Below are 55,897 nucleotides of genomic sequence, written 5' to 3'. Positions count from 1 at the left end.
TTTATCAGGTGTTATAACGGATTTGATGATTAATTGGGGAATTTTTCATGAATATATCACGAATGGAGTATTCTTACTTGTTTCTATAATAGGGCTTCTTTGTTATCATGTCTTAGGCAAGCTTTTTCTTGCTACTCAATTAAATAATTGGAAGAGTTTGTTATCTGTTTCTTGTGTTTCAATTATTGGATTATTAATTTGGATATACTGTGCGTTCTTTACAGATGGGGGATGGGCATGGTTATTTTATGGAATCTATAATGCAACATTTTATCATTTAATGAGTTTTGTCCCTTCTGGAAGTGCATGGGGAATTATTTGGATTTCTTTGCTTCCAAGTTTTATCTTATGGTTAGGAATGAAAAAGAATAAAAAACGAAATAATGGGTCTCCCAGATGGAAATATAAAACGACAGTATAAAAGCAGCTCAATGAGTACTCATTGAGCTGCTTTTACGTTTTTTGAATTTTCAATAATTTATATATAGAAACATTTCTAGTACATAAAAACGTCGGCTTATATGTTAAAAAGTACTTTTAGAATAAATATAAGATTTTTAAAATCTATCCTGTTATAATCAAAAGAACGAGTGTACCCAAAATCATATAAAATAAAAAACGACCTCCGAATGAGGTCGTTAAATAGATTTTTTGCGTAATATTTGCTGGAGCTTCTTTCGCTGTTTTTTGTGATACTGATCTTGATCCATTTTTTCACTATTAAGCTTCCCAATTACAAATCGAACATCTTTGTCCTTCATAATGAAACTTTTGAATTTATCATCCTTAAGATAACTTTGAAACCACTGATATTTCTTTAAGAAATGAATATTCTTTTCTATTTCTTCTTCGGTTACATCCTTTGTAAATGGAAACAACCATGTCAAAATGGAACTGAATACATCCCAAATAACATCAAATAAAACGCCCATCCCTGCACCTCCGCACCCAGATTATTTTAAAATGAAAAATATTTCCTTTTAACTATATCAAACATTCAACTATTCAAAAATCCTTTGTTTGAAAGTTTCCTGTATAAATTGTTTCATAGCGCTATGAAACTTTAGTTAGACTCCTTTCCTTTGTCTAAATTAGATTTACATCCTACATATATTATGGAGAACATGCTTCATGAAGAGTTGGAATTTCGTCCAATTAACCCGCTTGCAGACAGAGATACGATTATCCGGTTTAGAAAGGATTCGTATCTCATTAGTTTTGGCAGTATAGATCGTTTTCATCACATTTCTGTAAGGTCTCAATTGTGTCATGCAAGGGAGGAATGTCATATGCACCAATTAGTTCTGCTTCAACTGTATAAACAAGAATTTGAATATGTTGTATTTTTTCTGCCTGTTTACTGTCACTTATGTCTATTTCTTTTATCAAATTAGTCCCTCTTTCTTAAAAGATATGTTAACCACGGGACTACTCGTTGACTAATTGGGCCAATAGGGCTCTTATATACTTCTTAAGGCATCGATTGGGTTTAGTTTGGAGGCCTTTCTGGCAGGGGCAATTCCAAATATGATCCCTATTGCCGCTGAGAAGAAGAACGCCAAGATAATGGTTGACGCTGAGAGTGCAAAACTTGCACCAATTAGGAAACAAACACCATACGCAATAAAAGCTCCCAACAATAAGCCAATTGTGCCACCGAACAATGACAAAAAGACAGCCTCGAGAAGGAATTGCTGTTGAATCCGTTTAGGCTCAGCTCCTAGCGCCTTCCTCAGACCAATTTCCGCTGTTCTTTCCGTTACCGAAACCAGCATCATGTTCATAATCCCAATCCCGCCAACGACAAGCGAAATAGAAGCAATTCCTCCCAACATCAATGAAAGCATAGTGGTAATTTTCTTAAAGGAGGCAATCATATCCTGCATATTCATGATTGAAAAACTATTTTCCTTATAGTTAAACGCCTGATTTAAAACAGATTCAATATCTTCGGTAATTTTTTCAGAATGATTGGCATCACTCATATATACTTCTACATTTGTCATGTACCCCGTTCCAAGAAGACCCATCGAGGTGGTATAGGGAATGATGACTGAATCATTATTATTTCCATCTGAGAAGCTGTTTGATTTCTGCAATGTTCCAACTACCGTATGGGTTACGCCTGCAATAAGAAGTTTTTGACCAATAGGATTCTCTCCAAAAAACAATTCATTTGCAATGTTTGAACCAATCAGACAGACTTGATTTTTGTTCTGAATGTCTAAACGGTTTAATCCCCTTCCTTTATCGATAAGATCCTTCGTTTTTGAAAAATAAACTTCATTTTTTCCTTGAATCATGACATCCTTTTTTTCATTCCCCTTATGGACGACGGTGGTTTTTCCTGTCAGGGTTGGCGAGACTCCGGCTACATCTTCGATTTTCATAAGGCTTTGAATATCGTTGTCCATTAACCCTTGTTTGAGTGGTGTACCCATTGCCTGAACCGTAATTTTGTCTGCACCAAAGGAAGAAAACTCGCTTGTCATTCCATTCATGGCTCCTTGTACAATGGTAATTAAGGCAATAATCGAAGCAACACCAATCACAATGCCCAGCATAGTCAGGAACGAGCGCATTTTATTATGGATAAGATTCATCCAGGCCATCTTAATATTTTCTTTAAACATGGACGTACTCCTCTCTCAGTGTTCCGTCTAGTATTCTTACAATCCTCTTTGCGTGATTTGCAATTTCTATATCGTGTGTAATCATAATTATTGTTCTTCCTTCTTCATGAAGCTCATGAAACAGCTGCATAATTTGCTGACCGGTTTTCTGATCCAATGCGCCAGTAGGTTCATCAGCTAGTAAAATAGTTGGTTCTGTTACCATTGCTCTGGCTATAGCTACTCTCTGCTGCTGTCCGCCTGAAAGCTGATTAGGGCGATTTTGCATTTTTTCACCAAGTCCTACTTTTGTAAGCATTTCTTTTGCTCTTTGTCTGCGGTCCCTTTCCGGCACGCCTGCGTATATGAGAGGGAGCTCGACATTTTGAATTGCAGTTAGACGGGGAAGTAATTGGAATTGCTGAAACACAAAGCCAATTTCTCTATTTCGGATAATGGCCAGTTCCTTTTCATCCAGTTCATCCACCTTTTGATTTGATAAATAATAGTTTCCACTTGTTGGCGAATCGAGGCAACCAATAATATTCATCAGCGTAGACTTTCCTGAGCCCGAAGGACCCAGGATTGCTGCAAAGTCACCTTTATTTACGATTAAATTAATTTGATTTAAAACGATTTGCTCTTCCCCGCCCATATAATAGGTTTTGGTGATTCCCTGCATGTTTAGAATTTGCTCATTCATTATTCATTCCCTCCATGCATCATAGCCGCTGGATTATTTTCTTGGTTGGCAATTACTACTTCTTCGCCCGCTTTTAAACCGCTTTTAATTTCGCTTGTGGTCCCGTCATTAATGCCAATTTGAATATATTTTTTAGTTGGAGCTCCCTTTTCAGAGGGAATTAAAACATACGATTTATTCTTGCTATCAAACTGGATGGCCTTCATTGAAAGAGTAGTAACCCCAATTGCTCTTTGTTTGAGTATTTTTGCCTCTGTACTCATGCCAACTTTGATGGCATTATCGTGAACTAGGTCAATGGTTGCTGTAAAATAGGAAACTCCGTTTTCGTAGGTTGCTTCCTTTGAGATGGCAGATACCGTTCCTTTTATTACTTTTTCAAGTGCATTGAGGGTGACCTCGACCTCTTTACCTACGTTTAAATACTTCAAGTCATATTCGTCGACCTTAACAGTGGTTTGTAAGGCAGAATAGTCAACGATTTCAATCAGAGGTGCTCCTGACATGACCTCAGTATTTTCTTCCACATCTAGTTTCGAAATTTCTCCATCTATTGAAGCCTTTATCTTATCACCTTGTTTAGTGACGATTAATACATCACCGCTTTTTACTTGGTCTCCGACATGAACCTTAATTTCTTCTATTTGCATTGGAGCATTACTTGTGATGGTTTTCCTGTTTTTTGCCTCTACTGCCCCTGAAAAACTGTAGTACGTGGTAATATCACCAATTATCGCTTTTTCTTTTTCAGATGCATCCACTTCTTTTGGTTTAAAAATTGCCCCTGTAACAAAGAAAGCAGCTAACAATCCCACGATGGACCAGATTACGATTTTCTTTTTACTTTTCTTTTTTTGTTTCATTTTCTTCCCCCCATTTTCTTGTGTAGTCTTACTTTAAATCCTAAATATGAACTCAATATGAACTCGCCAAATAAATCCATCCCTGACATATACGGAGTCTCAGGGACTTTTACCATCCCGTTTTATATATGGACAAGATGATAATCATTATTGAAATCAACGCAATCAGGATTCCTAGTATCATTTTTTTAAAAGATAGCACTGGTTGTTTTAACAAATTAAAAATCGACCAGAGGATAGAACCAAATGTAAAGATAACTAGGACTCTTTTAATAAAAACATTTAATGGACCAATCATGAGAATAGCCGCAAATACAAAAGGTAAAAAAATCCATTTATATTCCTTCATGATCGTGCCCCGCTTTATAAACTATCAAAACTATCAACCTCCTCATTTATTTCTAAAGTTTACCGATACATTATGAACCCAATATGAACCTAAAAAAAACACGCTAGTCTAAGCGTGTTTTTTGTTCCTGTTTAATTGGCAAAGTTACATGGAATTCTGCCCCGCCATTTGGTCCTTCGTTAACTGAAATATCGCCTTGGTGAAGATCTACAATTTGCTTTACAATCGATAAGCCTAAGCCATTTCCCTTCACCGAGGAATCACGAGACTTATCCACTTTGTAGAATGGCTTAAAGATCTCCCTCCTTTCTTCTTCAGGTATACCTGGGCCTGTATCGGTAATAGTAATGGAAATTAAATTATCATTGACTTCGGCTTTTATTGAAATTTTTCCATAAGCGGGTGTAAATTTGATGCTGTTAGTCATTAGATTCGTCCATACCTGCTTGATTTGATCTTCGTCCGCTTCGATGGTAATGGGAGGCAGCTCAATATTTATTGCGATTTGCTTCTCTGACCATTGTGGCTCCAAGCCAATTGTCAAATTTCTCAGCTGCTCATCCAGCCGAAATATTGAGAGATTAAGTTGTAGCTGCTCGTGCTGCAGATGCGACAGGTGAAGCAGGTTCCTGGCCAGTCGTGATAATCGTGCGCTTTCCTGTTCAATGATACCCAAATATCGTATACGGCTTTCTTCACTAAGCTTTTTTTGCTTTAATGCTTTCGAAAATCCAGTAATCGAGGTTAAGGGAGATTGGATTTCGTGAGATACGTTGGAGACAAATTCCCGCCGCATTTGATCAAGGTTTCCAAGTTCCTTTGCCATGGCATTAAAACTCGAACTTAAGGTTCCAATCTCATCCTTTCGTTTCATCGGCAGAACCACATTAAAATTCCCCTTAGACATTTTTTTCGTTGCTTCCGTCAGCTTTACAAGCGGATTAACCACATATCGGGCGGCAATAATGATGAAAAGACTGCCAACGAATAAGACGACTATGTACATGAGAACAATTGCACTCATCAGCTGTTCTTCAAACTTATTATTCTCAATGCTCAAAAAAATGGCATACTTTTCCCCGTTTTCTTCAAAGGGGATTCCCACAAACGGAACATGTGTGATAAAACCCTTAAAATTGTCCGTAGTGTTCCCGTTTAGTACCGTGTCTACATAAGCTTTCCTAACTTTTAAATCTTCGTCCAGGAGAAGTTCATCTCCAGCCTGATTATATAGCTGCAAACGAGTCCCTGAAGTTCCCGAGTAAGCCTTCATAAAAGCGCGCAGATCCTCCGATTTAGTTGCCTGGTAGATTTCAAGGGCCTTTTTTCCATTATGAATTAGCGTATTGCGCATCTCATCCTGAGCATGGTTATGATACAAAATATTGGTTCCAAGATAAGCTACTAATAAACTAAAGATTACGGTGCTTACATAAATCACGACAATTCGAGAATAAAGCGACTTAATTCCGATACACCTCCAATCGATACCCCAGCCCACGAATGGTGACAATTTTGAAATCCAACTCGAAACTCACAAATCGCTCCCTAAGACGTTTAATATGGACATCTACAGTCCTTTCATCCCCTTCGTAATCCATTCCCCAAATTTGCTCAATAAGGTTATCACGAGTAAAGAGCTGGCCAGGATAGCTTCCTAGTTTGTAAAGAAGCTCAAACTCTTTCATCGGTATGGTCAACCTGTTTCCGTCTTTATAAATTACCTGGTAGGTTTTTCGATCAAGTTCTATATCACCCAACCTGATGACATTTGACGAAGCAATTCGATAGCGCTTAAGCAGCGCCTTTACCCTGAGAACTAGCTCAACCGGGTCAAAAGGCTTGACTAAATAATCATCTGTCCCTAACCTAAACCCTTTGATTTTGTCCTCAGATTCTCCCTTGGAAGTAATCATCAAAATCGGGATTTCTGTTATTTCACGGAGTTCCTTGCATAAGGTCCATCCATCCATCTTAGGCATCATGATGTCCAAAATAATAAGGTCCACCGGGTGATTCTCCGCGTACTGCAAAGCTTGCGCCCCATTTGATTTTTCGATAATATCAAAACCCTCATCATCAAGGTATAAGCGGACAAGTTCACGGATGTGGTCCTCATCATCCACAACCATTATTTTAGTCAAATTTGTTTCCCCCTTAGTCTATTAAGATTATTGAAATAATGCTGTTAACAAAGTCTGCACTTTTTGTCACTTGTGATCTCTGTATTAGATTAGAAATCCTGCATTAACGTAAGGTTCTTATTTCCTCAATACCAATAAACAACAAAAATATGGAATTATGTGGAATTAAGTGCTATATCCTCTTTCGATAGAAAATTCTGTTTTTGAAATTAGGTCTCGTAATTTTTCAGGACTGTCCACTCCGAATAATGGTTTAACTTTTTAAAGTAACGCATTGAAGCGAGTTTATTAAATAACGTACCTACATTTCGCAGCTAGGTATGTCCAAATTTCATTATATAGAGTTCAATACACACTTCCATTTGATCGCTTGTCATGAGGACCAATGTTTCTGTCATGTTAGGCACACCTTTCCATAATATGTTTATAATGATTACATCATATTATCCTTCTTTGTTCAATTCACCTATCATTTTAGTTCCATAAGTAACGATCATGTAAAGCTTCTCAAATTTATCAATTCGATAATATACAACATAGCTTTCAGTACTGACGTAGCCCCTCCTGTTTCAAGGCTTTGGGCTATAGCTATGGTATCACGCTGAAACAGATGCAGTTATTGCTTACGTTTTATCTCAGTACGTAACATCATCAGACGAAAAGCGATATACAATTCATTCGTAACATAGGAAAGAATCGAGGTAAGACATATGTATGTATCTCGTTCCACTTTTGTTGATATTTTCTCTATACATTCATCGAAAAAATAAAGGAGCTGACCCAAAAGTCCGCTAAAAGCGGACTTTTGGAATCAGTTCTTTTGTTTTTTACATAATTATCTATTTTTGCCCCTTACAAGCTTCTCATTCCTGCTACATTTCAAGCTAATTTAAGCGTTTTTCGATCTCTCGCAGCTTTTTTCGGAACGAAATCGATTGATAGAACGAAAATCTGGTTTTTGAAATCCACTGAGCCACATGAGAGGAAGGTGCACTTCCAGCTGGCGAGCAATTTCTCTGCCATGGTACATTTTCTGGGTGTAGGCATAGAGAATAATTTTAGTCATCATTTTTGGGTGATAGGAAGAAGTCCCTCCGCCTTTGTAGAACGTTAAAAAAGTTTCTAGCGGAATACCTTCCAACATGTCATGAACCACACGAGCCATGTTATCTTGTGGAATAAGGTCTGCCAAATTGGTTGGTAGAGAGAGGTTGTTCATGGTATACTCTTTAAAAGAAACATGTTGATGTTTCATAGAAGAATCGCTCCTGTTCTTATGTTAGGTGTTGTTGTGGTGACTCCATTCTAACAGATAGCGAGCGGTTTTTTTATTTTATGTAAAAAAACAGAGGGGCAGACCTCAAAACGCGTTAGCGTTTTGGGTCAGCCCCTTTCTGAACTGGCCCCCAAAAGTTAGATACGGGCGTGTCAGGCAGCCTGTTGGGCATGAGACCGGTATTGAACCGGGCTCATGCCCTTTAATTTTGCCTTGATCCGTTTATGGTTGTAGTAGTAGATATATTGATCCAATTCCTGTCTGAAATGCTCCATGCTTTCAAACTCCTCGTGATACAGGAGCTCACTCTTCAGTAAGCCGAAGAAGTTTTCCATGACGGCATTATCGAGGCAATTGCCCTTGCGGGACATGCTTTGTTGGATGTTTTGCTCCTTCAATGCCGTTTGATACTACGCCATTTGATAGTACCAACCCTGGTCAGAATGCAGAATGAGAGAGTGTCTTTCTGGAAGGCGCTCAAAAGCCAGATCCAACATCTCTGAGACGAGTTCATACACAGGCCGAGACTTGACGTTATACACAATAATTTCTCCGTTATACAGGTCTAAGACAGGCGAGAGGTAGAGTTTCTCCCCGTGCAAGTGGAACTCGGTTACATCCGTCACCCACTTCTCATTTGGTCTCGTGGCCATAAAGTTACGTTCCAAAAGATTCAGGGCAACCTTCCCGACATTGCCTCGATAGGAACGGTATTTCTTCATGCGTACGAGGCTCTTCAGCCCCATCTTGTTCATCAGAGGTTGTCTGTTGGTGTTGTTCATCTATGCCACTGAAAAATGTTTCAGTCTTGCCTGTTTTCATCGTTCTAGTTGTTATTCATAATTTGGCGGGTCTTTTATTTGTATCAATGGGTGTGTTCATTTTGATAAGTCTTATACGTCAATAAACTTAGAATTGCAGGGATGAACAATATTGCGGTCAGATTTACCCTCCCTCGTGGGCCGCAAGACGCTCTCGCGGGGCACCTAAACCTAGATTTACCATCCCTCGTTATCCGCAAGACGCTCTTGCGGGACACCTAACCTCAGATTTACCCTCCCTCGTGGGCCGCAAGACGCTCTCGCGGGACACCTAAACCTAGATTTACCATCCCTCGTGGGCCGCAAGACGCTCTCGCGGGGCACCTAACCTCAGATGTACCATCCCTCGTGGGCCGCAAGACGCTCTCGCGGGGCACCTAAACCCAGATTTACTCTCCCTCGTGTTCCTCAAGACGCTCTTGCGGGACACCTAAACCTAGATTTACCCTCCCTCGTGGGCCGCAAGACGCTCTCGCGGGACACCTAAACCTAGATTTACCCTCCCTCGTGTTCCTCAAGACGCTCTCGCGGGGCACCTAACCTCAGATGTACCATCCCTCGTGGGCCGCAAGACGCTCTCGCGGGGCACCTAAACCTAGATTTGCCCTCGCACGTGATCCAGGAGACGCTCTCGCGGGGCACCTAACCTCAGATTTGCTCTCCCTCGTGGGCCGCGAGACCCTCTCGCGGGGCACCTAACCTCAGATTTACTCTCCCTCGTGGCCGGGAGGCGTTGTTTGAATACGAGCTTACCATATTACATCTGCTATTAAAAAACACCGCCAGGCATAGCTTCCCAGCGGTGTTTCACTATACACAACAGATGATTAAGCTACTACCTCTCGTGTATTTGGGTATTTTTTATAATGCTTTTCTGTCATGATGGTTTTTAAGACTTGAACAACCTGCCACACTTCGGCATACGAAGAATACAAGGCAACCGGCGCTAAGCGGATGATGTTGGGCGCGCGGAAATCTGGAATGATGCCATGCTCTTTTAGTGACTTGCAGATTCTTGCGGCTTCTTCATGTTCAAGACTAATATGACCGCCGCGTCTGACATCTTCTCTTGGGTTTCCAATGACAAAGCCCATATCAGGTAATTCATGTTCAATCAAATCCATCAGGTATTGATTGATTTTCAAAGACTTTTCTCTAATATTTTCAATACCTGCCTCCGCAAAAATCTCCAACGAACCGAGTAGCGGTGCACAGCTGAGCACATGCGGTGTTCCAATTTGATAAGCGCCTGCCGATTGCGCGGGTGTAAACGTATGCTCCATATCAAATTGCTTTTCCTTTGTCGATCCGAACCAGCCCGCAAGTCCTGGCATTGTCCCAAAGTGTTTACGGTTTACATATAATCCGCCCACACTGCCCGGTCCGCCGTTCAAGTGCTTATAGTTGCACCAGTAGGCGAAATCCACGCCCCACTCACTAAAGGCATGCGGAATTGCTCCGACGGAATGACATCCATCAAACCCGATTAAAATGCCGCGCTGATGCGCTTCCCGTGTGAGTCGTTTCATATCTAAAATTTGGCCGCTTCGATACAGAACAGTAGGTAAAACAATAAGGGCAATATCATCGGTCATAGCGGCAATAATATCATCCTCTTCGATACATCTGCCATCCCGGCTTTTGACACGAATGAGATGATCTTCCGGATCGAACCCATGATTGCGTAACTGACTTTGCAGCGCATAAATATCTGATGGAAACGTCAATTCATCTGCTAAAATTTTGGTGCGCTTTCCTTTTGGCTGATAAAAGGTGGATACAAGCTGATGGAGATTCACCGTTGTAGAACCAGTTACCACAACCTCCTCCGGCGCTGCACCTACGAGCGGCGCTAATTTCTCTCCTAATGTTTCCGCCATAAAAAACCATGGATGATTTCCCTGCATCCAGCCATCAATTCCATGAATCTTCCAATCCTCCAGCGATTCTAACAGCGTTTTTTCTGCTCGCTTCGAAAGAAGGCCCAGTGAGTTTCCATCCATATAGATCGTATTCGGCTGTAAATAAAATTCGTTTCGGAAATCCCGAAGTATATCTTCCTTGTCCAGTTGCTTCGCGTAATCTAATGTATATCGCAAGAATTCTGTCGTCATAGCGTTCCTCCATATTCTCTGCACCTATAAAAAAATCATAATAGAAAAAGCGAAACCACGTCAACGAAGTTATATTGATTATTCAGAAAATAAAATTATCAATTCTTCTTGAAGCCATTTGCATCCTTCCATGCGTGAACAACGCTTTCTTTTTTTAAATCCTTTTTGATCTTCCATTCTAGCAAATAACCTATACTGCATGCCGTAAAAATGGGTGAATTACCGGTAGCGCGCATGGATGAAAGCGTTAAACGAATTCTGACACTAAAAGCGAAATATACATTAACTGATAGACCATGAGAGTCATCTCGTTTACAGCGCTAACACAACAGCAAAGGTGTGCCCGGTTTGAGAATTTCTCATAAGGAGACTGCTTATGCTACGGATGATTACAGCCTCACTCATGTTTGGTGTACTACTTTATATGACGATTGTTTTCTTACCTGAAGTAGTCAGAATTCCCTACACCATTACCAAATGGATATTTGTCATCATTGCCTGTCTACACTTTGTTTTCTCCAAAAACAATCGATGGGTTAACTTTATTTCATTATTTTTAGCTTTTCTTCTTTTTCTAACAATCATCACAGTAACCGTTCCATAGCTCGCTGTACTAAAAAAAGCACCGCGTTCGGTGCTTTTTTACATCTCATTCATACGTATACATCATCCAAATGGTGATATCCTCAAATCCAATGCACTTATAGATAGCACCGGCCGCCGGATTATCGTAAAACAAGCAGAACTCTTTTAGCATTTGCCCGTTCTTCTTTCCCACCCAAAAAAAGAATGTCGGTTTTTCTAGTTGTACGTATATAGCAGTTTATTCTACTACCGTTCATGTTCTTTATTGCTTTCCTTTCATACAATAAAGACGATATCTAGCAAATATATAATCAGTTGTGATATACAAGTTCGAGTTATTTCTTCAAGTTATTGTAATGACTTACGACTTGTTGTGTAATCTCACTGTCTTCTGTTAGTCCACTGACTTCTTTTAGTACATAGGAAACGCCATGTTGTTTAATCATCTCTTGCATTTGGATTGCTTCTTCATCGTGCTGATCATCAAACAGTAAGGCAGCTGCAATTGCATATGCAAGATGTTCATAAGAAAGCCCCGCTTTATTCGCTTCAATTGCCGGGCGCACTAAACGGTCGTTCGGTCCCAGTTTACGTAAAGGAGAACGTCCTACTCGTGTTACAGCATCATGTAAATATGCATTTTTAAAACGATTCATAATCTTATGGATATATTGCTGGTGTTCATCTGGGTCTAGATTATATTGTTTTACCAAATAGGCCCCTGTTTCACTCAGTGTAGCGTGTACTTGTTTAGCAATCATTTCATCAACCAACGTTTGATCGATTGTTTCTTTTCCCTGGAGATAGCCAAGATAAGCAATGACAGCATGTCCAGTATTTACTGTGAATAGCTTTCTTTCAATAAATGGAGCAAGGTTCGCAACAATCTTCATTCCGTCAATCGGAGGAATTGTTTCACTCGTTTCCACTACCCATTCAAAATAAGGTTCTACAAGTACATCAAGCGACCCCTGGTTGTCCTGAATAGGTACAATACGGTCTACTGCTGAGTTAAAGAAATATACTCGATTTTGCAACTTTTGTTTTGTTTCTTCATCCATATTCTCTAGAATATACCCTTTTAATAAATCTGTTGCTGAGATTTGATTTTCACATGCAATAATATATAACTTTTCATTCGATACTTTTAATCGTTCAGTCAAGCCTTTCGCAATTAGTGGTGCAATGCGCGGCAATATATTAGGACCAATAGCTGTGGTCAAATACGTTGCTTGTTGAATAGCTTCTATTACTTCCTTTTCTTGCTTTAGATTATTTAAGCCCGATACATTTTCAATCGTCATGCATTCCTGTGCATCTGTTGCTAACTTTACTTGATATTTCTTTTCTTCATTCAGTTTATCAATAATTTGCTCAGCAATATCCACAAAAGTTACATGATAACCAGACTGCGAGAAAAGTGCACCAATAAATCCCCGACCAATATTTCCCGCTCCAAAGTGTACTGCTAGTTTCATTTTCATCATTCCTTTATTAAATTAGTATGAAGATACTCTAAAAAAATGGCTTCTAAACGAGAACGAATGATTTCCTCATTTGACGAAGAAAAAATTATAGCTGCCTCATCGCTTTCAATTAAGCTAACACTAATTAAACTTACTATTTCCTGCTCTCTCACACTTAACTCTTCAGGAGCTAGCATTAATAACAGGGTTTTCATATACATGCCTTTCCCATCCATACCCTTTATCAAACAGGGCTGCTCTAAATGAGCTACCTGAAAAATCAGCTCCCGCACCTTTTCATGCCTACAATGAAACAGGCCCATTCCTGTGTTAGGTATTCCTAATCCACCCTGTCGCTCGCGGTCCTTAAGTTTTTGTATAACATCACTTGTATGCGATAAGAGCCCATCTCTTTCTGCACCCCTGACCATTTCCTCAATCATTTGCGTATGAAGGAAATGAGGCATTCGGTACACACGAAGATTCTTTATAACAGACTCAATACTACGATGTACATCCTTTAACTCCTGCAATACCTCTTGAATAGTTGACTTTATTTTGACAGTTTCTTCGTTTTTCTTAGGTTTTCTATACTGTTTATTTTTTGTCAAACTTTCAATATTTCTCTTTAAAAATTCCCTAATCGCTACAATATCACCGTCATTTAACAATGGCGTAACCAGAATATAATCTAAGCTAATAAACGGAAGTCTTACGGTAGATATGATAACATCGTATTCATGTAAGCTATCTTGCTGTTGCAGGTCTTTAATAGATTTAATATCCACAGAATCAATTTCAATGATTTCCTTTTTGATTCGACTAGCCAGCATTTTTGATGTACCAATTCCAGTTGGGCATACAACCAGCGCCTTTATTGATAACTCTTCTTCTCGCATCACCAACGCAGATCCGAAATGCAATACAATAAATGCAATCTCATCATCAGGAAAATGCCCCATATCCTTAAACTCTTTTTCCACACTATTTTTTACCGCCATAAACAAAACGGGATACTTTCGTTTTATTTCCTCTGTTAATGGATTAAATAGCTCCAGCTGTTGCTTCATTCGAAATAATGCAGGCTCCATATGAGCAAGTAGCCCTTGATATAGAGAAAAATCTTTTGAAAAATCAATATGCAGCTGCAAGGAAACAAACTGTATCACATTTTTTATCATCCGCCCTAGCACAACACTGTCATACGGAATAAAATCTGCCGCTTGTAACTTTGACCCTTTAAGGATAACCGCCAAATATTCAATATCGCTCTGTGTAAATGTAACAGCGCATGTTTGTTCGAGCTCTTTGCACAGCTCCTTAATCAGATCATACTCCCCTGTCAACTCACTATCTTCACCCACTGTTTCTAACAGGAAACCCTTTTTTGTTCTTTGCATAGCGATACAAATATGGACGATTAATCCAATATAATCACTGTCAGCAAGCTTAGTTGAACCTTTATTAACTACAGCATGAACGGCCCGATCGGCTTCTAACATATACTCTGGTTGAAAGTAATGTAAAACCTTATCCTGAGCAAGTTTCGCCTTCTCTAGTAAAAATAAGCTTTCAATTAGCTCTTCATTAAAATACAGCAAAAAAAAGCTTGCCAAAGCTTTTCTTTTATCAATTTCTGTTCCATTGACCTCAACGCCAACTCCTCTTTTTCGAGTCAGCTGCACATTGTAATTTCTTAACCATTCCGTCAATTCTTCTAAGTAAGCTGTTAGCGTCGCAATACTCACACCCAGCTCATTGGCTAATATTTGAATTTTATAAGAGGATGTTTCCTGAAACAAAGCCAAAAGAAGTAATAATTTTCTTTCATTGGGTGTTTGATCAATGGGCTGAATATCTGTCAGTTGCTGAATGAGACGAAAAATCCCTTCATTTTTCCCTTCAATACTAAGCCCTTCATTTGTGTTCCGAATTAAATGCAGTTCAAATTCTCTAAGAATTTTCTCTATTGTCTTCAAATCACGCTGTATGGTTCGAACACTTACATTTAAAAAAGTTGCAATAGAAAAAACACTATGCTTTCCTGATGTTTTAATAATTAATTCAATAATTGCTTTTTCCCTAGATGTAATAACCATGCTACCAACTCACTTCAGTCAAATGAACAAGCTTAAAAATATGTAGAATAGAAACATACCTCATGTTTCTATTCTACACAAACATATTAGTTACTGTTCATAATATCCTTTAACTCTTTTGCTGTTTTGGCTTGCACCATTCTTTCAATATTTTCCATATCAGAACATGTAATAGCTATGCTAGATAAAATCTCAAGGTGTGTATTGTCCTTACCAGCAATACCGAAAATTAAACGTACTTTTTGTCCATCAAAATCAACACCATTTGGTATTTGCAAAACAGTAAAGCCCGATTTAATAACATCCTTTTTAGCTTCCTCTGTTCCATGTGGTATTGCCACATCATTTCCCATGTAAGTTGAAGTCATATTATCTCTCACAAGCATGGCTTCAATATAACTTTCCTTTACATATCCAGCTTTCACCAAAACTTGTCCTGCAAAGCGAATCGCTTCTTCTTTCGTGTTAAACTCTTGATTAAGGAAAATATTTTCCTCACGAAGCAAATCATCATTTGCACCTGATTCCTTGGCAGGAAGACTCAATTCCGCAACTTCCTGTGAGGTGCTCTCGCTATTTTGCAATCGCTGTATGAGTCTGTCATATTCCGGACTAGATAAGAAGTTATCTACTGAAATATGGTAAGCATTCGGAATTTTATGCTTTGCTCTTGGTGTTAATTCTTCTTGTGTAATAACAATTTGTGCATCTGCCGGAATATTACTAATCGCAGCATTTGTAACAGAAATGTTTAGCTCCGCTTCTTTCACCTTTTTTCGTAGAAGAGAGGCACCCATTGCACTTGATCCCATTCCAGCATCACATGCAAATACGATTTTATTTACTTTTTCCGGAAAAACACCTGTCGTTTCCACGAACATATCTGCTACAGCACTTTTCTTTCCTTTCATTTCTTGCATTTTCTTCGCAGCGCTCTCAATATCTTCCTCTGCTTCTTTACCTGTTTTTAAGATAATTGTTGAAAGTACAAAAGAAACGACTGCCGCAACTAGCACACCAGCTATGTTTGCTATATACGAACTTGCATGATGAGGTGTCACCGCTAAGATTGCAATAATACTACCTGGAGATGCCGGCGTGAACAAGCCGCCCCCTAGTAGAACTAAGGTAAACACACCACTCATACCAGATACAATTACAGCTAAAAACAACATCGGACGCATCAAAATATATGGGAAGTAAATCTCATGAATCCCACCGAAAAATTGAATCAGCGCAGCGCCAGGAGCTGTTCTTTTTGCAGTGCCTTTTCCAAAAATAGAATATGCAAGTAAAACACCAAGACCCGGACCAGGATTCGCCTCTAAGAGAAATAGAATGGATTGACCTGTTTGTTTTACTTGTTCTATCCCAATTGGCGATAAAACACCATGATTAATTGCATTGTTTAAAAATAATACCTTTGCAGGTTCAATAATAATGCTTGTCAAAGGCAATAAACCAGTTCCAACTAACCAGTCAACACCACGTACTAGCCAGCCTGTAAATACATTTACAGCAGGACCAACAGCTAAAAGGGAAAGAATTGCTAGTACCCCTCCAATAATACCTGCTGAAAAGTTATTCACAAGCATTTCAAATCCAGCTTTTACTTTTCCTTCAATAAAGGAATCAAATTTCTTAATAGCATAACCACCAAGAGGTCCCATAATCATCGCACCAAGGAACATCGGAATATCAGAGCCTACAATAACACCCATTGTGGCAATGGCACCCACAACAGCACCACGCTGATCATGTACCAACTTCCCTCCCGTATAACCGATTAACAACGGAAGCAAATACGTAATCATCGGGCCAACCATTTTGGCAAGGCTTTCATTTGGAAGGAAGCCAGTAGGTATAAATAAAGCCGTAATTAATCCCCACGCAATGAAAGCTGATATGTTCGGTAAAACCATTGAACTTAAGAAGTTTCCGAACTTTTGTATCGCTACTTTTATATTAGCCTGAGCCATTTCTCTCTCTCCTTTATTGTTATAGTACACTATTTATAGTAGTTTACAGCTATATGGTATTCAATAAAGAAGAAATTCATTTTTGTCGCGACTAACGAGACAAATCTAATGTTTCTCTCCAAGAAAATAAGAAGTCCGAATGAATTGTTTTATACAGGCAGCTGTGCCAAACATAGCTTCCCCATACTTTTCTTTTAAAGCTGCATCAAAAAAGCACCGCATTCGGTGCTTTTTCACATTTTATTCATACGTATACATCATCCAAATGCCGATATCCTCGAATCCAATGCGCTTATAGATGGCACCGGCCGCCGGATTATCGTAAAACAAGCAGAGCTCTTTTCCTTCTTCGAGCATTTGTCCGCACAGCTTCAGCATGCATGCCGTTGCATAGCCTTTTTTCTTGTAATTTTCACGTGTCGCAACGCCTACAATCATGGCCGATACGGAGTTCTCCGCTGCGGTAGAAGCACTGGACACCATCTTTCCATCTTCTCTAATAAAGAAGGTGCGAGACGTTCCATCTGCAAGTCCCCGGCGCTTTCTTTCTACGGTAATGCTAGATTCGCTGAACTCCGGCACTGCTTTGAGCATCTCAACCAATTGTTCCGCATCGTCAGGTGTCGCTTGTTGTACATGAGAAAGATCAACACCTTGCCCACCCTGTAGCTTCGTACACTTTGCATAATAGGTGGGGCGTTTTCGCTTGAGCTGCTTTGTTACATACGGCTCGATTTTTCCGGTAATCTCCTGTAGTCCAGACATCATGTTGAAATTCGGATCGTCACACATGATGTTCGCAAAGCCTTCTGCATCGAATGCGCCTAACGCAAATGGAATATAGTTTTGCTCATATTTAAGTAACACAGCAATCAGCTCGCCATGTTCGTCAAACTCGCCCCAGAGCTTTTGAAAATCCTGCTCGTATCCATATGCTTCAATATCGCCGATAATAAATAAATTTTCCGCACTTTTTGTTTTCAGTAGCTCAAAACAAACATCATGATCTTGTGCTGTCAGTCTTCGTATCATGTCTCTCTCCCCTTATGCAGTAAATATTGTTATTATTTTACAATGGAAGAGTTTGTTTGCAAAGATTCATTTTATTGAAAAAACAAAATATTTACTTCTCACGATAAGCATTCACAACTATACAAAATACGTAATAAGCGCTACACCTAAAAATAAGAGTCCTACAGATCCACTCCACAAGCCAACACGCTCACGAAAAGTCCGATGTTGTTTTGTTTCCGAGTGAAAATTTGCGCGCTGCCTATCACCATTCACCCAAATATTAAGAAAAACACCTGAGATAACAAAACAGGTGATACTAATCATTAATAAAGTTGTAAATAAATCCATCTGTATTCACCTCGCTTACTTGATACATATCTATTCAACAAGCTAGATTCAAATCCCTTTTCATTCCCATATGGTACAATAGCGCTTTCACCTTACCCATATGCTCTCCTTACTCTCTATATTTTTGTAGATTCTTACAAAAATGTTTGCTATATTTACGCTATACGAAAGGTGAAGGAGATCTCCCTATGAAACTTTGGTCAAAGGCTATGATTTGGTTTGCGCTCAGCCTATTTATTTTATATCTCGTAGATGTCTTTACCGTTAGCCCTACCGTTACTTCAGGAAACGGTAACCTAGGACTATTATTTGTATTCCCTGCACCTATCGTATGTTTCTTTTTTATCAAACACCTGCGAAAGGTTTTACAAAGCCTTGACCTGCAGCCAAAAACCTGGCTGTGGATCCGCGTCGGTTCACTCCTCTTTTTTGCAATAGGGTGCTTGTTAGAATATCAATATGTTCTACATATGATTCATAGCTTAGGAGGAACACCCAAAGAGGAAGCCTCGAGAATTTATCGTTACCCTTGGCTCAATCAGTATACCAATACGATGTTTGTAAACGTGTATACTTTTTTATGTATCAGCACCTTAGCTATTTGTTTCACGAAAAAGAAATAGAAAGGCGCCGCACGACATACAGTAGTTGTGAGGAGGGATGCATATGGACCGGGAACAAGATAAAAAAAGTGCAATTGAAACGGATGACCTTGCGAATCGGACGGTGTACGGGGCGCCAACAATTGGCGGTGCTATCGTATTTGGCGGTATCATTTTGTATATTCTCTACGACGTATTTTTGAAATGAACAAGCGGCCTATGCAGGGCCGTTTTTTGATAAGGGGATTTATACAAACGAAAAACCCATGTTGTAGCTGTATTTCTTCCCATTCGATAAAATTTGCAGCACTTTTCTCGTTACCCCGCAGCAACAAAAACTAGGCGCATACCTAGTCATATTCCCCCTTACAAACGCATATCTTATAGAAAGCCTTTCACTACGGCGGCATCGCCAAGCGGTAAGGCAAAGGTCTGCAAAACCTTCACCACCGGTTCGAATCCGGTTGCCGCCTTCTCTTCACTGCATATCCAAGTCGATATGCAGTTTTTTTATGATTCTTTTCGAAATCTCGTCCCACTTTCACCTATAACAGTGAAGACATTTTCGCAGGAGGTGTCGGTATGGACGCGATGCAGGCTAAGGATTGGATAAGTATGATTGCAAATGTAGGCTTTCCCATCACCCTCACATTATATTTACTTCTTCGCTTTGAAAAGAAAATTGACGGCTTAAGCGATGTGATAGATCGCTTAAAGGATGTGATAAAACGCTAGGCTCTGAGATGCAAATCTCAGAGCTTTTTTTATGACTAACACAAACAAGGAATTTTTTCTATTTTCAAAAAATCCATCTAGCTTTTTACGAACACATGTACCATAATAGAACATAAGTTCGATTTTATTTGATTTTCCGTGGTCTCATTTCACTTCTTTAAGTAAAAGGAGGTTCTAAGCATGAAACAGAGTGTATCCAAAGAAACCGAAAAAGAATTATATACAAGCAGGCTTCAAAAGGTGCAGCAAAAACAAAGAAAGCTTTTTAAACATGCGGTGATGAGAGAATTTTTGAAGATTGGCCGCAATGCTACCTTGCTAGAGCGATTCATGCAAGATCCGAACCAAAAGCATATGGAGCAGCTAGAAGCATCGTTTCGTGACTTTTATTACGAGGTGCGCATTACCAACTATTTAAACGGCATGTCACGGCGAATGGCAATCGACTACGATAAAAAGCTAAAAAAGCACAAAGAGCGCTTTCAGCTCATCATTGACCAGCCAACCGACGCAGCGCTGTCTTTAGCTGATGTACTTGCGGCAGACATAGAAACACCCTTAGATACCGTCATGGCAAAAGAGCAGCAGTATTTCTTTGAAAACGTACAAAACCCAAAACTACAACGAGCATTCACATCTATCAAGCTACAAGAAAAGCAAAAACAACTGTTAGAGCTGCGCTTTAATCAGCAGCTGACCAACAAAGAAATCGCAAGGCGGTTCGGTCAAACCGAACAAAATATATCATACTGGCTCAAAAAAACGCTCACACAAATTAAAAAAGCGTATCAGAACCTAGACCATTCATAAAAAACAAAGAAAAAGGAGAATTCTGACCATGTTTTCATCTCTCACGACACACGATGAAACAACCTGCCGCATTCTCCAAGCCTTGGATAAAAAGATAAAACTGCACGTCAAACAAACAACCTTTGATGAGCGCGAAGATCTTGCGCATGAAATCAAAATTAAAGCACTTAAAAAACTGGACAAGCTACTTCAGGAAGAACCACCTTGTTTTTGGGAGTTTGTAGAAAAGCTCTAGACTCGTGGGAGGCTAGAGCTCCTTCCCGCTTTTGTTAATCTGCAAAATGGTTGTACACCTTTTCTACCGAGCTATATGTCTCTTCATTTGAAAACAAATAAAATCCATCTGCATCGTGTGCCATGCACATAGTCGTTGCGAGGACATTCATATCAATTTGCAAAATGGATGTCTCCACATGCTTGTTTCGCATGCTCTTTGTTATTTGAGTTGTTACACGCACATTATTTGAAAAGGAAATAATATAGCTACAATTCGATTCTGCCAGCCAAAAGGTTTGTACGATAATCTCTTGTAGCGCATTGATACAATCTACTTGCATCCTAAATAAAGGTACATGATATCGTACGGTTTTACCATCTATCATCACCGTACATGTATCAGCTAAACGCTGTATATCATAAGGCTGCCGTAGTTTTTTCAACAGCACCTCGATGTCTTCAAAATCATGATACGTAGAGAATATCACATATACAGGAAGCAGAGAAATCTTGCGAAAATATGCTGACAGCATACTTTTTACTTCAGTAGGTTGAACATAATACCTATATTTCGGTGTACCTATTACTCGAAAAAAATCTTCTGTTTCACTATGTGTGTCAATAGAAACTGTAATCACGCTTCTCCTCCTTTGCTACAAGTTGCCGCTTTCCTCCATACGCTTATAGCCTTGTTTCAGTTGCTCAGTCGTAGTTGGATCACCAAGCTCTATCGATAGATCCGCTTTATATACTCCCCTTAACCCTACATGTAATCTACAATAAAGTAAAAATATGGTAAAATCAAATCTAGAAAAGGAACTATCTAAGAAAGGGGCACTTTATGAACACAGTTACACTTGTTGAAATAAACGAAGACAATTGGTATACGTGCTGTCAGCTTCAAGTTTCTGCTGCACAAGCCGCGTTTTTAGAGCCGAATGCTATCTCCATTCTACAGGCTAAATTCCAGCTCACTCTCCGTCCATACGCCATCTACTACGGAGATGAAATGGCGGGATTTCTTATGTATAACACAGAGCTTGAAGAGTTGGACGGGTATTGGGTGTACCGCATTATGATCGACAAAAGATTTCAAGGCAGAGGCATTGGGAAAGTAGCTGCAAAGCTGATGCTCGCGGAGATCGCTGCACTGCCGAATGCTCGTAAAATTGTGGTCGGCTATCACCCGACGAACGAAGGTGCGCATCACTTATACAAAAGCCTCGGCTTTGTTGATGAAGGCCATCGCTTTGGGAAAGAAATGGCTGTGGTGAAGTATATCGATTAACAAAGCAATACATGCGTTTAGATTTGCATTACCCTTACAAACAAAGAAAAAGGTTCAGCACCCCTACTGGACCTTTTCCCACTACTACCTATTTCCCTCGCGATACTGACATAAATGAATCAATATGCTTTCTCGCAAACTCCTCAAACGTACGCGGCTGCCTGCCAGTCAGCTTTATAAAATCTGTAGTAACAGCCTTGGCCGTTCCCAGCCGCGTCATATCTCATTCCTCCCTTTTTATAAGCTCTATTTAGCTAACCTAGCTCGTACAGCTGTTATGACAAACAAAAGCATGGGGACAACAATTTGCAGGGGCACATGTACAAAGGGCGGGACGATTTCCAAGCCCAGCTTTAGATGCTGCGGCGGATTGTTGGACATAAAATAAGACCCTCCCATAATGAGACTCAGTCCAATCGTAGCCAGAATCCCAGGTTTTACGCGTGGTAAGCATTCCTGCATCACCCGTATAGAACCGAAGGCGAACACAAAAATCTTAAAAAAGCCACCGATAATAAAGATAATGACCGCGATAAGATCTAAGCGCTGAATGTAATTTAAGACGTGCACACGCTCAATGGCTTTTACAAGCGGAAATATATGCTGCCAGGCTAAGTCTGGGTGCAGCACGGAAATGGTAAGAAAAGCAGAAAAAGACAGTATAACGGTGGATACAAGAATCACAACACTGCCGCCTTTCCATACAGCACGCTTTTCTATCACGTATGGCAGCAATGTGAAAAATACGATTAATTCGCCGAACGGAAGAGTAATCAGTAGTGGAAACACCGCTTTTCGAATATTTGCAAACGGAACCGGGAGCATAGGTTTCATGTACTCTAGATGAAACAAATCGCTTAGTAAAATGAAGGCAAACATCGCGATGATAAACAAAAGCGTCACAAACCCAAACAAGATCGCCGAGCGGATAAATGGTTCAATTCCCTTAGAATACGTGTAAAGTACCAATAACAAAATGGATACCTTGATATAAAAAGGATTCATATTATAAAGTAAGGAATTGCTGATGAACTGCGTAAAATCAATAAGCACCCTAGATGCAATAAACGAGAAATACAACGCGTATATAATCGCCAATACCAAACCAAGATATTTTCCGAATTGCTGCTTTAAAATAAAGCCTAAACTACCATAATGGTTATGCTTCCAAATGTATACGTACATACCAAACAAAAGTGTGCCTATCATACCGGCCAGCAAGATCGCAAGCCAAGCGTACTTGCGCGCCTCAAGCCCGACGCCCAGTACAATAGCGCTGCCGAGCAAAAACAAAAGCATCGTACAGCATAGTTCAATGACACCGAACGCTTGCTTGGACTGCAATTCACTCACTCCCTACTTTAAAATCACCGATATTTGGAATCCTGATATCCGCATCAATAGAAATAGACGTTGTTTTAAGTAAAGCAGGCCACCTTGCTTTTATTGTATCCCACTCCTGCTGACTATGCTTTTCCAGCATCACACCTAACCCAAAGGGATCTATCTCATAGTTCCGAAATACCACCATGCCCTCCTCCACATGATGCTCAATATCCTTCACAAGCTCCTTTTTCAGTAATTCAATTGTCTCAGGGTCACCTAAGTCATGACGACAGTTGTACTGACTGACGGTACCATCTAGCTTTAGATCAAATAGAAAACGTATGTTATCTCCGTTTATCTTTACATCCCGTAGCTTCGGGCGACTGCCGGATACCTTGAAGGTAAAATAATTCTTTTCATCTTTAGGACAGCTAGCAGCCAACAGGAAATTAGATGTTTTTTTCTCTAACATGTATAGGTATAGCGATTCCCTCGAATCAATAAAGCCCTTGAGCTTTTCTCCTTTGAACAAAGCGGTTCCCCCATACGCCAAATGCGTGGGCTTTAGGGTCTCAAAGTTAGCTTGCTTCTCACCTTGCTTGCGCTTGCCCATGATGTAGATATAAGGTAGCGTTAAATCTTTTCCCTGCTGCATTAAATCGATTTTAATATCACTTGCCGTTTGCGGAATTTTTCTGCCCAGCTTTTGCAGGATGCTTGTGATTTCAAGGCCCGAAAACCCTTCCACAGGTGCAAAGACCTTGAGCATCTCATAAGCGGTTGCATCTCTTGTCGTTACAACCAGAACATTGGCGGGGATATCCGTCGCCTGCAGTAGATAGTTGGCAATCTCATGAATCGGTCTGTTTCGTGCCATCTTTTCGCCAATGACGATAATTTGCATTTGCTTTAGATGCAAATGACGTGACATATACACAGACAGGTGCTCTAGGGCAGCATCAATTGTCTTACCGCTTGCTTTATATACTACATAAGGAGAGTTTTTAATCGGTTTTTCGCCCGATAAAGCGCTTGGATTGATGAGCTGCAATGACACCTCATAGCCCTTCTCTGCCTCGTCTACACCCATCGCAAAGGAAAAGCCGATTTGATTTAATTCATTTTTATCACCCTGTGAAAACGAGAGCGAAGCAGCTGACAAAATAATAAATATAACATATAGATACCTCATAACAATCACTCACTCGGCTGATTCTGTTCTGTTTTGTATTTCTTTTTCGTATTTACAATCTTTTTAAGACTCATACGAACAAACGTGTCTTTTAAATCAGGAATATGAAGCGGCATAATGGGCGACAAGTACGGAACGCGAAAGCTCTGCAAACTGCATAGATGAATCACAAGTGCAATGGTCCCCAGCATAATGCCGTAAAACCCGAAGGTACTCGCTAGAAATACAAATAAATAGCGAATGGTTTTGACAGAATTGGCAAAAGGCTGTACCGGTACCGCGAAATTCAATACATACGTCGCCGATACCACCACCAAGGTGGCCAGCTGCACGAGGCCAGCCTGCGCCGCCGATTGTCCCAAAATGATTGTTCCAATAATCGCAAACGCTAATGTCAGCCCGCTCGGCAACCGAATCGAGCTTTCCAGTACAATTTGAAACATCAACATAAACAGAAGCACCTCCGCCAATACTGGTAAGGGCACAACCTGCCGCTGCGCCGCCAGGTTAATCAGTAATTCACTCGGAATCATCTCTGGATGAAACAATGTGAATGCAATATATAGTGGAATTAAATAAATGGAAACAACAAAAGACAGAATGCGCAGCAGTCGCGTCCATTCCAAAAAAGAGGGCTCATAATAATCTTCAGGCGACTGCAGAAACTGAATGAATAGGGCGGGCACGATGATTACATTTGGAGAACCGTCACATACAATCACAATCTTGCCCTCAAGCAGATGCGCCGCTGTTACATCAGGTCGCTCGGTCACTAATACAAGTGGAAAGGTGGTTTGTTGCTTGTCAGTCATAACCTCTTCAATGTAGGATGAATCGAGAATGGCAGATAGCTCAATAGCGGCGAGCCGTTCCTTTACATCTCGTAAAATCTCTGTATCTACCTTCTCTGCTAGATACACAACTGACACATTCGTTTGAGTTTCCTCACCGATGCTTTGCTCCTCGATAACCAAGTCGGCATTCTTGACGACTCTTTTAATGAGCGATAGATTATTTTTGGCCAGCTCCGTAAAGCCAATCTGCGGTCCCTTTAATACGCGCTGTGTTTGCGGCGGCGCTAAGGAACGATCCTTCCAATCTGATGTATCAGCGACGATGCAAGAACCTGTCCCCTCTATAAACAACAGCGTTTTTCCGTTTGTCAGCTCCGCAACAGCTTCCTCCATGGAAGAAAGCACCTGTGCATCTGCAATCTCAATCGTATTCATTACACTGAGCACTGCATCCTCGTGTGAAAGAGAACGCAGCTGCAGCAAGGGCCGCATGATATGATTTTGAATGACATCCTTTGATGCAATCGTGTCCACATACACCATACCAATCGCAAGCCCCGCAACGCTCACAGTTCTCGTGATGACTTCTTTGTTAAAATGAAGCGCTTGCCGCGCATAAAAAAGATTCATTTCCACGATTGTTGATATTTGTTTCATATGTAGGCTTCCTCAATGGCAGATTCTTGTAATATGCGTTAGTATGACCTTCCTTATGTAAAGTATACTAACAGACGTTTCTACCAAAAAAGCTACCCTCCATATGGAAAGGTAGCTTTTAAAATTATGGTCGTTTGAAACACTTTATCGTCTACAGCGTACCGCTTCACTTCATCTAATGCGTCAATCGGCATCACGCCCACAATTAATCCAAATACAACCAGAAGCGTCGGATACGGCTGTTTTATTTTTTCAGCTATAAAGACAACCGCTACAGCTATCGCTAACAAAATCACCCAATAGTGCGTCACCGTGTATTCCCCCTCCTTCTTACCCTTACAGCCCGTTTATTCCACGTGCATATAGGATGTACGTTCCCCGCTTTTGTCATTCTCCCCCGCATCTTTAGATGATACAATATACAAAACACAAATAAGGAGACACTATGAATCGTATTAAAACGTGGGCAAAGCAACTCAAACAACATATTTTCGTTCTATATCTCGCCTGCAAATCGGAGGATGTGCCTTGGTACGCCAAGCTCTTTGCCGGCTGTGTGGTAGCTTATGCGTTCAGCCCCATTGATCTGATACCGGACTTTATTCCGATTTTAGGCTACTTAGATGACCTAATCCTGATACCACTTGGCATTTTGCTGGCGCTCAAGCTCATTCCTGAGCACGTGCTCGTCGCTTGCGAAGCGGAGGCGCAGGAAATGATGAAGAAGGAAAAACCAAAGAATTGGTTTGTAGGGACGCTCATTTTGCTTATATGGGCATTCGTTTGTATCTGGGCGGTGCAGTCTCTTATACGCAAATAAGCAGCATCCTACTTTTATCTGGAGGTATCAGTCATGAAAGTTTGTAATGTTTAACCGCTTCATTTTACCAGCTCCTGTCCCTGCCTTTTCTAGTAAACAGTGTAGACAGGAAGGGAAGGTTTTAGGCATTAGAGGCTGAAAAAATTATTCACTTATATATAGCAAATCTCCGACAGTAGTAAATTTAGAGACAATCATTAAGGGTATCAATGAAGAGGATATTTTAAACAAGTTAACGCAAGCCCCTTCACTTGAAGAAGAATAAGACAAAATACAATTTGGTATATTTTGTCTTATTCTCCCTTTTCGGGGGATGGGCAAAAACACCCAACATGCAGAACAAGCATCTCGTCGCATATGTGTTGGAGCGCCAAAATGAGGGGATGAGCGCGGCAACCGTGAAGCAGGATCTGGCAGCGGTCAGGTACTTTCATAATCAATTACCGAAAACGCGCTATCAAATCTCCGATAACAAGCAATTGCAGGAAACGTATAAAGAGTTCTCACTGGAGCGTCGCAGTTTTGGCGGTGTGAACCGCCGATGTACGGAGCTGGAATATCAGAGATTCATTACATTGGCGGAGCAGAACGGTCATGCAGACACGGCCCAGATTATTCAATTGGCACGGGAGCAGGGATTGCGGATCCATGAGGTCACGCGATTGAGCCGCACGGACGCGGAGAAGACGCTGAGAGACGGTTTGCTGACGATAAAGGGTAAAGGAGGGCTTGTGCGCGAGGTGCCTCTGAGAGAGACCGGCAGAGCAATGCTGCATGACTCTATGCAGGGGGGCGAGCGTGGGGCCAAGTTGTTTGTGCGGGAAGGGGAAAAAGCGCACACTGTCATCCAGCGTGTGCAGGATTTTATTAAAAACCATCGTGCAAAGGTGGAAGACCCAGTGCATGGTCGTCCGCTCGGAGTGCATGTCACCTGTCATAGCTTTCGCCACACGTATACAAAAGAAGAGTATGACCGGCGGATCACGGCCGGCATGGGCGAACGGCAGGCTCGTTTGGAAGTCTCGGAATTAATTGGGCATTCACGCGAAGACGTAACACGTATTTATTTGGCGGAGTAGATAAGGAGGAAAACAAAATGCAATACTTAGAGATGGAAGCAGAGATAGAAGCATTGCGGCGCAAGGCACAGAACAAGGGCGAGGCCGTCCAGTACAAGCGGGAGTCGTATGACCATGTGCGAGGCTATCACATGAAAGCGTATCAACTGGAGGACGTTCCGAAGGATTTGGATTATATCTCTGTAGCGGAGCTGCTGCAGAATGAGTTTTTGCCGGGGGTCGCGCCATATGAATTCCTCAAGGTGGAGAAGAACGAGCGGCAACTGGGGTGGTTCGTCACAGTTGGAAAGTCGGTAACTATTAATATAGTAGATTGCCCATTAAGTGCAGCGAAGACGTAGATAATCCCTGAGCGAAGCCGAGATGCACGCCCTTCCTCGTGTAAGGCATGGCGAGATTTAGGGAAACCCTCATCGAGCTAGCACGGATTGTGGCGAAATGTAGGAATGACTTGTCACGTAAAACAGGGAAGTCATCCCTACCCTATTACACAGCGTTGGGTAAGGCTCCGCTACATAGCAATTGGGAGATGCGCAGGATTCTATGCACCCTCGTACCAGCACTGGATTAAGAGAACTTTGCTACAGTACGAGTATGTTTCTTTAATGAAAAATATTACAAGAAGACGTACTGACTGTTTTCTAAAGCTTTTTTACAAGATAATCACTTCAAAAATGTGAACACTATCGCAATACAAAGGGCAATCCATGCAAGTCCCCAAAATAGATTTTTTAACACTTATCATATACCTCCAATTCGATAAATTATAAACAATCGACTAAATCAAACTGTAACCTCTCTCTTAGTAAAAGAAACCCAAGAAAGTAGCATAAAGATAAAGAGGTTCACAAACAATATTATTATAGAGAATTGTAGGTCAATTCCTTTAACGGCTACCTGCCCCATAAAATGCTGGTTTAAATCTGGCAGTAAACTATCTTCCATTTCCCCTCGAATTTTAGACTCTTCCTCTTGGGTTTCAAGTTTTCTTGTTTCTAATGATGCTGAAACCTCCTTATTGACTGCGTTCATTAATTTACTGATTTTCATTTGTCTCACATTTAATGGAGCCAGAATGATTTTTAAGCATAGTGTGATGATGATAATTGATAACCCAAAGCTACCTACTTTTTCAGCTGTGAGATTCAACAGATTAGATAGTTGTACACTTATCAAGCTCATTGTAAACCCCTTATGTAAATTAGTTAACATATACCTCACAAGAAAAATATTACAATAATGTAATATATTAGTAAATCATTTTTTACAAATTAGCTCATAAATAATTTTTCTAGCATTATGTATCTGTATGATGTTAGAATTCATTAAAAAATTAAACCATTATAAATTTTTTGACTTTTATCGCCTCGATTAAACATATTAATACAATAAATCCCAAAAAAACATGTTTATGGTTTATTTAGGAATAATTTACATTCTTAACAGAGAAGATTGATACTGAAATGTCTATTACTTTTCTTGTGAGTAAAGACATTTTATATTTTTAAATTTGTGTATTTAAATAAATTTTGTTTGGTTGATATAGCAAGGACTGCCCTCTAAATCTATACAAGAATTTTGTATCTGAATTTAGAAAGGTGATCTACTTACTGTCTACCTAAATGGTTGTTCCTTGCTCTTATTCTTCGAGCAATTAAAAATATTGAAGATTGCTATTTTTTGACTCAAGGTGATAGAATAAGCACTAACAAACTGAACGGCAAAATAAAAAAGGTTCAAGCAGATAGAAAAAGTGTTGGTAGCACTTTTTCTATCCATTACGATCCGTGGTCATGACACGGAAACGCTTAGCTTCAACCTTTTGTTCATACTGCTAGTATGCAGATAATTATAGTATTCATACTTGTGGGTGTCAAAAGGGAATTCACTTCTTCTGTGAAAAAAGTGAGAGGGTATGGACGTTTCCTGTTGTCTGGAGACGAGCTGTACCCTTTTTGTTTGCCAGAAGAAGTGCCGACTAACTACGTGCATGCCTTGTATTCACTACGTTGGCAAATAGAGATTTTGTTTAAAACATGGAAGTCGTTCTTTGAAATTGATGAGTGTAAGAACATCAAAAAAGAACGTCTTGAATGCCATTTGTATGGCCAACTCATTGGCATTCTCATCTGTTCCTCTACGATGTTTCACACGCGACAGTTTCTACTCGAAAAGCAGAAGCAAGAACTGAGCGAATACAAAGCAATTTATATGATTAAGGATTACTTTCCGTTACTGTTCCAAGCAATGGCAGTTGACACAGATGAACTCTTGGCGATTCTGCATCGCCTCTATCAATTGCTTAAAAAGAATGGTCGTAAATGTCATCGTTACAAAAAAATGACTGTCTTCGATATTCTTGGTGTTGTCTATGAAACGACGGTGAATAAAAGACAAGCTGCCTAGCGAAAAAATCACATTTTCATAGGTTTATTTGGCATGTTTATTTTTCCAAAACTCATTAGTTACAGTACAAAAATCAAGGTGTAGCTAGAGTTTCTCACCGTTGGCTTGATGGGCATGCGTCAGAACTCTGATAACGATATATTAGCATGAGTCACTCGATAGTATTTGTGTACTTTTGCATAGGTACATTAACATTATCCACCGCTAAACTTACTCTTATCTCATATTCCCCCTTTTTTAACAACTCACGATTTACTGTAAGATGATAAATTAATGATTCTCCTGCCTGTAAACTTATGGTTTTTTCCTTCTCTGCATTTTCTCTATAAAACTCTAAAATACGCTCTCCTGTTACTTCTGGAACTGATTCACCTCTAATGACAGTATTCAGTTCAAGTTCTGACAAGAATTTGATAGTTCTTTGTTCTTTCTCGAAATTTTTGACCGTAAATTGATAAATATCTTTATTATCCTTAATTCCCGTATAAATAAGTTCGCTTGTAAGTCTAGTTGTTTTATTCTCCTCTTTGTTACTAAATATAACAATAATCCCTATTACAATTAAAAAGCTCATCAACAAAAACCACGTTATCTTTTTCATAAAGTCTCACTCCTTAAAAAAGTTAAAGAAAATATATCATATTCTTAACGATAATTTTATATGCTATAACCTTTTGTTTTTGGAATTTTTTTAAAAATAAGTAAATTTATATTTAAATCTTATAAAATAAATGTTATTATTCAGATAATTTGGTAAAGGGAGAATATGGATGAAAAAAATCTTTTAGCTATTTTGGGGTTTGTGATCGCTTTCTTTATTATTGGTGAAAGTGTCAGTGCGAAAGAAGTGAATAATGAGTTTAACTTAACTAAACAAGAAATTAAGATTCTTTTAAAAGATGTGGGGATGACTCAATCAGAAATAGATGAAATGCCTGTTGACTTCTTACGATCCTTGATTGCAGATGGTGCAAAAAAAGTGTTTTATAAGAAAGAAAGAGTTGCAGTAAACGATAATAAATCAAGAAACGACGGTGTGAGTGCTCTAACAAATGGCGAATTAAATGGGCATGTTGATATAACAGGTTCAGCCTACGCTGTCACTTCTGATTGGAGTGGATATAGGAAATTTCGTTTCTGGGGAAGATGGAGCTGGGTTTCTATCCCACAAAATACTTATGAAGATAAATTTGCTATCGGTTGGCCAAGTTCAGAAGGAATAATTTTAAGAACTAACACTTCTGGAGGAATACAACTGCATACACACGATTATTGGACAGGAGCAGCCCGCAGAGATTATGGAACACAACCAGATAGAGCGGAGCCAAATGCAGGAGTTGGAGTAAACATTGACTTAATTCAAGGGCAAGGTAAAAATCATGCGGGGCATATTGATCAATATGTCTACACTAGACAATCATCTGGTGATGCAAATGTAAAATTTGAATATGGTCATGCTAGAACCGCTTTCTCTCCATCGTGGACTCTTAATTCTGCAACAGGTTTAGGAGTGTCGGCTACTCTTACTGTGGATACTGGTTATGTAATGCAAACAATTAGTTGGTGAGTATATAAATAGAACACCTTCCCTAATTAGTCTGGGAAGGTGTTCTAGTGTCAATAGGCATCACACTACCAAAAGTGAAAAATTATAGGTAGGCTAAGAAGTGGAAAACCCTACCGCCCTATCGGTTGGTGTCCCTAAAGGGCTACGTCCCCTTACAAACCAAACTAAAACCGTTAAAACAACGGCTGTCGCCTTGGTCAAAAGATAAAACAAGGTCGGCTTTAGCCTCCCAAAGTGTTTATTGCAGAATAAAAGTGCAGAATGTTGCAGAATTCCTATTCATTGGTATGCACCAGGGCTTTACGTGGAGTGGCAGGCATGATAGACTTGTGTCGGTTCTGCCAATCCCTTTAATGGCTGGATTCTTGGCAGGAAGATCATGCCTGTAGAGGCTCCATGTCAAGCCCACCCTCAGCGACCACAAATGAATATTTAATCAACAAAATGAATTTAATATACTGCACAACTCTGCACTTTTTCATTGCACAAAACACCACCAGAGTAATTTAAAGAGTTACTGGTATTTGAAATGTAAAAATCACTACCGTTGATATATTTGAGATTGATACTCGTATTATCATAAAGATTTCCTGTAACCTTGTCGTAAATCCAATGCCCTTGAAAAAAGGAACCACTTCCATAGTTTGGTCCGAATGTTGATGTATCATAGTATGAGCTAGAAAATTGCAACTTTGAAGCACTTGTAGCGCGTGATACATCCTGTCTCTGTACTTGATAATCAGCAGCATCATCTCTTGCAGTATTATAGCAGCTACTCCAAATACTTGTAGCTGTACAATATTTTGATTCCGCAGATGCTTCGATTTGTCCAATTAATCCTCCTCCCGCAAGTGATGCAATGAATAAACCCGTCATTACAAACTTTTTCATTAAATAACCTCCTTTTCAATCCTTTTATTTCTACAAAAAACAAAAATACCTTTAATTTAAAAAATTAAAGATTTACATGATTTTTTGCAGTTTAAGGTTGTGATTTTGATTTATAAAAAACGCAAAACAAGACCTAATCGATAGTAAATATCCCTTATCAAGAATCATCTTATATACAAAATAAATATTTTAATTTACATTATTTGTATTTTGTAAAATAAAAAAGAGAAGAATTCTCTTCCCTTTTCACATATTACAATCCACCATCCGGAGGCGAACCTGGCGGCATTGGATTAGTTTTATTTCTTTCAATCTCTTGCAATTCTCTTTCACTCAAAGATCTAGAGTTTTCATTAGCTCCAAAACTTTTCATTATGCCGAAAATAACTGCTACCCCTATAATTCCCAAAACCATCCAAAGCACAATCATCACCCTTTCTTTAAAATATTAACTTTATATTATGTAGTTATTCTGCGGAATCCACTAAAAATACCTTTAATTTAAAGAAATCATTTCATCTATGGGTGTTTTTGCCCATCCCCCGAAAAGGGGGATGGGCAAAAACACCCTTTTAAGGTTTCTTCTGACCTGCTTAGAGGACACACCGATACGATCATTTTAAAGCTGCTGATGAGCGGCGATAAGTATGGTTACGAAATATCCAAACTTATACTTACGAACTCTAACCATGAATATGAGCTGAAAGAATCAACGATGTTTTCGAGTTTGAAACGAATGGAAAAAGACGGGAATGTCACTTCTTATTGGGGTGACGAGAGTCAAGGTGGACGAAGAAAATACTACACCATTACAGAAAAAGGCAGAGTCACTTATCATGAGAATAAGCAAAACTGGGACCACGCCAAGCGGATTCTTGATTTATTATTATAAAGGAGGGGCAGTGAGATGAACGAACGATTGAAAAAGTACTTAGATGCCATGTTTTCATCTTATGAACATTCGCAAGCAGTAGCGGAATTAAAGGGCGCAAAAGCCGATGTAAGCAAGGTAACGATTATATAGATTACGCATGCTAAAGAAGACATCTTTTCGGAAAGATGTCTTCTTTGTGGATTGCTACTGCTTCTTTTTTTCTTCTAGAACAGCTATACGCTGCTCCAGCTTATGTACTCTACCTTTGTAATTCTTTACAAACAAAATGAGCCATACAAACGCAATCGGTATTGCGATTAACATAGCGAAAATAACAATTTGATAGATGATTGTGCCCCAAGGCATGGATTCCATTGCATTCCCTCCTTTTTCTATTAATATATCATAAAAACAAAATATAAACATATAAATTATGAATCATATTTGATATTCACTTGAAACTACCCTAGCCCTGTCTTCGTAGCTCCCTATTTCCAAATCCGCTCATAGGTTACCTCGTCCGCCATTCGCAGCACAAATACATCCGGGTTACTCAAACTGCGCCACTCTGCAAATCCTACCTTATCATCGTAGTACTTCAGCAGAAGACTCATGATATTGCCGTGCGTCACCAATACTGTGTGCATAGCTTCCCCTGCCCATATCTCCTCAACGACAGATGCAATCCGCTTCATCGCTTGGCGGCTGGACTCCCCGCCCGGTAAGGTGAGGTCAACATCCATAAACGTTTCCTGCAGTTTTTCAAACCAGTCAGGCAGGTGTTCTGCGCTCAGTATGCGCTCTGTTAACCGCTCATCTTGTTCTACGTCCATATGTAAGCGCCCAGCAAGCGGCAGGATTGTTTGAACCGCTCTTTTGTAGGAGCTGGAAAGAATACGATCGATAGGCTTGTCCGCCAAAAATGCCGCGAGCTCCAAAGCCTGTGCGTACCCTGCTTCAGTGAGCTCCGCCTCTGGTTCTTGTCCTTTTGCGGCGCAGTGCCTAACAAGATAAATTGTTTTCAAAGCTCCACCCTCCCTTTGCTTCTGCATGTTCAATACTCTCTTTTAAATAGCTTGGCGCCTGCGGGTGCTGCAAGATCTCTTCCGTTGTTAACCAATACACGTGCGCAACTTCTTCAAGGGATACCGGCCTAGCTTCTCCAGACTCGTACTCACAAAGAAATACAACGTTCACCACGTGTATACCGTGCGCTGTCACAAATGAAGTACTATGGATATACGTCATGTTGTTTATCTGTACACCGACTTCCTCCTCTATTTCACGTCGCAGCGTTCGCTCCAAGATAGCTGTCGTATTTCCTTCCTGCTCCACCTTCCCGCCAACAAGCGACAGCAAACCGCCTGCATGCTCTTCCTGCCTGCTTCTTTCTATCACAAGCCATCTATCACCTTTTTTGATTGCACCTTCCACATTCACAATAAACATACCTTCCCCTCCCCTCCCAATTCTAACATATTCTAACAATACAAATATATCGAATCTTTTGCATACATGGTAGGATATAAACAGGTACAAATAATTCAGCATCGCTTCCTATCCTCTAAAACTATTTATTAGGAGGTCTCTATGAGCAAAGTAGGCGTTTATCGCACAGACATCACCCCGCCCTTAGGCATGCCGTTTATCGGTTATCATCGGCCAAACGGCATTCGCAATGCCGATGAGCATATTTACGCAACAGCGTTTGTGTTTGAAGCGAATCATCATAAGGCTGTACTCATCGGCATGCTAGTAGATGACACGACCACCATTCGTACGCAGCTGCGCTTTCCCTTGTTAAACAAAAAACGCCTCTCGCCTTTTTTGGCGGCTATACAAATGGCTACATTGATTACCTGCCAACAAAGGAAGCCTATGTACAATGCGGATATGAAGCAGTTATGTACTAATTTCTCCTCAATAACCGCCCTCTTAATTCGGCTACAGCCAGCCTTTTTCCTCTGCCACAGCAATGGCTTCAATACGATTACGAACATGAAGCTTATTCAAAACTTCAGACATATAGTTGCGCACTGTTCCTGCAGATAAATACATAAGCATAGCAATCTCATTGGTCGTCTTTCCTTCCCGTGCGAACAAAAGCAATTCTCTTTCTCTCTCTGTTAACGGGTTAACTTCCTGCCACATTCCAAACATTAGATCTTGAGAAATCTCACGCTTTCCGTCCATTACATTACGAAGAGATACGGCCAAATCTTCTACTGGTCCATCTTTAAGTAAATAACCGTAAATGCCAGCTTTCATTGCACGTCCAAAGTATCCCGGACGCGCAAATGTCGTCAAAATGACGACTCGACATGTAGATTTTTGTTTTTGTAGCTCTTCTGCCACATCCAAGCCGCTTTTTAGTGGCATCTCAATATCTAATATGCAGATATCTGGCTTTACATTTGCAATTAACATCAGGGCTTCTTCCCCGTTCGCTGCCTGCCCTACTACTTCTATATCATTCTCCAAATCTAACAAAGCTCCGAGCGCTCCTCGAAGCATGCGTTGATCTTCAGCAATTATAACCCGTATCACCCTGTCATCCCGTCCTTTTGTTTTCTCACGATGGGAATCGCAATTATTAATGTCGTGCCTTGGTCTCCGGAAACAATGCGTAGTATTCCTTCAAGTAAGCCAATTCTCTCTAAGATGCCATTCAACCCGTTTCCTTCTTTTTTTTGAATGCCAATTCCGTCATCACGTATCTCAAGCACAGTTTCCCCTTTCGTCACATACACTCCGACTCTGCATTCCTTTGCTTGGCTGTGCTTCACGACATTTGTCACAGCCTCACGCAAGCACATGCCCAGGACATTTTGTGTAAGTGGGGGGATATTCTCTAAATCTGCTTCTACATCGTAGATAAACGCAATATCCGCTGCCTGCAAAATCGCTTGCACCTGCATAATTTCTTCGGCAATCGTAACAGAGCGCATATCTGTAATCAACTCCCGTACCTGCTTCAATGCCGCGCGGGAGGTTTTTGCAATCTCTTTCGCCTCCATTTGTGCACGTTCTGGCTGCTTCGTGACAAGTCTTTCCACAAGCTGACTTTTCAACGTAATCAATGATAACGTATGACCTAGTGTGTCATGCAAATCGCGCGCAATCCGTTGGCGCTCTTCCTTCTTAGTCAAAAGTTGAATTTGTTCGTTCGCTTCCTTCAATTGCAACTGAAGTTCGTGCCGCTTCATCATAGAGCGGTTGACAAACGGAAAGACGAACATGAGAACAAATGCAGGCGTGGCGCCCAATATGTCTTTAATAGAACCCCTCAACTCATATTTCCAAAGCACCAAGGCAACTAATGCCGCTAGCATGGCAAATAACGCCGCAAAGGTTTTTCGAGTTTTGGCGGCACCTATGAAGTTCGCCGGGAAAAAGCCCATATATATATAATTGACATGATAAAACCACGACAACGTGAAAATGATGAGCATTTGTAACGCAATCAAACCAAAGAAATACTTTGTTGCAAAATAAGCCTGCCTATAGATAACAACAAAGATTGCCAGCATAATACAACCAGCAATCCTTTTTCCTATCGGTTCTTGTAGCACATAATATAATGGCATCAATAAGTAAATTAACCATACAAGGGGGAAATGGCCCATATTGTCCGGGAACAGCCGGAATTTCGTTTTTCTCATTCATATCGCTCCCTGACGTTTTCTGATATATATTGATAATACTATAAAGACCATCATATATCCTGCTAACGCCATAATACTAGTCATGTCCGGCATTTTTCCAGCGACAATGTTCCAGGCACCGTGACCAAATCGGTATGTCGGCAGCCATTCGCCGATGGCACGGATTGTTTTCGGCATGATTTCAAGCGGCATCCACAAGCCCCCCAGTATCGAAAGCAGCATATACAAGACATTGCCTACAGCCGCCGCCGTATCAATGCTTTTGAAAGTACCAATGAATGTGCCCAGTGCCAAAAAAGGAAATGCCCCAATTAAAATCCATGCACCGCTGCCAATCCACTGCATAGCACTCAACTCGACGTTGTTGATTAAAGCTCCTACCAAAAAGATGACAATAATAGAAAACAAGTTGATGATTGTTTGTGCTACCATTTTCGCCACCAAATACGTACCAGCAGGTAGCGGTGTGATATCCATCAAGCGTGACCATCCTTGGCTTTTTTCTTGCACAAGTCGAAGACCTAACGTATTAATAGCGGATCCGATTATGCTGAACGCTGTCATTGAGATTAGATATTGTGCCTGCCAGGCCTTATCATTCGCCGCTCCGCTCAGGGTATTTGTGAAAATATAATAGAACATGACAGGCATTACTAAAGATGCGATGATAAAATGACGGTTTCTAAGCACACGAATGATTTCTATTCTGCACTGCGACATGAGCATGTTCATACAGCTTCTCCTTTCTGTTCTACAAGCTTTTCAAATGCATCTTCCAGTCCGCCGCGTTCAACGAGCACATCATACACAGGAAGCTTCTTTTCAAATATATACCTGAGCACCGCATCTGAATCAGTGGTGGCAACTGATATACCTTCCCCTTCCGCGATTACTTCTGTCACATACGGAAGCGATGAAAGCTCTGTGTCTGCAAACAGTCCATGCGTACGGAACAGGACTGCCTGCTTCGTAAAGGCGGATTTCATTCCTTCAGGTGTATCGTCAGCAATGATTTTCCCGTCGGCCACAAGAATAATTCGATCAGCAAGTTGATCCGCCTCTTCCAAGTAATGCGTTGTCAAAATGATTGTTTTTCCAGATTTGGCAAGTAAACGGATGCTCTCCCAAAATCGCTTTCGTGACGCGATGTCCATACCCACGGTCGGCTCATCTAGGAAAAGAAGATCGGGATCGCCGGCCAACGCAAGAGCGAAGCCTAAACGACGCTTCTGTCCCCCGGAAAGCTTATGGGCCATGGACTTTTCTTCCGCCTCTAAATCCGCCATTTCCAAGAGCCTTTTCTTGGGCATCGGATGTGTGTAGTAGCCGCGGAATAGGTCTATCGTCTCTCCCACCGTCACGCTATCAATCACACTTACCTCCTGCAGCATGGCCCCCATTCTGTTACGTACATATGAAGCTTTCGGACGCCTGCCAAATAATTTCACTTCTCCTTCCGTTGGCTCTAAAAGCCCCAGTAGCATGGAAAGCATTGTTGTTTTCCCAGCTCCGTTCGGTCCTAAAACCGCCGTAACAGTCCCCTTTTCAACAGAAAACGAAATATTGTCCACAGCCTTTTTATTTTTAAACACTTTAGAAACACGGTTTACTTCAATAATATATTCCATTTTTCCACCTCCACTGTTCTATTTTCATTGTATGAGTTTCCCAGCTCCATAAAAAGTAAGTGATGTCACAATAGAGAGATGACAATTGTCATGAAAACGCCAGAGGCATTTCCGAAAAACGATTATGTTATAATGAGATGTATAAGATCATTTTGATTAGCACTTTAAAGAATTTGCGATACGGGAAAGCCCACTACGGTGCAATAGCACCGCCTTTAGGCGTGGGATGCAATAGAAAAACATATGTTTGTATGCTATACTTGGTTCATAGACAAGCAAAAGTCTCTAAAACGACATGTTCTCTGAAAACAGAATACATATGAGGTTGGAGTAGCAAATTCTTCTACTCCGTAAAATGTATTAAGTCGTCAAGAATAAGACGCTAAAACACATTTGAGAACCAAAAGCTAGGCTATTTGGTAACAGAATAGTCGCCATAGGTGCTATACGCACTGCCTATGGAAGGGTGATGGCACACCCTCATCTTGTAGGCTGTTCAAAACAGAAATGGACTGCGAACGCAAAGTCATACAAGAATCCCACTGGCGTTAGCCAGCTTGCCCCTTTAGGGGTGGGAGTGTCAATAAAATGTGAAACACATCTAATTTCGGATGCCAAACCTCTTTATCTGGCAGGGCAGATGCTTTTTGATTCGTACATTAGGTAAAAGAACGTGGAACGACTGATTTAGCCGTTCCACGTTCTTTTACCTTTATGTATAAATTTATGTGATTTACATATAGGGGTAAGAGTAAACGCAGCTTACAGATATAAACATATACAAACATCTAGATTAGGAGACTTTAGGAAAGATATTTACTATCCATTCAGAACTAGATACGCCTGGAAAAAACATAAGCCTCAGTCAAGAGACTGAGGTTTTGAACGGAGGGGAAAAATTGGGCCGATTATTGCTATTATTCGTTGTCGGTGCGATTGCTATGACGGCGCGCTTTTTCATATTAGGGGTCTATGACTGGGAACAAATGTTAACATTACTACTATTTCCAGCCGGTGCCTTGGTGCTATTTTTCATACGCCTATGGGAGCTGCATCAAGAAGCACGCTACGTACCGAAATCAACTCAAAACGTCTGGCATACCTATACACGAGAAAAATATGCAACAAATGTAAAAATACTCTACAAGGGGACAGAACAAATCGCAACCTATCAGCGCTTTTATCGGCACTGGTGGCAAAAAGTAGTCACTATGATTCTAGAAGGCGAAGGAAAATGGTATATGAACCTTTCCTTTACGATGCAGGATAATTCGCAAATTACGTTTGTAGAACAGCAAAGCTCGATTTGGAAAGCGAACGAGATGTGGCACATTGTACGTGATGGCGAGATCATTGGCAGTGTAAAAACGGACTATTCCCTAAAAAATGCGGTAAAGCTGCAGGAAGGTCTGTTTTTACAGCTTGGGGATACAACCTATTATTATAAATCCTTCGGTATCGGCTCAAAAACAGAGGTTCTTCGTGAAGGTACAGTCATTGCCACCGGCAAGCGTATCACACGCTGGGAATACAGCTTTGATGGAGAGGATCTCCCCCTCGTTATGACGTATATTCTCTTCAACTATGTGTTTAGTCAATAACACTTACACACCAAGCCATTTTTTCAGCATAAGCACCGCAGCTAAAAACAACAGCGCATACGACATGTGAAGCAATTTCTTCTCGTAAAAGCGATTTCCTTGCAAAATAGCTTGCCGCACGTTAATATTTTCTTTTGTTTGTTCAATTTGCTTTACAACATCTGCATATTTACGTTCCCAGTGCATAAAATGAGTGTTCGGTAGGTTGATTGTTTCAGCGAGATTGCGCATTTCCTCCAGTTTTCGCTTTTTCAGACGATAGGCGGCAAGCTGTTGCTTTTCCATGTGACAATCAACCTCGGCCTGCTTTCTCTTTTTATGCATATAACGGCAGAAAAAAGCGGCGCCTATACACGCAAACAGTAAAATAAAAACCATCACACAGCCCCCTTGAAAGCGGTTTATATTTCCATCCTATGAGCATGCTAGAAGGGTTATGAAAAGGAAAGGACGCGATGCTATGCAAGAGTGGCAACAAGAGCAGCAGCGAGTCAACGAAGTAACGAAAAAGATACGTGCAAAAGCCGCTATACTTGAAAAACAAACCGGCACTGTACGTTCGGAGGTAACGGAAATCCGCCAAAACTTTTGGGAGGATGTGACCGTTAACTTTGACAATGCCGAAGAAGCGGCCGAAACACATGCCAGCATTAAACAACAGGCAGAAATGCTGGCCGAGCGCGAGCGCAGCCATCACCACTATACCAATCAGCTTAAACTGTTGCGCCGCTTGATGAACACACCTTACTTTGGCAGAATTGATTTCGCTGAAGAAGGCGAACCGGCTGAAGCCATTTATCTTGGCATCGGTTCATTTTATGATGAAGAACAAGAAGAATTTCTCATATACGATTGGCGCGCACCGATTTCAAGCGTGTATTACGATTATGCCGCCGGCCCAGCAGCGTATACAGCCCCGAGCGGCACTGTGCACGGCACACTCCAGCTCAAGCGGCAGTTTGTGATTCGAAATGCGCAAATTGAGGGTATGTTTGATACGGGGGTGACAATCGGCGATGTGATGCTGCAGGAAGTGCTTGGCAAGCAATCCAATACACAAATGAAAAATATTGTCGCCACCATTCAAAAAGAGCAAAATCTCATTATCCGCAACGAAAGCAGCCGTCTTCTTATCGTGCAAGGCGCGGCCGGAAGCGGTAAAACATCAGCAGCACTGCAGCGCGTTGCCTATCTGTTGTATCGCTATCGCGGCTCGCTGCGCGCGGATCAAATGATTTTATTTTCACCAAATCCGCTCTTTAACAGCTACGTTTCCACTGTTTTGCCGGAGCTTGGCGAAGAAAACATGCAGCAAACCACCTTTCAAGATTATCTAGCGCATCAGGTAACTGGATTTACACTTGAAGACCCGTTCACACAGCTAGAGTACATGCTGCGCAGCAATGACGCGGTGCGCCGCTCTGTTATTCGTTATAAAGCAGAGCTCGATTTTATGAAGCTCATTGACAGCTATGCGGCGCATTTACAAATACAAGATATGCGCTTTACGGATATTAAGTTTCGCGGCACGGTCTTGCTTACTGCCCGTGAAATTGCGGCATACTTTTATAGTGTTCCGGTCGACTCGCTCCCAAGCCGTATGGAGGAAACCGCGCGCTGGATTAAGCGCGAGCTAAAAAAGCACGAAAAACGTGAGCGCACGCGTCCTTGGGTCGAAGAAGAAATGGAGCTTCTTGATAAAGACACACTCCAGGAAGCTTATGAAACACTGCAAAGCAAGCAGCGTTACTCTGAGCACACCTTCAACGACTTTGAGCGCGAGCAAGCGCTGCTGCGGGCCATTGTGGTGCGCAAGCATTTTAAAAAGCTGTACGTACATGCAAAAAAGCTGCGCTTTGCTGATGTACCGGCGATTTACGCCCAGCTGTTTGCACCTGGCTTTGCACAGTTTACAGATCAGCTACCAGCCAACTGGCAGGATATATGTGATTATACAACAAAGGAATTGATGCGCCGCAACCTGCCATATGAGGATGCCACGCCGTTTATCTATTTAAAAGAGCAAATTGAAGGCTTTCGCCGCAATACATCAATGCGCCATATTTTTATTGATGAGGCACAGGACTACGCACCGTTTCAGTTCGCCTTTTTAAAACGCTTGTTTCCGCTTGCGAAAATGACTGTGCTCGGTGACTTGAACCAAGCCATTCATGCCCAATCCGCACATGTCAGCCTGTTTACCCTTTCTTCCTTATACGACCAATCGGAAACTATTGAACTGACGCGCAGCTACCGCTCTACTAAACAAATCATTGAATTCACAAGACAATTTGTGGACGGCGGGGAACGCATCGAAGCCTTCCAGCGCGAAGGTGCTCTGCCTGTTGTCGAGCAAGTCCCTGCTGATGGGCTGCCTGGACAAATAGCCACACGCATCGCCGCTTTACAAGGCGCAGGTCACCAAAACATCGCTGTGATTTGCAAAACAGCGCATGAAAGCAAGCAGATGTATCAGCAATTACAGCCGCTTATCTCGCTTCGTCTCATTACAAAGGAAACGTCCTCCTTCGAGCCGGGCGTATCCATATTGCCATCTTATCTCGCAAAGGGTGTGGAGTTTGACGCTGTGATTGTCTGCGATGCTGCTGCCGATGTGTACGGTGAGCAGGATGGTAAGCTGTTTTACACAGTATGCACAAGAGCCATGCACGAGCTGCATATTTTTACGACAAAGCAAATCACGCCGCTGCTGCGAATGGCCAAAGCCGAGACATACGAAAACCGCCCTTAATTTTTGGGGGCGGTTTTTTACAAGGAATATTTTCCTTTTTGTCGAATATTCGTGTGAAGGGATGTGATAAGATGTGCACTAGCTTTGTTTGGCACGGCACACAGACGTTGATTGGAATGAACTTTGACATTAGCGAACGACCGATTAAGCTTTCTCTGCAAGACAATGGTTTTCTGGTCCTGCAGCGTGAAAACGGACAATTTCTCCCGGCATTTGGCGTCAATGCAAACGGCACGTTTATGAACCTGTTAATGGTGGATGAATGTGAGGAAGGTAAGTATCGCCGCGGTAAGAACTGCGTACATATAATGCGGCTGTTTGATGATGTACTCACGGAACGCATCGAGCTATCCGACCTGCCCTCTTTTTTAGCAGAAAAAACGATTGTCAATGTACCCCATTACAGCGTACATAGCATGATTGCCGGAAAGAACGTATCTTACATCGTCGAACCGGGGCGAGCGAACATAAATATGAGCTCACAGGACCAACGTTTCAAGGTCTTAACCAACTTTCCTCTTTCCGATTACGCACATGAAACATACGACTGCGTCCAAGGATGCGGAAGCGAACGCTACCAAACAGCTTATGCCATTCTTGAAAAAGAGCATACATTTGATGTAGATAGGGCATTTTCTATCCTACAAAAAACAGCACAAACGGACGGCGAGTTTCCGACGCAGCTTTCCCTAGTAGTCATACCCGAGCAGGGGATCATTTCTTTTACAATCGGACAACATTTTCATACGAGATTTCAATTCTCGTTTGCAACGCAGCAAATAACAGGCGGTACCAAGCCTATTACACTTTCTAAAAAAGGCGTTTTGCTTTCAGAACTGCAGAAGGCGTGAACTTCTGCAGTTTCCCCCCTTTGGTGATATAAAGGGCTATGTAGGCCTTTATCCACAATCGGTACAATCCCCATTTTACAAACGATCTATCAAGGCAATTCGCTACAGAAGTATATGATGAATCCTCCAATCTTCCCACATAAGTCGGCTTGACGATGCAAAAGTACTCCTGCTATCCTTACATGTATCATTAGTTATGGAGGTCTTTTCTTGAAGTACAAATCTTTTTTTCTGTATGCACTATTACTCTGTCTTTTCATCGGCTCTATCGTTTTCGTCAACCACAACGACTTTTTATATAAACAACACATCGCAAAGGTTGTAAAAGCAACATCGGCAGAAGCAGAAACGGTAACCGATATGTATGGCAATAGCGATCGGATCTTTAAGCAACGCATTACCGCCAAACTCCAAAACGGTCCGCACAAGGGCGAGCGTATTTACTTAAGCAATGAGTACTCCATCTCAGGCGCATATGATCAAAAGTACACAGCGGGTGACAAGCTATTTGTTTCGATTCGCACCAATCAACAAAACGGTGAATTAACTGGTCTCATCAAAGATGCCAAACGCGATACGAACGTACTCATTATCAGCTGGATTTTCATCTTTGCTTTGCTTGTAGTCGGAAAAAAACAGGGATTTCTTTCTCTCATTAGTTTAGCAGTCAACAGCGTGCTTCTTTCCTACGCCTTAGATATGTATATTACGACATCGGGGACGAGTCTATTATTCATTTGCGGCATCAGTGCAATTCTATTCACCTTTGTCTCTTTATTACTTGTAAATGGCTTAAATGAGAAAACATATGCGGCGATGATTGCAACACTGCTTGGCACATGTATTTCACTGCTGATTATGTACGTCGTAATGAAAACAACGGGTGAAAAAGGACTGCGTTACGAAGAAATGCAGTTTTTAACAAGGCCGCCTCGTGTGGTGTTCATGGCAGGTATTTTAATTGGCTCGCTAGGCGCTGTGATGGATGTCGCAATTACAATGTGTGCCTCCATGTTCGAGCTGTACGAAAAAAACCGCGATATTACCGTGCAAGCACTGAAGACTTCCGGAAAAGCGATTGGGAGAGACATTATGGGACCGATGACTAACATTTTGTTTTTTGCTTATATCAGCGGCTCGATTCCTATGCTGATTTTATACATCAAAAATCATGCGCCGCTCGGCTATACCTTTTCGATGAATTTGTCCCTAGAGCTGGCCCGGGCCCTAGCCGGCGGAATTGGGATTGTTTTGACCGTACCGCTCGCTTTATATATATCCATTTTCTTTATTGAAAGAAAGAGGCGCACATCATGAGTACATTATTTTGCTTAAGTATGTTACTCCTTATTTGCATGTTGCTTGTTGGCGGACGAAAAGGGCTGCGGTCGTTTATCGCATTATTTATCAATTTTGGAATTTTGTTTATTTCCATTTTATTCATGGCAGATCCGACCGTAAATCCGGTTATCATAACATTCATCGGCAGTGTCCTTATCAGCTGCGTAAGCTTATTTTATATCAACGGTATGAACGTAAAGACGAAAACAGCGTTGCTGGCGACGGGGATTGTATTTGTCATTTTGCTTGTATGTATTGTTGCCTTCACAGATCGCTTTATGATTAAAGGCTTTGGCGAAGAGGAAGTCGCCGAGCTCAGCATGTTTTCGCTATTTGTCGGCGTCGACTTTTCTAAAATAGCTGTGTCTGTTATCGTTATGAGCACAATCGGGGCCATCGTAGATTTGGCAATCTCCATTGCTTCGCCCCTTCGCGAAATTTATACGCAAAGTCCCTCTCTAAGCAGAAAAGACTTATATCAGTCTGGTTTAGGCATTGGGCGGGATATTTTAGGCACCACTACAAACACCTTATTTTTTGCCTTTTTCGGCAGCTATTTGGGATTGTTTATTTGGTTTAAGGACGCGACGTATTCGCTTGGGGAAATCATCAACTCCAAAGTATTCAGTGGTGAAATGCTCACCATTCTGTTTGCGGGAACGGCGGTTACCCTGACCATTCCCGTCACATCCTGGGTGACAGCTTACTTTTTAACCAAAAAATAAAGGCATGCTACAGGCATGCCTTTACTTCTCTTCGCCAAATCATATGATGATACCCTTCATCCCAAAAATCGGTCAGTACATATGTTGGTTCTCCAAACTTTTGCTGCCAAACTTGCTGTGCACGTTTGTAGCCGCTATCCAGACAAAACTCATGTATACCTCTCTCCTTCATTAGCCTCAGCATTGCCTGTACAAGCTGAGAACCAATCCCCTGCCCCTGATGGCCCGGGTGCACAAAAACAGTACCCACCTTATCAAGGTGCGCTAGTGCGCCGTTTGTATGTGTAGACACAAATTCACCGGCTTTTCCGTATTCAATGCACCCTATCACCTTAGCACCTTTCGTCGCAACTAAGAAAGACCGTGCGCCGCCATTTACATATTCCTGCCAGTATGTTTCCTTTTGATGGATTTCTTGTGCCAAATCCTCTTGTAAGTGTCCAATTCCTTCACTTTCAAACGTATGTACAATCACCGTACGAAACAATTCATGCATATGTGCCGTATCATCGGTAGTTGGATGTTTGATGATAATCAATATACTCACTCCTCTGCCGAGCTATATACGACACATATCATCATATTTCCTGCTTTACCTGTGCGTTGCCACGCGTTTCCATATGTAACTCCTCTTTTCGCAGCGTCTCCTCGACATGATGCACTGTTTCGTATTGTTGTCTGTAGATGGAGACATCCTCAAGAACAGTCGGATGCTTGACAACCTCTACACGCTCTTCACAAATAGGAATTCGAATCACCTCGTCGCCATTTTTTATGACCAGTTCTTCACGCGTGACAGGCACAACAATCGTTCGATTCTCGGTAATCACCTCTTTATGCACCTCAACATCACCAGTGGCCACCCATTGCTTCACAATATCTAATTCCTCTTGATGCAGCTGCATCTTTTCCATCGGCACTCCTCCTAAAAAGCACCCCGGCCAAGGCCGAGGTGCTTCACTTCATTTATTCGTAGCGCGGCTCTTCATCATGTACCACATGAGCCTCGCCCGTTGTTTCAACGCGCGCTTCCTCACGTCGTAGCACCTCGTCCACATGATGCGTGTCTTCTACTGCACGCTTATAAGCGGAAACCTCGCCAGTAACTACCGTATGCTTACCAACCTCTACACGCTCTTCGCCCACTGGAATATGAATTGTTTCTTCTGCGTTGATAAATTCATCAGTAGGCTCATGGTCAATAGCTCTTCTCTCAATAACGACTTCCTCATGCATAACCGGAACGTCAACAATTTTGTGTTCTTCCACAATTTCTTTACTTAAAATAACTTCTCCTGTATCCACACGGTCTTTATGAATATCAAGCTCCTCTTGATGCAGACGAAGCTTGCCATCTTCTACAACATCCGTACGCTCACGACGTTCATCTCTTTCACGAATTTCTTCTCTCTCACGAATGTCTTCTTTTTCATCGTCAAACAATCCAAAAAAATCGTTCATCACGCATTCCCCCCTGTGCAAATTATGTTGCATCCCTAATTTGCGCTCATCAGACATATATCATGCGGTGTAGAATTTGGTACACATAAAAAAGCGACGCACCGTGCATCGCTTTTTACTATTTAGGGCGAAGGAGGAAAATTGCGTGACGTATCTTTATACGTGTTTGCTTCATTGATCTCTTGGTTCAAGCTTTTTTCAGGAGAAATCTGTTCCTTATGTTTCCGTATATGCCAAAGCGAATAACCGACAATGATTATGCACAAACTCCAAAAGATGATCATAAACCAGCTCATGCGATTACCTCCTTTTATTATCCTAAATAGGTTGCTACTACGGAAATTTCCTCTGTTCCTTCCAATCGATACGCACCTGCCTCAGGACGGGAGCTGACAATACGATGTAATGCATCGCCTATGTAATGCAGTGCTACGCTATCATCCGCCGCAATGCCGCCTTTGATTTGCCCTGCTGCCACCAGCTTTTGATAAGCCGGTCGGCGCTCTGGTTCACCGTCATAATGCGGACAATTGCTTCCTTTTAAAAAGCCGAGGCAGCGCAAGGGTTCTAGACCGTCGCCGTAGGAATCGGTCACACCCTCTTCAAACCAGCAAATCGAGCCCGCGCTAATCCCGGCTAAAATGATGCCCTGCTCCCACGCTTCTTGTAAGATAGAATCAAGGCCCCACTCGCGCCAGATGGCGAGCATATTTTTCGTATTGCCACCGCCTACATAAATGATGTCCTGCGACAATAAAAATCCGCGCACATCTCTTGTATGCGGCTTAAACAAAGACATGTGCGAAGGAACGCATGCTTGTTTTTCAAAAAAATCATAAAACCTTTTGATATACGAGTCCGCATCACCGCTCGCCGTCGGTATAAAGCAAATCTTCGGCTGCGGCTTATTCGTCTGTGCTAATATGTATTGATCTAAGAGCGGATTGTCCGGCTCCATCGAAAAGCCTCCGCCGCCAAGTGCGATAATTTGCTTCATCTTTCTCCCCCCGTAAACTCTGGCTCGGGCTCGCTCAGCAGCAAGCGCACACCATCGCAATCAAAAAAAGCCAGTGAACCCGCCGTAAACAGCATTGGCAATTGAAGAATATCGCGGTAAAAGACGATCGCTCTTTCTAGATTTTGTACAGGTACAGCAATTTGTCCGATGCTTTGAATCGTATTCATCTCATACAGCCCCCTTTTTCATATTCTTCTGTCTATTATACACGACACATACGTTCGATTTGGACTATGTTGTAAATATTTTGTCTAGTTCAGCTGTTTATTTGGCGACTTTACGCAATTATTTGTCCACTTTCATCATTTATTTGGCAACTTCAAGCAATAATCTGGCGACTCCCTCCAATTGTTATATAATGGAATTATCTTACCTAAAGGAGGTCACTGTTATGAATCTGCAACCTGTACCGCTGCATTATATACGTGAAGGGCAAGGTCAGCCGGTGCTGCTCCTGCATGGCTGGCCCGGCTTTTCCTATGATTGGCGCCGCATCGTGCCGCTGCTTGCTCCGTTTTGTGATGTGATTGCCCCCGATTTTAGAGGCTTTGGGCAGTCACCAAAGCCACAGAACACAGCTTACACACCGCAGCATCTCGCCGCGGACATCATCGCCCTTTTGGATGAACTTGCTCTGTCAAAAGTCATCGTTGCCGCGCATGATATGGGGGCTACCATTGCGCAAACCTTGGCGCAGACGTATCCAGAGCGCATTGCCTCGCTTATTTTGCTAAACCCGCCTTACCCAGGTATTGGCCTTCGCCGCTTTGACAAAGATGTGCAGCATGAGTTTTGGTATCAGCAGTTTCATAACATGCCTTGGGCCGGTGCTGTCATCGGCAGTTCAAAAGAAAATGTGCGATTATATCTCAGCCACTTCTACGAGCACTGGGCAGGAAAAGCTGCTATTACGCAAGACGAACTCGACACCATTATCGATATGTACAGCAAGCCAGGGCACTTTGAAGCGAGCATTGCCTACTATAAGGCGCGCGCTGCAGCAAAAACAGCAAGTGCCATTACAACAACAGCACCCGTTACCATTCCGCATCGCACGACCGTACTGTGGGGCGATGCCGATCCGGTCATGCGCTCGGATTGGAGCGATCGACTAGCAGACTATTTCGATCAAGTGACTGTCACCCTATTGCCTGGCATCGGACATTTTGTACCAGCAGAAGCACCGCAGGACGTCGCCGCCGCCATTCGCTCGCATTTACAAAAAAGCGAATAAGATGGTAAGATAATGCAGTTATCAATAATCTGGTCAAATGCAGCAATATTCCGGCCACTTCACACATATTCCGGTCAAACTCAGCAGCATTCCGGCCACTTTACAAATATTCCGGTCAAATGCACCAGCATTCCGCCCACTTTACACATACAGGAGGACAAAATGGAAGATTACCTATGGACCCTACACCAACACAGCAGCAACCATCGCACCGCACTCGAACAAGACAGCTTATGTGGTTGTTTTTATTGCTTGCGCTTGTTTCATCCCTCTCTTATTGACGAATGGATTGATGATACCGCATGCTGTCCGTACTGCGGCATGGATGCAATCATCAGCGAAAGCGCCGGTGCTCCGATGACCAAGGAATTTCTGCAGCAAATGAAGGATGTGTTCTTTTAACGATGAAGCTACTGCTCTTTCGCTACTTTTTATTCTTTTTTGGCTTAACATGCTTTGGACTTGGCAGCGCCACCGCGGTTCAGGTGCAGTTTCTCGGTCTGCATCCATGGGACGTATTAAACGTTGCTTTATTTGATAAATTCGGGTTTACAATCGGTACATGGAGTGTTCTTTGCGGCTTCATCCTGCTCATCATTTCATTTGTCGTTGACCGAAAATATATTAATATCGGAACCTTTTTGAATGCGCTCTTAATCGGGCCGATTATGGACTTCTTTCTGCGCTCCGGCTGGCTGCCGCAGGCGACCGACTCACTCCTCCTAAACATTGGTATTTTACTGATGGGTGTCACTATCACAGGCATCGGCGGCGGGGTGTATGTTGCAGCTGGAATCGGCGCGGGGCCACGCGATGGGTTCATGCTTTCTCTATCTGATAAAACCGGACTATCTGTAAGCCGGGCGCGCATGCTTGTGGAAAGCGTTGTGCTTGTCATTGGCTTTTTTCTGGGCGGACCGGTGTTTATCGCTTCCTTTTTGTACACCTTTGTACAAAGCCCGATTTTTCAGCTATCCTTAAAGGCAATGCGGACCCTTATGCATATACTAGAAAGCAAGCAGACGATGAATGTGCAAGGCTGACATTCATCGTCTGTTTGTTTCGTTAACTTTACTACAATTCAGGTATTCCTGAATCACAACAATTTATTATTGACGGCAGCATGCATTTCAACCTGAAAGGTTTAAACAAAAATCCGCTCGGTATTTTACAAACAAAACGTAGCGTTCACATAACTTTTCCAAGTCGTACCCATATAGTTCACCTCACAATTATGTTAGAATGGGGGATGGATAAAATGAATTGAAGGTGAATGTAATGCTTGTACTCAATCAAGATGTAATTAACAACTTTTTTTATATTTTATTAAGTATTTTTCTCGCCTTTTTCTTAATAGAAAAAAAATATGTGCCCTTGCACCGAGCAAAACCAGTGTTACTGATAGCTGCAGCTGTTTCGATTGTGCTATGCATGCTCTCTCCTATCGATGTAATTGCAAACTGTGTACATGACATGAGGCAAATTCCGTTTATGCTTGGCATTTTATACGGTGGCTGGCCTATCGGTGGCATTTTATTGGCGGTCTTAATCGGATTTCGCACGATAATTTATGGCTATACCATGATCTCGACTGTCGTCTACATTACCATGTTTGTCTTAACACTTTTCTTCGTCAAACCGTTCGCGCGGATGAAAAGTAAACAAAAGGTGCGATTGGCGACACTGCTGTACATCATTCTCGCTACTATTGCAGCCATGCAAGCACAGGTTTTAAATAATTTTCAAATCACGTGGAGCTATGTTATCAATTTTATTTTGTTTCCTGCGGCGGGGATGTTTATGATTGCCTCTATTGCGGAAACACTTCGAAATCATTTGAGCTTCAGCAATAAGATGATACGTTTTGAAAAAATGGAAGTTGTTAGCCAGCTGGCAGCCAGTATTTCACATGAAGTGCGAAATCCGTTGACAGTGGTGAAGGGATTTTTGCAGCTGTTTAAAATGGAAGGTTTAACGGAAGAAGAAAAAAAGCGCTATATTGATACAGCTCTTATTGAATTGGACCGTGCGGAAGGAATTATTAGCGATTACTTAACGTTTGCCAAACCAACTTCAGCAAATATAATTACAATTGATGTGAAACAAGAACTACAACGAATACTTGATATGCTTCGTCCATTCGCTTATAAAAACAGCGTTCTAATACACGAACATCTCGAAGATTGCGGTGTGAAAGGAAATGTGCAAAACTTTCAGCAGGTACTATTGAATATTGTAAAAAATGCTATTGAGTCCATGCCAAACGGTGGTGTATTACGAATTCAAACCAAAAAAACACGCCATAAAGTAATCATTCATATTCAAGACACTGGATGCGGTTTAACAAATGAACAGCGCGCCCGTCTAGGAGAGCCTTACTTTTCCACAAAAGAAAAGGGAACGGGTCTTGGCTTGATGGTTTCTTATCGCATCATTGAAGCTATGAAAGGAACCATCGAAGTGGAAAGTCAATTGGGAACCGGTACCACATTTACAATTACGTTGCCAGTACCACTTTGCAATAAAGTACACCATGTCTCGCCCACAACAAACAAAGAGACCATCAGCTCACTATAAGCTGACGGTCTCTTTTATTCCTCATTTGTTTCTTCTTCCGTCTTAACAGGTACACTTTGCGCCGGCTCGTTGATGGACACAACAACATGTCCCTCACCTTTACACACCTTGCAAGTCATAAACGAAAGCAAGCGCAGCTTGTACTGTGTCCCGCTGCCTTGACAATGCGGACAAATATATCGAAATGGCATATTGTAACCTCTTTTCATCATCACTGATCCAGTGTAAGTGCTCCTGCTAGCGTTATTATAACGAAGTAAGTTTCAGATTACGTTACAGCCATATGAAAAGTTCATTACAACCTGTATTTACATCTCTATATAAAAGTTCGTTGTTGCTTTTCGGGGTGAATTGCGCTACATTACAGCACACAATTGTTTATTTTATTCATCCATGCAAAAACTTCACACAAACCGGATATGGTACAGCCACATCTTTTTGCAGCAGTGTAAGCGTTCCTGCTTGTGCATCTCTTGCGAATAAGGTTAAGCTACTTGATTCTTGGTTGGAAGCGACAAGGAACTGCTCTGTTGGATCGAACATAAAATCACGCGGCCAGTCGCCTTCCGTATGCGTGTGCGCAACAAACGTCAGCTCACCTGTTTCCTCGGCGCGGAACACAGCGATACTGTTATGACCGCGGTTACCTGCGTACAAAAAACGACCGTCCGCAGACAGATGAATCGCACTTCCTTGGTTGTTGTCTGTGAAGTCACTTGGAATCGTAGAGATGTACTGCACCTCTGTGAACGTTCCCTCTTGATACGATAGTACGATCACTTCAGAACTCAGCTCCGTCATCACATACGCAAGTTTGCCATTTGGATGGAATGCGATATGACGCGGCCCGCTTCCCGCTTTCACCTTTAACGTATGTACCCTTGTAAGCGTGCTATCCTTTACCTCATATGTAATGACTTCATCTGTTCCCAAATCTACCCCAATTACATACTTTTCATCAGGTGTAAATCCTGCGTAGTGCGCATGCGGCTTTTCTTGTCTTTCCTCATTTGGACCAGAACCGCTATGTGACATAACCGATAAAACTGGACGCAAGCTGCCGTCTTCATTCACCTGATAAGACTCAATCGTTCCTTTATGATAGTTCGCCGTCACGACTGTTTGCTTTTTGCTGTCCACACTCACGTGACAAGGAGACGCACCTTCTGTTACCTGTGTGCCTAATGACTCTAGACTTCCGCCCTCAATACGGTACGCGGCAGCTCCGCCCTTGTCTCCTTCTTTTACAACCGCATACAAGTAACGGTTGTCCTTACTAATTGTTACATATGTAGGATTATCAAGCTCTGCCGCCAATTGTACGTCACGAATTTGTTTTGCTTCTGTGTCAAGCGTGAAGGAATAAATCCCCTTGCTGTCACCTTTTGTATAGGTGCCAATATAGCCTATAAAGTTGCTCATAAAATGCTCCCCTCCAACAATTTCTCTTTCACATTATACAAAAAGCCGCCCTTGCTCACAAGGACAGCCACTTTTATTGCTTTTCTAATAGGTTCATATGAATTCCGTCTTTAAAGAGATTTTGCAGTTCTTGTAAATCAGCTGGTACCAGTGTACCGTTCTTTGCCTTCTCTTCCATTTCTGTTAACAAACTCGCTTTTTCAGACAGTGCATCTTCCACAAGTTTTTTCAATTCTCCGCCTAACACAGGGATTTCTTCTTTTTGAAACTGCGCAATTTCCTCACTCATCGTATGCAAAGAATTCGCAATCTGCTGCTGATCAAGCTTTTGCCCTGCTTCTAAAAAAGTATTGATTTCATTGTAAAATGTTTGCGCCTGTTGACTCAGCTCGTCAGCCCGCTCTGAAAAGCCATTCACCTCTTGCTCAATCTGCGTCACTTTGCCTTCTAATTGCTTCGCTTTTTCTTCAACGCCAAAGCAGCCAGTTAAACTTATAGCCATAACACCTGCAAGTATCATACGCTTCATATCGCCACACTGCTACTAAAAACATAGACAAACGTCTATTCTTAGAGTATTCCTGCTTCTACGAACTCGACCTCGCCAATTACTCGCTACTATCGTTTGTATAGTTCTCCACAGGCGTAAATTCCGATGTAGCCCACCGTACATATATACAATTTATTTAAGTTCGTATTGTATATTCTTTTGCTTGTAAAAGGTTGATAGATGCATTTAAATCTCTATTCATGATGTTTCCGCAATCGCATTCATATATTCGGTCAGATAGCTTTAAATCAACTTTCTTTTGACCGCAACATGAGCACAATTTAGAAGATGGATAGAATCTGTCTACTTGGCGTAATTCAATACCATATTCTTTGCATTTTGCTATTAGCCATGTTTTAAACATATAAAAACATTGTTCTGCGACTGATCTAGATAAATGCTTATTTTTCATCATCCCTTTTACGTTTAAATCCTCAATTGTGATATACATTGGCTTGGCTTTCACCAATTCATTCACAACCGATTTTACATACTCTGTTCGTATGTTTGATAGTCGAACATGTAGCTTTTGTACTCTAAGAATGTTTTTGTTTATATTTGCTCTTTTAGCAACAGTTTTTTCACCTCTCTTTTTTAGATTTTCGTATTTGCGTGACAAAGAGCGCTGTTCACGTTGTAATTTCTTCTCTAATTTCTTCAACTTTGCTGTTTTATTAATGTTTTTGTGGGCTTTACCATCACTACGAACAGCAAAATCTTTTATGCCTAAGTCGATGCCTAGACCACCTTCATTTAATTTGTTTACATGTTTTCTTGTATTCACTTCACAAAGGACAGATACAAAATACCTTCCTGCCTGTTGAGAAACAGTTCCACTTTTTACAATCGCATCTTTCGGGATATAACCATACTCTTTTAATTTTATCCAACCAATCGTTGGGATTTTTATTCTGTGCCTTTCTACAGTCCAATCAGTTTTATTGTTCTTAGGGAAATAACATTTGACATTTTGATTTTTCTTTTTCTTGTAGCTGGGAAATTTAGACAACCCTTTGAAAAATCTATTAAAAGCCTTATCACCATTCATGATGGCTTGCTTAACAGCTTTGCTAGATACTTCTTTGATCCATTTATCGTGTTCTTTTGTGTGGATATTATTCAACCATTTAGAGAAGTCATAACCACTCATAAACTTTTTCTCTCTTTGATACAATTCTTTGTTTTTGGCAAGATAAAGATTGTAGACATACCTACACACTCCGATGGTTTGGTTGATTTTAGCTATTTGTTGAGTTGTCGGCTTAATCTCAATAAAGTATGCTTTTTTCATAACTCTTTATCCTCCGACAGTTTCTTTTTATATTTTCTCAATCCATATATTCTGCAACTGAAAACATGAATGATAGATATTAAGTCTTGAACAAGTTCTTCTTGAGGTGACAACTTATCATTGTTAACAACAATGATTTCTACTGCCATCT

General features: G+C 41.3%; 63 protein-coding genes, 1 tRNA gene and 5 pseudogenes (1 of these 69 cut by a window edge). 24 read left to right on the top strand and 45 right to left on the bottom strand.

Going from position 1 to position 55,897, the window contains the following annotated elements; translation table 11 throughout:
• A protein-coding gene (locus tag EEJ45_RS12785) for a hypothetical protein (RefSeq protein ID WP_124565203.1) crosses the window boundary here: on the top strand, positions 1-421 show its 3' portion. Its footprint begins 62 nt before the window's first position; only the last 421 of its 483 coding nucleotides appear in the window; the start codon falls outside the window, past its left edge; its stop codon occupies positions 419-421.
• 217 nt (positions 422-638) lie between these two features.
• Here EEJ45_RS12785 and EEJ45_RS12780 read toward each other — a convergent pair whose 3' ends face one another.
• From EEJ45_RS12780 to EEJ45_RS12710, 16 genes and pseudogenes are all read right to left on the bottom strand, one after another.
• A complete protein-coding gene (locus tag EEJ45_RS12780; RefSeq protein ID WP_124565202.1) occupies positions 639-932 on the bottom strand; it encodes a hypothetical protein in 294 nt (97 codons plus the stop codon).
• 280 nt (positions 933-1,212) lie between these two features.
• Complete coding sequence (locus EEJ45_RS18490; RefSeq protein ID WP_164464282.1) at positions 1,213-1,389, bottom strand: hypothetical protein; 177 nt, start codon at positions 1,387-1,389, stop codon at positions 1,213-1,215.
• 71 nt (positions 1,390-1,460) lie between these two features.
• On the bottom strand, positions 1,461-2,633 hold the full coding sequence (locus EEJ45_RS12775; RefSeq protein WP_124565201.1) for an ABC transporter permease: 1,173 nt from the start codon (positions 2,631-2,633) through the stop codon (positions 1,461-1,463).
• A complete protein-coding gene (locus EEJ45_RS12770) occupies positions 2,626-3,315 on the bottom strand; it encodes an ABC transporter ATP-binding protein (RefSeq protein WP_124565200.1) in 690 nt (229 codons plus the stop codon). The genes EEJ45_RS12775 and EEJ45_RS12770 overlap by 8 nt, the downstream gene beginning before the upstream one ends.
• Positions 3,315-4,178 carry an efflux RND transporter periplasmic adaptor subunit gene (locus EEJ45_RS12765; protein ID WP_124565199.1) on the bottom strand — a complete coding sequence of 288 codons (864 nt, stop codon included), beginning with the start codon at positions 4,176-4,178 and terminating at the stop codon, positions 3,315-3,317. Before EEJ45_RS12765 ends, EEJ45_RS12770 begins: the two co-directional genes overlap by 1 nt.
• Before the next feature lie 452 nt (positions 4,179-4,630).
• On the bottom strand, positions 4,631-5,881 hold the full coding sequence (locus EEJ45_RS12760; RefSeq protein ID WP_245999896.1) for a sensor histidine kinase: 1,251 nt from the start codon (positions 5,879-5,881) through the stop codon (positions 4,631-4,633).
• 109 nt (positions 5,882-5,990) lie between these two features.
• The gene (locus EEJ45_RS12755; protein WP_124565198.1) at positions 5,991-6,671 is read right to left on the bottom strand and encodes a response regulator transcription factor; all 681 of its coding nucleotides are present in this window, start codon (positions 6,669-6,671) and stop codon (positions 5,991-5,993) included.
• 889 nt (positions 6,672-7,560) lie between these two features.
• Positions 7,561-7,926, bottom strand: coding sequence for a transposase (locus EEJ45_RS12750; protein WP_124565197.1), 366 nt, complete (start codon positions 7,924-7,926; stop codon positions 7,561-7,563).
• A 173-nt stretch (positions 7,927-8,099) separates the two neighbouring features.
• Positions 8,100-8,705, bottom strand: a pseudogene (locus tag EEJ45_RS12745) (IS3 family transposase); the annotation flags it as partial.
• 890 nt (positions 8,706-9,595) lie between these two features.
• On the bottom strand, positions 9,596-10,882 hold the full coding sequence (kynU, locus tag EEJ45_RS12740; protein WP_124565196.1) for a kynureninase: 1,287 nt from the start codon (positions 10,880-10,882) through the stop codon (positions 9,596-9,598).
• Positions 10,883-11,531: 649 nt separating this feature from the next.
• Positions 11,532-11,633, bottom strand: a pseudogene (locus tag EEJ45_RS12735) (GNAT family N-acetyltransferase); the annotation flags it as partial.
• A 169-nt stretch (positions 11,634-11,802) separates the two neighbouring features.
• Positions 11,803-12,945 carry a mannitol-1-phosphate 5-dehydrogenase gene (locus EEJ45_RS12730; protein ID WP_124565195.1) on the bottom strand — a complete coding sequence of 381 codons (1,143 nt, stop codon included), beginning with the start codon at positions 12,943-12,945 and terminating at the stop codon, positions 11,803-11,805.
• Positions 12,946-12,950: 5 nt separating this feature from the next.
• On the bottom strand, positions 12,951-15,032 hold the full coding sequence (locus EEJ45_RS12725; protein ID WP_124565194.1) for a BglG family transcription antiterminator: 2,082 nt from the start codon (positions 15,030-15,032) through the stop codon (positions 12,951-12,953).
• 86 nt (positions 15,033-15,118) lie between these two features.
• Positions 15,119-17,011 (bottom strand): PTS mannitol transporter subunit IICBA, encoded by a 1,893-nt coding sequence (locus EEJ45_RS12720; protein ID WP_124565193.1) that lies wholly within the window; start codon positions 17,009-17,011, stop codon positions 15,119-15,121.
• A 240-nt stretch (positions 17,012-17,251) separates the two neighbouring features.
• Complete coding sequence (locus tag EEJ45_RS12715) at positions 17,252-18,043, bottom strand: GNAT family N-acetyltransferase (RefSeq protein ID WP_124565192.1); 792 nt, start codon at positions 18,041-18,043, stop codon at positions 17,252-17,254.
• Between the two features lie 117 nt (positions 18,044-18,160).
• Entirely contained in the window at positions 18,161-18,373 is a 213-nt protein-coding gene (locus EEJ45_RS12710) for a DUF5316 family protein (RefSeq protein WP_124565191.1), read from the bottom strand.
• Between the two features lie 188 nt (positions 18,374-18,561).
• Here EEJ45_RS12710 and EEJ45_RS12705 point away from each other — a divergent pair, with 188 nt between their 5' ends.
• The 6 genes from EEJ45_RS12705 (at position 18,562) to EEJ45_RS12685 (ending at position 20,755) form a co-directional block, all read left to right on the top strand.
• Positions 18,562-18,996: a hypothetical protein gene (locus EEJ45_RS12705; protein WP_124565190.1), complete on the top strand. Its 435-nt coding sequence runs from the start codon at positions 18,562-18,564 to the stop codon at positions 18,994-18,996.
• 43 nt (positions 18,997-19,039) lie between these two features.
• Positions 19,040-19,183: a hypothetical protein gene (locus tag EEJ45_RS18485; RefSeq protein ID WP_164464281.1), complete on the top strand. Its 144-nt coding sequence runs from the start codon at positions 19,040-19,042 to the stop codon at positions 19,181-19,183.
• Positions 19,184-19,377: 194 nt separating this feature from the next.
• Positions 19,378-19,448, top strand: a tRNA-Cys gene (locus EEJ45_RS12700).
• Positions 19,449-19,557: 109 nt separating this feature from the next.
• Positions 19,558-19,710 carry a YvrJ family protein gene (locus EEJ45_RS12695; protein ID WP_124565189.1) on the top strand — a complete coding sequence of 51 codons (153 nt, stop codon included), beginning with the start codon at positions 19,558-19,560 and terminating at the stop codon, positions 19,708-19,710.
• A 180-nt stretch (positions 19,711-19,890) separates the two neighbouring features.
• Complete coding sequence (locus EEJ45_RS12690) at positions 19,891-20,520, top strand: sigma-70 family RNA polymerase sigma factor (protein ID WP_124565188.1); 630 nt, start codon at positions 19,891-19,893, stop codon at positions 20,518-20,520.
• A 28-nt stretch (positions 20,521-20,548) separates the two neighbouring features.
• Entirely contained in the window at positions 20,549-20,755 is a 207-nt protein-coding gene (locus EEJ45_RS12685; RefSeq protein WP_124565187.1) for a hypothetical protein, read from the top strand.
• A gap of 34 nt (positions 20,756-20,789) precedes the next feature.
• Here the strand turns inward: EEJ45_RS12685 and EEJ45_RS12680 are convergent, their stop codons facing one another.
• A complete protein-coding gene (locus tag EEJ45_RS12680; protein WP_124565186.1) occupies positions 20,790-21,374 on the bottom strand; it encodes a hypothetical protein in 585 nt (194 codons plus the stop codon).
• 203 nt (positions 21,375-21,577) lie between these two features.
• Here EEJ45_RS12680 and EEJ45_RS12675 point away from each other — a divergent pair, with 203 nt between their 5' ends.
• Complete coding sequence (locus EEJ45_RS12675; protein ID WP_124565185.1) at positions 21,578-22,024, top strand: GNAT family N-acetyltransferase; 447 nt, start codon at positions 21,578-21,580, stop codon at positions 22,022-22,024.
• Positions 22,025-22,112: 88 nt separating this feature from the next.
• Here EEJ45_RS12675 and EEJ45_RS18875 read toward each other — a convergent pair whose 3' ends face one another.
• From EEJ45_RS18875 to EEJ45_RS12655, 5 genes are all read right to left on the bottom strand, one after another.
• Positions 22,113-22,244, bottom strand: coding sequence for a hypothetical protein (locus EEJ45_RS18875; protein WP_281274456.1), 132 nt, complete (start codon positions 22,242-22,244; stop codon positions 22,113-22,115).
• A 26-nt stretch (positions 22,245-22,270) separates the two neighbouring features.
• Complete coding sequence (locus EEJ45_RS12670; RefSeq protein ID WP_124565184.1) at positions 22,271-23,368, bottom strand: GerAB/ArcD/ProY family transporter; 1,098 nt, start codon at positions 23,366-23,368, stop codon at positions 22,271-22,273.
• Position 23,369: 1 nt separating this feature from the next.
• A complete protein-coding gene (locus EEJ45_RS12665; protein ID WP_124565183.1) occupies positions 23,370-24,542 on the bottom strand; it encodes a Ger(x)C family spore germination protein in 1,173 nt (390 codons plus the stop codon).
• A gap of 5 nt (positions 24,543-24,547) precedes the next feature.
• Complete coding sequence (locus EEJ45_RS12660; protein WP_124565182.1) at positions 24,548-25,993, bottom strand: spore germination protein; 1,446 nt, start codon at positions 25,991-25,993, stop codon at positions 24,548-24,550.
• A gap of 92 nt (positions 25,994-26,085) precedes the next feature.
• Positions 26,086-26,304 carry a hypothetical protein gene (locus tag EEJ45_RS12655; protein ID WP_124565181.1) on the bottom strand — a complete coding sequence of 73 codons (219 nt, stop codon included), beginning with the start codon at positions 26,302-26,304 and terminating at the stop codon, positions 26,086-26,088.
• 134 nt (positions 26,305-26,438) lie between these two features.
• Between EEJ45_RS12655 and EEJ45_RS12650 the strand changes: the two genes are divergently transcribed.
• From EEJ45_RS12650 to EEJ45_RS12640, 3 genes are all read left to right on the top strand, one after another.
• Positions 26,439-26,813: a YkvA family protein gene (locus tag EEJ45_RS12650; protein WP_124565180.1), complete on the top strand. Its 375-nt coding sequence runs from the start codon at positions 26,439-26,441 to the stop codon at positions 26,811-26,813.
• 251 nt (positions 26,814-27,064) lie between these two features.
• The gene (locus EEJ45_RS12645; RefSeq protein WP_124565179.1) at positions 27,065-27,892 is read left to right on the top strand and encodes a tyrosine-type recombinase/integrase; all 828 of its coding nucleotides are present in this window, start codon (positions 27,065-27,067) and stop codon (positions 27,890-27,892) included.
• A gap of 17 nt (positions 27,893-27,909) precedes the next feature.
• A complete protein-coding gene (locus EEJ45_RS12640) occupies positions 27,910-28,233 on the top strand; it encodes a hypothetical protein (protein ID WP_124565178.1) in 324 nt (107 codons plus the stop codon).
• 442 nt (positions 28,234-28,675) lie between these two features.
• Here the strand turns inward: EEJ45_RS12640 and EEJ45_RS12635 are convergent, their stop codons facing one another.
• Positions 28,676-29,074, bottom strand: a complete 399-nt coding sequence (locus tag EEJ45_RS12635; RefSeq protein ID WP_124565177.1) for a membrane protein insertase YidC — start codon at positions 29,072-29,074, stop codon at positions 28,676-28,678.
• Between the two features lie 783 nt (positions 29,075-29,857).
• Here EEJ45_RS12635 and EEJ45_RS12630 point away from each other — a divergent pair.
• Positions 29,858-30,298 (top strand): annotated as a pseudogene (locus EEJ45_RS12630) (transposase); the annotation flags it as partial.
• 151 nt (positions 30,299-30,449) lie between these two features.
• On the opposite strand, the gene EEJ45_RS12625 reads toward EEJ45_RS12630, so the two are convergent.
• A complete protein-coding gene (locus EEJ45_RS12625) occupies positions 30,450-30,899 on the bottom strand; it encodes a BsuPI-related putative proteinase inhibitor (protein WP_124565176.1) in 450 nt (149 codons plus the stop codon).
• Between the two features lie 165 nt (positions 30,900-31,064).
• Here EEJ45_RS12625 and EEJ45_RS12620 point away from each other — a divergent pair, with 165 nt between their 5' ends.
• Positions 31,065-31,865: a hypothetical protein gene (locus EEJ45_RS12620; protein ID WP_124565175.1), complete on the top strand. Its 801-nt coding sequence runs from the start codon at positions 31,065-31,067 to the stop codon at positions 31,863-31,865.
• Between the two features lie 450 nt (positions 31,866-32,315).
• On the opposite strand, the gene EEJ45_RS12615 is transcribed toward EEJ45_RS12620, so the two are convergent.
• Complete coding sequence (locus EEJ45_RS12615; RefSeq protein WP_124565174.1) at positions 32,316-32,756, bottom strand: hypothetical protein; 441 nt, start codon at positions 32,754-32,756, stop codon at positions 32,316-32,318.
• Positions 32,757-33,009: 253 nt separating this feature from the next.
• Positions 33,010-33,180 (bottom strand): hypothetical protein, encoded by a 171-nt coding sequence (locus EEJ45_RS18480; RefSeq protein WP_164464280.1) that lies wholly within the window; start codon positions 33,178-33,180, stop codon positions 33,010-33,012.
• A gap of 93 nt (positions 33,181-33,273) precedes the next feature.
• On the opposite strand from EEJ45_RS18480, the gene EEJ45_RS12610 reads away from it, so the two are divergent.
• A complete protein-coding gene (locus EEJ45_RS12610; protein ID WP_245999901.1) occupies positions 33,274-33,648 on the top strand; it encodes a PadR family transcriptional regulator in 375 nt (124 codons plus the stop codon).
• A 186-nt stretch (positions 33,649-33,834) separates the two neighbouring features.
• Here the strand turns inward: EEJ45_RS12610 and EEJ45_RS18475 are convergent, their stop codons facing one another.
• The 3 genes from EEJ45_RS18475 to EEJ45_RS12600 form a co-directional block, all read right to left on the bottom strand.
• Positions 33,835-34,005 (bottom strand): hypothetical protein, encoded by a 171-nt coding sequence (locus EEJ45_RS18475; protein WP_164464279.1) that lies wholly within the window; start codon positions 34,003-34,005, stop codon positions 33,835-33,837.
• A 113-nt stretch (positions 34,006-34,118) separates the two neighbouring features.
• Positions 34,119-34,655 (bottom strand): histidine phosphatase family protein, encoded by a 537-nt coding sequence (locus EEJ45_RS12605; RefSeq protein ID WP_124565172.1) that lies wholly within the window; start codon positions 34,653-34,655, stop codon positions 34,119-34,121.
• Entirely contained in the window at positions 34,633-35,079 is a 447-nt protein-coding gene (locus EEJ45_RS12600; protein WP_124565171.1) for an NUDIX hydrolase, read from the bottom strand. The genes EEJ45_RS12605 and EEJ45_RS12600 overlap by 23 nt, the downstream gene beginning before the upstream one ends.
• A 368-nt stretch (positions 35,080-35,447) precedes the next feature.
• Here EEJ45_RS12600 and EEJ45_RS19080 point away from each other — a divergent pair.
• Positions 35,448-35,528: pseudogene (locus EEJ45_RS19080) on the top strand (alkaline ceramidase); the annotation flags it as partial.
• Positions 35,529-35,574: 46 nt separating this feature from the next.
• Here the strand turns inward: EEJ45_RS19080 and EEJ45_RS12585 are convergent.
• Genes EEJ45_RS12585 through EEJ45_RS12570 form a run of 4 tightly spaced genes read right to left on the bottom strand, consistent with a single transcriptional unit; the run spans position 35,575 to position 38,923 of the window.
• Entirely contained in the window at positions 35,575-36,177 is a 603-nt protein-coding gene (locus EEJ45_RS12585; protein WP_124565170.1) for a response regulator transcription factor, read from the bottom strand.
• A complete protein-coding gene (locus EEJ45_RS12580) occupies positions 36,174-37,292 on the bottom strand; it encodes a sensor histidine kinase (protein ID WP_124565169.1) in 1,119 nt (372 codons plus the stop codon). The genes EEJ45_RS12585 and EEJ45_RS12580 overlap by 4 nt, the downstream gene beginning before the upstream one ends.
• Positions 37,293-38,027 carry an ABC transporter permease gene (locus EEJ45_RS12575; protein ID WP_124565168.1) on the bottom strand — a complete coding sequence of 245 codons (735 nt, stop codon included), beginning with the start codon at positions 38,025-38,027 and terminating at the stop codon, positions 37,293-37,295.
• The gene (locus tag EEJ45_RS12570; protein ID WP_124565167.1) at positions 38,024-38,923 is read right to left on the bottom strand and encodes an ABC transporter ATP-binding protein; all 900 of its coding nucleotides are present in this window, start codon (positions 38,921-38,923) and stop codon (positions 38,024-38,026) included. The genes EEJ45_RS12575 and EEJ45_RS12570 overlap by 4 nt, the downstream gene beginning before the upstream one ends.
• Positions 38,924-39,822: 899 nt before the next feature.
• Here EEJ45_RS12570 and EEJ45_RS12565 point away from each other — a divergent pair.
• Entirely contained in the window at positions 39,823-40,524 is a 702-nt protein-coding gene (locus tag EEJ45_RS12565; RefSeq protein ID WP_124565166.1) for a tubby C-terminal domain-like protein, read from the top strand.
• 3 nt (positions 40,525-40,527) lie between these two features.
• Here the strand turns inward: EEJ45_RS12565 and EEJ45_RS12560 are convergent, their stop codons facing one another.
• Complete coding sequence (locus EEJ45_RS12560) at positions 40,528-40,902, bottom strand: hypothetical protein (RefSeq protein ID WP_124565165.1); 375 nt, start codon at positions 40,900-40,902, stop codon at positions 40,528-40,530.
• A gap of 82 nt (positions 40,903-40,984) precedes the next feature.
• On the opposite strand from EEJ45_RS12560, the gene helD reads away from it, so the two are divergent.
• From helD to EEJ45_RS12540, 4 genes are all read left to right on the top strand, one after another.
• Entirely contained in the window at positions 40,985-43,276 is a 2,292-nt protein-coding gene (gene helD / locus EEJ45_RS12555) for an RNA polymerase recycling motor HelD (protein WP_124565164.1), read from the top strand.
• Between the two features lie 71 nt (positions 43,277-43,347).
• On the top strand, positions 43,348-44,127 hold the full coding sequence (locus EEJ45_RS12550) for a hypothetical protein (RefSeq protein WP_124565163.1): 780 nt from the start codon (positions 43,348-43,350) through the stop codon (positions 44,125-44,127).
• A 210-nt stretch (positions 44,128-44,337) separates the two neighbouring features.
• Positions 44,338-45,444 (top strand): YibE/F family protein, encoded by a 1,107-nt coding sequence (locus EEJ45_RS12545; RefSeq protein ID WP_245999895.1) that lies wholly within the window; start codon positions 44,338-44,340, stop codon positions 45,442-45,444.
• A complete protein-coding gene (locus EEJ45_RS12540) occupies positions 45,441-46,193 on the top strand; it encodes a YibE/F family protein (RefSeq protein WP_124565161.1) in 753 nt (250 codons plus the stop codon). The genes EEJ45_RS12545 and EEJ45_RS12540 overlap by 4 nt, the downstream gene beginning before the upstream one ends.
• 7 nt (positions 46,194-46,200) lie before the next feature.
• Here the strand turns inward: EEJ45_RS12540 and EEJ45_RS12535 are convergent, their stop codons facing one another.
• The 6 genes from EEJ45_RS12535 to EEJ45_RS12515 all read right to left on the bottom strand — a co-directional run bounded on the left by EEJ45_RS12535 (position 46,201) and on the right by EEJ45_RS12515 (position 48,839).
• Positions 46,201-46,731 carry a GNAT family N-acetyltransferase gene (locus EEJ45_RS12535; protein ID WP_124565160.1) on the bottom strand — a complete coding sequence of 177 codons (531 nt, stop codon included), beginning with the start codon at positions 46,729-46,731 and terminating at the stop codon, positions 46,201-46,203.
• Between the two features lie 40 nt (positions 46,732-46,771).
• A complete protein-coding gene (locus EEJ45_RS12530) occupies positions 46,772-47,107 on the bottom strand; it encodes a YsnF/AvaK domain-containing protein (protein WP_124565159.1) in 336 nt (111 codons plus the stop codon).
• Positions 47,108-47,159: 52 nt separating this feature from the next.
• Positions 47,160-47,654 carry a YsnF/AvaK domain-containing protein gene (locus tag EEJ45_RS12525; RefSeq protein ID WP_124565158.1) on the bottom strand — a complete coding sequence of 165 codons (495 nt, stop codon included), beginning with the start codon at positions 47,652-47,654 and terminating at the stop codon, positions 47,160-47,162.
• Positions 47,655-47,776: 122 nt separating this feature from the next.
• Complete coding sequence (locus EEJ45_RS18470; protein ID WP_164464278.1) at positions 47,777-47,950, bottom strand: hypothetical protein; 174 nt, start codon at positions 47,948-47,950, stop codon at positions 47,777-47,779.
• A gap of 17 nt (positions 47,951-47,967) precedes the next feature.
• Complete coding sequence (locus tag EEJ45_RS12520) at positions 47,968-48,651, bottom strand: Type 1 glutamine amidotransferase-like domain-containing protein (RefSeq protein WP_124565157.1); 684 nt, start codon at positions 48,649-48,651, stop codon at positions 47,968-47,970.
• Positions 48,648-48,839 (bottom strand): VOC family protein, encoded by a 192-nt coding sequence (locus tag EEJ45_RS12515; protein ID WP_124565156.1) that lies wholly within the window; start codon positions 48,837-48,839, stop codon positions 48,648-48,650. The genes EEJ45_RS12520 and EEJ45_RS12515 overlap by 4 nt, the downstream gene beginning before the upstream one ends.
• Before the next feature lie 224 nt (positions 48,840-49,063).
• Here EEJ45_RS12515 and EEJ45_RS12510 point away from each other — a divergent pair, with 224 nt between their 5' ends.
• The 4 genes from EEJ45_RS12510 (at position 49,064) to EEJ45_RS12495 (ending at position 52,483) form a co-directional block, all read left to right on the top strand.
• Positions 49,064-49,906: an alpha/beta fold hydrolase gene (locus EEJ45_RS12510; protein WP_164464277.1), complete on the top strand. Its 843-nt coding sequence runs from the start codon at positions 49,064-49,066 to the stop codon at positions 49,904-49,906.
• Positions 49,907-50,068: 162 nt separating this feature from the next.
• Positions 50,069-50,308 carry a cytoplasmic protein gene (locus tag EEJ45_RS12505; RefSeq protein ID WP_124565154.1) on the top strand — a complete coding sequence of 80 codons (240 nt, stop codon included), beginning with the start codon at positions 50,069-50,071 and terminating at the stop codon, positions 50,306-50,308.
• A gap of 2 nt (positions 50,309-50,310) precedes the next feature.
• A complete protein-coding gene (locus EEJ45_RS12500) occupies positions 50,311-50,949 on the top strand; it encodes a YczE/YyaS/YitT family protein (protein ID WP_124565153.1) in 639 nt (212 codons plus the stop codon).
• A gap of 226 nt (positions 50,950-51,175) precedes the next feature.
• Complete coding sequence (locus EEJ45_RS12495) at positions 51,176-52,483, top strand: ATP-binding protein (protein WP_245999900.1); 1,308 nt, start codon at positions 51,176-51,178, stop codon at positions 52,481-52,483.
• A gap of 14 nt (positions 52,484-52,497) precedes the next feature.
• Here EEJ45_RS12495 and EEJ45_RS18465 read toward each other — a convergent pair whose 3' ends face one another.
• The 5 genes and pseudogenes from EEJ45_RS18465 to EEJ45_RS12475 all read right to left on the bottom strand — a co-directional run.
• Positions 52,498-52,674 (bottom strand): hypothetical protein, encoded by a 177-nt coding sequence (locus EEJ45_RS18465; RefSeq protein ID WP_164464276.1) that lies wholly within the window; start codon positions 52,672-52,674, stop codon positions 52,498-52,500.
• 196 nt (positions 52,675-52,870) lie between these two features.
• Positions 52,871-53,905, bottom strand: a complete 1,035-nt coding sequence (locus tag EEJ45_RS12490) for a lactonase family protein (protein ID WP_124565151.1) — start codon at positions 53,903-53,905, stop codon at positions 52,871-52,873.
• A gap of 73 nt (positions 53,906-53,978) precedes the next feature.
• Positions 53,979-54,434: a hypothetical protein gene (locus EEJ45_RS12485; protein WP_124565150.1), complete on the bottom strand. Its 456-nt coding sequence runs from the start codon at positions 54,432-54,434 to the stop codon at positions 53,979-53,981.
• 157 nt (positions 54,435-54,591) lie between these two features.
• A complete protein-coding gene (locus EEJ45_RS12480) occupies positions 54,592-55,746 on the bottom strand; it encodes an RNA-guided endonuclease InsQ/TnpB family protein (RefSeq protein ID WP_124565149.1) in 1,155 nt (384 codons plus the stop codon).
• Positions 55,743-55,897 (bottom strand): annotated as a pseudogene (locus EEJ45_RS12475) (IS607 family transposase); the annotation flags it as partial. The pseudogene EEJ45_RS12475 and the gene EEJ45_RS12480, both read right to left, overlap by 4 nt.

The sequence above is a fragment of the Ectobacillus antri genome (assembly GCF_003852715.1).
Lineage (GTDB): Bacteria > Bacillota > Bacilli > Bacillales > Bacillaceae_G > Ectobacillus > Ectobacillus antri.
Note: the sequence above shows the minus strand (reverse complement) of the source record. Positions and strands in the feature narration are given on the sequence as shown.

What these genes read in the sequence shown, in the direction of transcription:
- EEJ45_RS12780 (WP_124565202.1), bottom strand. Translation starts at nt 932, where the DNA reads ATGGGCGTTTTATTTGATGTTATTTGGGATGTATTCAGTTCCATTTTG.
- EEJ45_RS12775 (WP_124565201.1), bottom strand. Translation starts at nt 2,633, where the DNA reads ATGTTTAAAGAAAATATTAAGATGGCCTGGATGAATCTTATCCATAAT.
- EEJ45_RS12770 (WP_124565200.1), bottom strand. Translation starts at nt 3,315, where the DNA reads ATGAATGAGCAAATTCTAAACATGCAGGGAATCACCAAAACCTATTAT.
- EEJ45_RS12765 (WP_124565199.1), bottom strand. Translation starts at nt 4,178, where the DNA reads ATGAAACAAAAAAAGAAAAGTAAAAAGAAAATCGTAATCTGGTCCATC.
- EEJ45_RS12760 (WP_245999896.1), bottom strand. Translation starts at nt 5,881, where the DNA reads ATGCGCAATACGCTAATTCATAATGGAAAAAAGGCCCTTGAAATCTAC.
- EEJ45_RS12750 (WP_124565197.1), bottom strand. Translation starts at nt 7,926, where the DNA reads ATGAAACATCAACATGTTTCTTTTAAAGAGTATACCATGAACAACCTC.
- kynU (WP_124565196.1), bottom strand. Translation starts at nt 10,882, where the DNA reads ATGACGACAGAATTCTTGCGATATACATTAGATTACGCGAAGCAACTG.
- EEJ45_RS12730 (WP_124565195.1), bottom strand. Translation starts at nt 12,945, where the DNA reads ATGAAACTAGCAGTACACTTTGGAGCGGGAAATATTGGTCGGGGATTT.
- EEJ45_RS12725 (WP_124565194.1), bottom strand. Translation starts at nt 15,032, where the DNA reads ATGGTTATTACATCTAGGGAAAAAGCAATTATTGAATTAATTATTAAA.
- EEJ45_RS12720 (WP_124565193.1), bottom strand. Translation starts at nt 17,011, where the DNA reads ATGGCTCAGGCTAATATAAAAGTAGCGATACAAAAGTTCGGAAACTTC.
- EEJ45_RS12715 (WP_124565192.1), bottom strand. Translation starts at nt 18,043, where the DNA reads ATGATACGAAGACTGACAGCACAAGATCATGATGTTTGTTTTGAGCTA.
- EEJ45_RS12710 (WP_124565191.1), bottom strand. Translation starts at nt 18,373, where the DNA reads ATGGATTTATTTACAACTTTATTAATGATTAGTATCACCTGTTTTGTT.
- EEJ45_RS12705 (WP_124565190.1), top strand. Translation starts at nt 18,562, where the DNA reads ATGAAACTTTGGTCAAAGGCTATGATTTGGTTTGCGCTCAGCCTATTT.
- EEJ45_RS18485 (WP_164464281.1), top strand. Translation starts at nt 19,040, where the DNA reads ATGGACCGGGAACAAGATAAAAAAAGTGCAATTGAAACGGATGACCTT.
- EEJ45_RS12695 (WP_124565189.1), top strand. Translation starts at nt 19,558, where the DNA reads ATGGACGCGATGCAGGCTAAGGATTGGATAAGTATGATTGCAAATGTA.
- EEJ45_RS12690 (WP_124565188.1), top strand. Translation starts at nt 19,891, where the DNA reads ATGAAACAGAGTGTATCCAAAGAAACCGAAAAAGAATTATATACAAGC.
- EEJ45_RS12685 (WP_124565187.1), top strand. Translation starts at nt 20,549, where the DNA reads ATGTTTTCATCTCTCACGACACACGATGAAACAACCTGCCGCATTCTC.
- EEJ45_RS12675 (WP_124565185.1), top strand. Translation starts at nt 21,578, where the DNA reads ATGAACACAGTTACACTTGTTGAAATAAACGAAGACAATTGGTATACG.
- EEJ45_RS18875 (WP_281274456.1), bottom strand. Translation starts at nt 22,244, where the DNA reads ATGACGCGGCTGGGAACGGCCAAGGCTGTTACTACAGATTTTATAAAG.
- EEJ45_RS12665 (WP_124565183.1), bottom strand. Translation starts at nt 24,542, where the DNA reads ATGAGGTATCTATATGTTATATTTATTATTTTGTCAGCTGCTTCGCTC.
- EEJ45_RS12660 (WP_124565182.1), bottom strand. Translation starts at nt 25,993, where the DNA reads ATGAAACAAATATCAACAATCGTGGAAATGAATCTTTTTTATGCGCGG.
- EEJ45_RS12650 (WP_124565180.1), top strand. Translation starts at nt 26,439, where the DNA reads ATGAATCGTATTAAAACGTGGGCAAAGCAACTCAAACAACATATTTTC.
- EEJ45_RS12640 (WP_124565178.1), top strand. Translation starts at nt 27,910, where the DNA reads ATGCAATACTTAGAGATGGAAGCAGAGATAGAAGCATTGCGGCGCAAG.
- EEJ45_RS12635 (WP_124565177.1), bottom strand. Translation starts at nt 29,074, where the DNA reads ATGAGCTTGATAAGTGTACAACTATCTAATCTGTTGAATCTCACAGCT.
- EEJ45_RS12625 (WP_124565176.1), bottom strand. Translation starts at nt 30,899, where the DNA reads ATGAAAAAGATAACGTGGTTTTTGTTGATGAGCTTTTTAATTGTAATA.
- EEJ45_RS12620 (WP_124565175.1), top strand. Translation starts at nt 31,065, where the DNA reads ATGGATGAAAAAAATCTTTTAGCTATTTTGGGGTTTGTGATCGCTTTC.
- EEJ45_RS12615 (WP_124565174.1), bottom strand. Translation starts at nt 32,756, where the DNA reads ATGAAAAAGTTTGTAATGACGGGTTTATTCATTGCATCACTTGCGGGA.
- EEJ45_RS18475 (WP_164464279.1), bottom strand. Translation starts at nt 34,005, where the DNA reads ATGGAATCCATGCCTTGGGGCACAATCATCTATCAAATTGTTATTTTC.
- EEJ45_RS12600 (WP_124565171.1), bottom strand. Translation starts at nt 35,079, where the DNA reads ATGTTTATTGTGAATGTGGAAGGTGCAATCAAAAAAGGTGATAGATGG.
- EEJ45_RS12580 (WP_124565169.1), bottom strand. Translation starts at nt 37,292, where the DNA reads ATGAGAAAAACGAAATTCCGGCTGTTCCCGGACAATATGGGCCATTTC.
- EEJ45_RS12575 (WP_124565168.1), bottom strand. Translation starts at nt 38,027, where the DNA reads ATGAACATGCTCATGTCGCAGTGCAGAATAGAAATCATTCGTGTGCTT.
- EEJ45_RS12570 (WP_124565167.1), bottom strand. Translation starts at nt 38,923, where the DNA reads ATGGAATATATTATTGAAGTAAACCGTGTTTCTAAAGTGTTTAAAAAT.
- EEJ45_RS12560 (WP_124565165.1), bottom strand. Translation starts at nt 40,902, where the DNA reads ATGGTTTTTATTTTACTGTTTGCGTGTATAGGCGCCGCTTTTTTCTGC.
- helD (WP_124565164.1), top strand. Translation starts at nt 40,985, where the DNA reads ATGCAAGAGTGGCAACAAGAGCAGCAGCGAGTCAACGAAGTAACGAAA.
- EEJ45_RS12550 (WP_124565163.1), top strand. Translation starts at nt 43,348, where the DNA reads ATGTGCACTAGCTTTGTTTGGCACGGCACACAGACGTTGATTGGAATG.
- EEJ45_RS12540 (WP_124565161.1), top strand. Translation starts at nt 45,441, where the DNA reads ATGAGTACATTATTTTGCTTAAGTATGTTACTCCTTATTTGCATGTTG.
- EEJ45_RS12530 (WP_124565159.1), bottom strand. Translation starts at nt 47,107, where the DNA reads ATGGAAAAGATGCAGCTGCATCAAGAGGAATTAGATATTGTGAAGCAA.
- EEJ45_RS12525 (WP_124565158.1), bottom strand. Translation starts at nt 47,654, where the DNA reads ATGAACGATTTTTTTGGATTGTTTGACGATGAAAAAGAAGACATTCGT.
- EEJ45_RS18470 (WP_164464278.1), bottom strand. Translation starts at nt 47,950, where the DNA reads ATGAGCTGGTTTATGATCATCTTTTGGAGTTTGTGCATAATCATTGTC.
- EEJ45_RS12520 (WP_124565157.1), bottom strand. Translation starts at nt 48,651, where the DNA reads ATGAAGCAAATTATCGCACTTGGCGGCGGAGGCTTTTCGATGGAGCCG.
- EEJ45_RS12515 (WP_124565156.1), bottom strand. Translation starts at nt 48,839, where the DNA reads ATGAATACGATTCAAAGCATCGGACAAATTGCTGTACCTGTACAAAAT.
- EEJ45_RS12510 (WP_164464277.1), top strand. Translation starts at nt 49,064, where the DNA reads ATGAATCTGCAACCTGTACCGCTGCATTATATACGTGAAGGGCAAGGT.
- EEJ45_RS12505 (WP_124565154.1), top strand. Translation starts at nt 50,069, where the DNA reads ATGGAAGATTACCTATGGACCCTACACCAACACAGCAGCAACCATCGC.
- EEJ45_RS12500 (WP_124565153.1), top strand. Translation starts at nt 50,311, where the DNA reads ATGAAGCTACTGCTCTTTCGCTACTTTTTATTCTTTTTTGGCTTAACA.
- EEJ45_RS18465 (WP_164464276.1), bottom strand. Translation starts at nt 52,674, where the DNA reads ATGCCATTTCGATATATTTGTCCGCATTGTCAAGGCAGCGGGACACAG.
- EEJ45_RS12490 (WP_124565151.1), bottom strand. Translation starts at nt 53,905, where the DNA reads ATGAGCAACTTTATAGGCTATATTGGCACCTATACAAAAGGTGACAGC.
- EEJ45_RS12485 (WP_124565150.1), bottom strand. Translation starts at nt 54,434, where the DNA reads ATGAAGCGTATGATACTTGCAGGTGTTATGGCTATAAGTTTAACTGGC.
- EEJ45_RS12480 (WP_124565149.1), bottom strand. Translation starts at nt 55,746, where the DNA reads ATGAAAAAAGCATACTTTATTGAGATTAAGCCGACAACTCAACAAATA.